This is a genomic window from Shewanella sp. MF05956, assembly GCF_059758055.1.
In genome coordinates this window covers 173,014-216,802 of sequence record NZ_JCAYNV010000010.1, presented here as the reverse complement: position 1 = coordinate 216,802, position 43,789 = coordinate 173,014, and the positions used below count along the sequence as shown (strand labels likewise).

The 43,789-nt window shown below is 42.2% G+C and carries 40 protein-coding genes, 1 tRNA gene and 1 rRNA gene (1 of these 42 cut by a window edge); 27 read left to right on the top strand and 15 right to left on the bottom strand.

Annotation, left to right across the window (positions count from 1 at the left end; all coding sequences use genetic code 11):
* Positions 1-2 precede the first annotated feature (2 nt).
* Both rrf and AC19MX_RS13060 read left to right on the top strand, forming a co-directional pair.
* Positions 3-118 (top strand): 5S ribosomal RNA (rrf, locus tag AC19MX_RS13065).
* Between the two features lie 103 nt (positions 119-221).
* Positions 222-298, top strand: a tRNA-Asp gene (locus tag AC19MX_RS13060).
* 441 nt (positions 299-739) lie between these two features.
* Here AC19MX_RS13060 and rbsK read toward each other — a convergent pair.
* A complete protein-coding gene (gene rbsK / locus AC19MX_RS13055) occupies positions 740-1,648 on the bottom strand; it encodes a ribokinase (protein WP_498298576.1) in 909 nt (302 codons plus the stop codon).
* Positions 1,649-1,696: 48 nt separating this feature from the next.
* Positions 1,697-2,629 (bottom strand): pyrimidine-specific ribonucleoside hydrolase RihA, encoded by a 933-nt coding sequence (gene rihA, locus AC19MX_RS13050; protein WP_498298574.1) that lies wholly within the window; start codon positions 2,627-2,629, stop codon positions 1,697-1,699.
* A gap of 242 nt (positions 2,630-2,871) precedes the next feature.
* Here rihA and AC19MX_RS13045 point away from each other — a divergent pair, with 242 nt between their 5' ends.
* Both AC19MX_RS13045 and AC19MX_RS13040 read left to right on the top strand, forming a co-directional pair.
* Positions 2,872-3,123, top strand: coding sequence for a YkgJ family cysteine cluster protein (locus AC19MX_RS13045; protein WP_432405936.1), 252 nt, complete (start codon positions 2,872-2,874; stop codon positions 3,121-3,123).
* A gap of 35 nt (positions 3,124-3,158) precedes the next feature.
* A complete protein-coding gene (locus tag AC19MX_RS13040) occupies positions 3,159-3,614 on the top strand; it encodes an Rrf2 family transcriptional regulator (RefSeq protein ID WP_160056216.1) in 456 nt (151 codons plus the stop codon).
* Here the strand turns inward: AC19MX_RS13040 and AC19MX_RS13035 are convergent.
* The 3 genes from AC19MX_RS13035 to gpmM form a co-directional block, all read right to left on the bottom strand.
* The gene (locus AC19MX_RS13035; RefSeq protein ID WP_432405930.1) at positions 3,589-4,347 is read right to left on the bottom strand and encodes a divergent polysaccharide deacetylase family protein; all 759 of its coding nucleotides are present in this window, start codon (positions 4,345-4,347) and stop codon (positions 3,589-3,591) included. The two genes, AC19MX_RS13040 and AC19MX_RS13035, sit on opposite strands and share 26 nt — an antisense overlap.
* 132 nt (positions 4,348-4,479) lie before the next feature.
* Positions 4,480-5,613, bottom strand: a complete 1,134-nt coding sequence (locus AC19MX_RS13030) for a murein hydrolase activator EnvC family protein (protein WP_498298571.1) — start codon at positions 5,611-5,613, stop codon at positions 4,480-4,482.
* Positions 5,614-5,623: 10 nt separating this feature from the next.
* Positions 5,624-7,165: a 2,3-bisphosphoglycerate-independent phosphoglycerate mutase gene (gene gpmM / locus AC19MX_RS13025; protein ID WP_432405924.1), complete on the bottom strand. Its 1,542-nt coding sequence runs from the start codon at positions 7,163-7,165 to the stop codon at positions 5,624-5,626.
* Between the two features lie 240 nt (positions 7,166-7,405).
* Between gpmM and AC19MX_RS13020 the strand changes: the two genes are divergently transcribed.
* The 7 genes from AC19MX_RS13020 to AC19MX_RS12990 all read left to right on the top strand — a co-directional run bounded on the left by AC19MX_RS13020 (position 7,406) and on the right by AC19MX_RS12990 (position 16,420).
* Entirely contained in the window at positions 7,406-7,840 is a 435-nt protein-coding gene (locus AC19MX_RS13020; protein WP_498298569.1) for a rhodanese-like domain-containing protein, read from the top strand.
* Positions 7,841-8,043: 203 nt separating this feature from the next.
* A complete protein-coding gene (secB, locus tag AC19MX_RS13015) occupies positions 8,044-8,517 on the top strand; it encodes a protein-export chaperone SecB (protein WP_188958027.1) in 474 nt (157 codons plus the stop codon).
* Positions 8,518-8,520: 3 nt separating this feature from the next.
* Positions 8,521-9,537 (top strand): NAD(P)H-dependent glycerol-3-phosphate dehydrogenase, encoded by a 1,017-nt coding sequence (gene gpsA, locus AC19MX_RS13010; RefSeq protein WP_498298567.1) that lies wholly within the window; start codon positions 8,521-8,523, stop codon positions 9,535-9,537.
* Between the two features lie 125 nt (positions 9,538-9,662).
* A complete protein-coding gene (locus AC19MX_RS13005; protein ID WP_498298566.1) occupies positions 9,663-10,844 on the top strand; it encodes a BaiN/RdsA family NAD(P)/FAD-dependent oxidoreductase in 1,182 nt (393 codons plus the stop codon).
* Positions 10,845-11,479: 635 nt separating this feature from the next.
* Positions 11,480-13,516 carry a TonB-dependent receptor plug domain-containing protein gene (locus AC19MX_RS13000; protein ID WP_498298564.1) on the top strand — a complete coding sequence of 679 codons (2,037 nt, stop codon included), beginning with the start codon at positions 11,480-11,482 and terminating at the stop codon, positions 13,514-13,516.
* Between the two features lie 10 nt (positions 13,517-13,526).
* Positions 13,527-14,063 (top strand): YfiR family protein, encoded by a 537-nt coding sequence (locus tag AC19MX_RS12995; RefSeq protein WP_498298562.1) that lies wholly within the window; start codon positions 13,527-13,529, stop codon positions 14,061-14,063.
* A gap of 155 nt (positions 14,064-14,218) precedes the next feature.
* Positions 14,219-16,420 carry a two-component system response regulator gene (locus AC19MX_RS12990; protein ID WP_498298560.1) on the top strand — a complete coding sequence of 734 codons (2,202 nt, stop codon included), beginning with the start codon at positions 14,219-14,221 and terminating at the stop codon, positions 16,418-16,420.
* A 548-nt stretch (positions 16,421-16,968) separates the two neighbouring features.
* Here the strand turns inward: AC19MX_RS12990 and AC19MX_RS12985 are convergent.
* Positions 16,969-18,780 carry a hypothetical protein gene (locus tag AC19MX_RS12985; RefSeq protein WP_498298559.1) on the bottom strand — a complete coding sequence of 604 codons (1,812 nt, stop codon included), beginning with the start codon at positions 18,778-18,780 and terminating at the stop codon, positions 16,969-16,971.
* Positions 18,781-18,971: 191 nt separating this feature from the next.
* Between AC19MX_RS12985 and AC19MX_RS12980 the strand changes: the two genes are divergently transcribed.
* From AC19MX_RS12980 to AC19MX_RS12945, 8 genes are all read left to right on the top strand, one after another.
* Positions 18,972-19,217 carry a hypothetical protein gene (locus AC19MX_RS12980; protein ID WP_498298557.1) on the top strand — a complete coding sequence of 82 codons (246 nt, stop codon included), beginning with the start codon at positions 18,972-18,974 and terminating at the stop codon, positions 19,215-19,217.
* 239 nt (positions 19,218-19,456) lie between these two features.
* On the top strand, positions 19,457-20,278 hold the full coding sequence (locus tag AC19MX_RS12975) for a metalloregulator ArsR/SmtB family transcription factor (protein WP_498298555.1): 822 nt from the start codon (positions 19,457-19,459) through the stop codon (positions 20,276-20,278).
* A 60-nt stretch (positions 20,279-20,338) separates the two neighbouring features.
* Positions 20,339-20,845 (top strand): phosphatase domain-containing putative toxin, encoded by a 507-nt coding sequence (locus AC19MX_RS12970; protein ID WP_498298553.1) that lies wholly within the window; start codon positions 20,339-20,341, stop codon positions 20,843-20,845.
* Positions 20,846-20,945: 100 nt separating this feature from the next.
* Positions 20,946-21,956 (top strand): ArsJ-associated glyceraldehyde-3-phosphate dehydrogenase, encoded by a 1,011-nt coding sequence (locus AC19MX_RS12965; protein ID WP_498298551.1) that lies wholly within the window; start codon positions 20,946-20,948, stop codon positions 21,954-21,956.
* 6 nt (positions 21,957-21,962) lie between these two features.
* Complete coding sequence (arsJ, locus tag AC19MX_RS12960; RefSeq protein WP_498298549.1) at positions 21,963-23,174, top strand: organoarsenical effux MFS transporter ArsJ; 1,212 nt, start codon at positions 21,963-21,965, stop codon at positions 23,172-23,174.
* A 376-nt stretch (positions 23,175-23,550) separates the two neighbouring features.
* A complete protein-coding gene (locus AC19MX_RS12955) occupies positions 23,551-23,724 on the top strand; it encodes a DUF1328 domain-containing protein (RefSeq protein ID WP_188958050.1) in 174 nt (57 codons plus the stop codon).
* A gap of 156 nt (positions 23,725-23,880) precedes the next feature.
* Positions 23,881-24,075 (top strand): hypothetical protein, encoded by a 195-nt coding sequence (locus AC19MX_RS12950; RefSeq protein WP_188958052.1) that lies wholly within the window; start codon positions 23,881-23,883, stop codon positions 24,073-24,075.
* A gap of 69 nt (positions 24,076-24,144) precedes the next feature.
* Positions 24,145-25,788 (top strand): diacylglycerol kinase family protein, encoded by a 1,644-nt coding sequence (locus tag AC19MX_RS12945; RefSeq protein ID WP_498298547.1) that lies wholly within the window; start codon positions 24,145-24,147, stop codon positions 25,786-25,788.
* Positions 25,789-26,362: 574 nt separating this feature from the next.
* On the opposite strand, the gene AC19MX_RS12940 is transcribed toward AC19MX_RS12945, so the two are convergent.
* Entirely contained in the window at positions 26,363-27,268 is a 906-nt protein-coding gene (locus tag AC19MX_RS12940; protein WP_498298545.1) for an FRG domain-containing protein, read from the bottom strand.
* Positions 27,269-27,920: 652 nt separating this feature from the next.
* A complete protein-coding gene (locus tag AC19MX_RS12935) occupies positions 27,921-29,282 on the bottom strand; it encodes a sigma-54 interaction domain-containing protein (RefSeq protein WP_498298543.1) in 1,362 nt (453 codons plus the stop codon).
* A gap of 260 nt (positions 29,283-29,542) precedes the next feature.
* Between AC19MX_RS12935 and AC19MX_RS12930 the strand changes: the two genes are divergently transcribed.
* The 5 genes from AC19MX_RS12930 to AC19MX_RS12910 all read left to right on the top strand — a co-directional run bounded on the left by AC19MX_RS12930 (position 29,543) and on the right by AC19MX_RS12910 (position 32,562).
* Positions 29,543-30,037, top strand: a complete 495-nt coding sequence (locus AC19MX_RS12930; RefSeq protein ID WP_432402184.1) for a hypothetical protein — start codon at positions 29,543-29,545, stop codon at positions 30,035-30,037.
* A 173-nt stretch (positions 30,038-30,210) separates the two neighbouring features.
* Positions 30,211-30,771, top strand: coding sequence for a BON domain-containing protein (locus AC19MX_RS12925; protein ID WP_498298541.1), 561 nt, complete (start codon positions 30,211-30,213; stop codon positions 30,769-30,771).
* A gap of 97 nt (positions 30,772-30,868) precedes the next feature.
* The gene (locus AC19MX_RS12920; RefSeq protein ID WP_498298539.1) at positions 30,869-31,138 is read left to right on the top strand and encodes a hypothetical protein; all 270 of its coding nucleotides are present in this window, start codon (positions 30,869-30,871) and stop codon (positions 31,136-31,138) included.
* A 186-nt stretch (positions 31,139-31,324) separates the two neighbouring features.
* Positions 31,325-31,909, top strand: coding sequence for a TetR/AcrR family transcriptional regulator (locus AC19MX_RS12915; protein ID WP_432402188.1), 585 nt, complete (start codon positions 31,325-31,327; stop codon positions 31,907-31,909).
* Positions 31,910-32,007: 98 nt separating this feature from the next.
* On the top strand, positions 32,008-32,562 hold the full coding sequence (locus AC19MX_RS12910) for an NlpC/P60 family protein (protein WP_432402190.1): 555 nt from the start codon (positions 32,008-32,010) through the stop codon (positions 32,560-32,562).
* A 101-nt stretch (positions 32,563-32,663) separates the two neighbouring features.
* Here AC19MX_RS12910 and AC19MX_RS12905 read toward each other — a convergent pair whose 3' ends face one another.
* Positions 32,664-35,801 carry an efflux RND transporter permease subunit gene (locus tag AC19MX_RS12905; RefSeq protein WP_498298537.1) on the bottom strand — a complete coding sequence of 1,046 codons (3,138 nt, stop codon included), beginning with the start codon at positions 35,799-35,801 and terminating at the stop codon, positions 32,664-32,666.
* Between the two features lie 11 nt (positions 35,802-35,812).
* Positions 35,813-37,048 carry an efflux RND transporter periplasmic adaptor subunit gene (locus tag AC19MX_RS12900; protein WP_498298535.1) on the bottom strand — a complete coding sequence of 412 codons (1,236 nt, stop codon included), beginning with the start codon at positions 37,046-37,048 and terminating at the stop codon, positions 35,813-35,815.
* A 400-nt stretch (positions 37,049-37,448) separates the two neighbouring features.
* On the opposite strand from AC19MX_RS12900, the gene AC19MX_RS12895 reads away from it, so the two are divergent.
* Positions 37,449-38,069, top strand: a complete 621-nt coding sequence (locus AC19MX_RS12895; RefSeq protein WP_498298533.1) for a TetR/AcrR family transcriptional regulator — start codon at positions 37,449-37,451, stop codon at positions 38,067-38,069.
* A 155-nt stretch (positions 38,070-38,224) separates the two neighbouring features.
* Here the strand turns inward: AC19MX_RS12895 and AC19MX_RS12890 are convergent, their stop codons facing one another.
* Positions 38,225-38,806 carry a prepilin-type N-terminal cleavage/methylation domain-containing protein gene (locus AC19MX_RS12890; RefSeq protein WP_498298531.1) on the bottom strand — a complete coding sequence of 194 codons (582 nt, stop codon included), beginning with the start codon at positions 38,804-38,806 and terminating at the stop codon, positions 38,225-38,227.
* Between the two features lie 121 nt (positions 38,807-38,927).
* On the opposite strand from AC19MX_RS12890, the gene mog reads away from it, so the two are divergent.
* Entirely contained in the window at positions 38,928-39,461 is a 534-nt protein-coding gene (mog, locus tag AC19MX_RS12885) for a molybdopterin adenylyltransferase (RefSeq protein WP_432402200.1), read from the top strand.
* A gap of 182 nt (positions 39,462-39,643) precedes the next feature.
* Here mog and AC19MX_RS12880 read toward each other — a convergent pair whose 3' ends face one another.
* The 4 genes from AC19MX_RS12880 to AC19MX_RS12865 all read right to left on the bottom strand — a co-directional run bounded on the left by AC19MX_RS12880 (position 39,644) and on the right by AC19MX_RS12865 (position 43,527).
* Positions 39,644-39,868 carry a hypothetical protein gene (locus tag AC19MX_RS12880; RefSeq protein WP_498298529.1) on the bottom strand — a complete coding sequence of 75 codons (225 nt, stop codon included), beginning with the start codon at positions 39,866-39,868 and terminating at the stop codon, positions 39,644-39,646.
* Positions 39,869-39,989: 121 nt separating this feature from the next.
* Positions 39,990-41,123 carry an ABC transporter permease gene (locus AC19MX_RS12875; protein ID WP_498298527.1) on the bottom strand — a complete coding sequence of 378 codons (1,134 nt, stop codon included), beginning with the start codon at positions 41,121-41,123 and terminating at the stop codon, positions 39,990-39,992.
* Positions 41,123-41,857: an ABC transporter ATP-binding protein gene (locus tag AC19MX_RS12870; RefSeq protein ID WP_498298525.1), complete on the bottom strand. Its 735-nt coding sequence runs from the start codon at positions 41,855-41,857 to the stop codon at positions 41,123-41,125. The genes AC19MX_RS12875 and AC19MX_RS12870 overlap by 1 nt, the downstream gene beginning before the upstream one ends.
* 2 nt (positions 41,858-41,859) lie before the next feature.
* Positions 41,860-43,527 carry an alpha/beta hydrolase gene (locus AC19MX_RS12865; RefSeq protein WP_498298523.1) on the bottom strand — a complete coding sequence of 556 codons (1,668 nt, stop codon included), beginning with the start codon at positions 43,525-43,527 and terminating at the stop codon, positions 41,860-41,862.
* A gap of 94 nt (positions 43,528-43,621) precedes the next feature.
* On the opposite strand from AC19MX_RS12865, the gene AC19MX_RS12860 reads away from it, so the two are divergent.
* Positions 43,622-43,789, top strand: partial view of a GntR family transcriptional regulator gene (locus AC19MX_RS12860; RefSeq protein ID WP_498298521.1) — the beginning only. It continues 210 nt past the right edge of the window; the window shows 168 of its 378 coding nt (coding positions 1-168); its start codon is at positions 43,622-43,624; its stop codon lies beyond the right edge, outside the window.

The window sequence follows — 43,789 nt, the reverse complement described above, 5'->3', positions numbered from 1 at the left end:
TGTCTGGAAACCATAGAGCTGTGGCACCACCTGATCCCATTCCGAACTCAGAAGTGAAACACAGTATCGCCGATGGTAGTGTGGGGTCTCCCCATGCGAGAGTAGGTCATTTCCAGGCGCCTAATTTCTCTGAAAAGAGAGGCTCGAAAGAGCAAGTCTCCTAGTGATGACACACTAGCGACTTAAAAGCATTTAGCATCCTGCGTAAGCAACTTGCTAAAGGAGCGGTAGTTCAGTTGGTTAGAATACCGGCCTGTCACGCCGGGGGTCGCGGGTTCGAGTCCCGTCCGCTCCGCCAATTACATCGAAGCCTCGTCTAACGACGAGGCTTTTTTGTATGTAAAATTTAAAGCGAACACTGAAGTTGGAGCGATAGCTCAGCTAGGACGCAATGTTCACGAGGCTGAAATCCCCGAGATTGATTGGTATTCACCCTATTTATTCGGGTGGTAGAGTTTCTATAAGTTTTAGGCGGCTTGTTAAACTGATGTCGCGGGTTCATTTTTATCACAATCACAATCACAATCACAATCAGTGTCCGCTCCGCTAATGACATCGAAGCCTCGTTTAACGACGAGGCTTTTTTGTATCTGAAATTTAAAACTAATACTGAAGTTGGGGCGGTAGCTCTGTTAGATAAGAATGTTATCGCGATCCCTTAGTCATTCCATCGGCATTGTTTGTAGATTCGCTGTCATGGTCAAGCCGCTATGTCACGCTTACAAAATGGCAGTGATGATTAATTTAATTGATCTCGGTAAGGAATACTGTTTTGGGCGCCATGATGAGTCACTGCAATTGACGATGCTTTATTGGCGAAGATAACCGCATCTATAAGCCTATGCCCCTCATCTAATGCCACCATCAATGCTCCATTAAATGTATCCCCAGCAGCTACCGTATCAACCGCATTGACTATGGGGGCTGGTATGATTTGTCCAGAACCTTGCTCGCTAATATATGCGCCTTTACTGCCAAGGGTAATAATGACCTTGTTAACACCCTGTTTATGAAGATAATTAGCTGCCTTAGCTGCGCTGCTTTGATCAACAACTTTTATCCCAGTCAGTGTGAACGCTTCGGTTTCATTGGGTGTAATGATATCTACTAAGCTCAGTATGTCATCAGACAATTTTGCAGCAGGTGCTGGATTGAGTATTGTTGTGCATTGATGCCTTCTCGCCAACAATAAAGCCTCATGAACACTCTCGATAGACGTTTCTAGTTGGATAAGCATATATTTTGCCTGGATAAATGATGCTTGCTGTTGTTGTATGTGCTGAATTGATAAGTATGCATTTGCACCTGGGACTACCCCGATACTATTTTCACCCAGCTGATTAACAAAAATCATCGCTGTTCCAGTACTTTGACCAGGTATCTGATAGCAACCCGTTAGATTTATTCCATCAGAGGCCCATGCATCGCGCATCGTTTTGGCATTAGCGTCGTCACCTAGAGCAGAGATAAAGCTCACCGTTTGTTGTGAACCACGTAAGCGTGCAGCTGCGACAGCTTGATTTGCTCCCTTACCGCCTAATTCTAAGCGGTATTGTTGACATATTAAGGTTTCACCAGCGTGAGGAAGCTTATCAAATGTCAGAACGTGATCGGCATTAGCACTGCCGACGACTAATAAAGTGCTCATGAATATCCTTTATTGTCATGCAGACAACATCTGCATGACATTGATGGGTTAGTAATCGTTTAGACGCTCAACAATAAAGTCGACAAATCCTTTACGGTCGATATTAAACAATACTTTTGTATTGTGTGGCTTGCCTGTTAATTGATAGCGATCGACCACTGTCATACCTTGAGTATGTTCGCCTTTGGTTTCAACGCCAACCCAACAATCTACAGCGGTAAATAATGACGGATTTAAAAGCCAGGCTATGGTGCATGGATCATGAAGCGGCGCACCGGTAAAGCCCCATTTAGGATCTCGATGATAAATCATAAAGAAGTCGAGTAACTCAGCAACACATTGTGCAATTGGGTTGTTAATGACTCTTATACGCTCGATATCTTCATCCATAATTTGCGCTTCATGAGTAACATCTAAGCCACACATAACGATTGGAATACCCGATTTAAACACCATATCAGCGGCTTCAGGGTCGACAAAAATATTAAATTCAGCAGCGGGTGTCCAATTGCCTACTCCTGCTGCGCCACCCATAAGTACAATACTGTCGATATTATGATGTAGCTCTGGGTGAGCGGATAAAAATAGCGCAATATTAGTCAGTGGACCGGTAGGAACGAGCGTCACCGGTTGTCTGCTGTTTTTGACTTTTTCTGCAATCAGCTCAATTGCTGTTTGGTTGACAGGTGCAAATGCGGGATCGGGTAACTTAGGGCCATCAAGACCACTTTCGCCATGCACATTGTCTGCAATAATCAATTCGCGCGCTAAAGGTTTAGGTGCTCCTGCTGCCACAGGTATATCATGTCTGCCAAGTAAGGTGAGCACACGTAAAGCGTTGTTGAGGGTTTTATCTGGCGTTTGATTACCGGCGCTGGTCGTCACTGCAAGGACGTCTAATTTGTCTGAGCTTAGTGCTAGAATTAATGAGATGGCATCGTCATGGCCTGGGTCGCAATCGAGAATAACTGGACGTTTCATTGGTAATTTCCTTATTTCTGAAGAGAGTCTACTGTACCACTATGATTGTTGTCGGTTTAATGCTTAAAAACTAAAATGTGATCTAATATACGCCGATATAGTGCTCGTGAAAAAGTATCACAGATAACTTGCCTCAGCTTGCCTGTTGTTTCAATTATTGTGTGTCCGAATAATGTAATTAAACATGTCTATATGGCATTGTTTTTAAATAAAATCTGTCGTTATAATCAGTAGGAATAGTTATGAATTGCCGTTTGGGTTGTGGTGCTTGCTGCATTGCACCTTCAATTACCAGCCCCATTCCGGGGATGCCAAATGGTAAACCTGCTGGTGTGCGTTGTATTCAATTGAATGACGACAATCTGTGTATGATTTTCGGTCAACCAGAGCGGCCCGATGTCTGCGGAGCGTTTTCTGCAAGTATTGACGTTTGTGGTACAACAAATGAGCAAGCTTTATGGTTGATCACTGATTTAGAATCTTCGACATGCTAACCTTCGATTATTATTTACTTTGGATAATTTAAATCATGCAATTGACTCGATATACGGACTTTGGTATTCGGATTTTAATGTATCTCGCGGTGCAACCAGAGCGGGAAACCTTGTTTCGAATTGCAGAAGTCACCAGCGTATTTGATTTATCGTCGAACCACGTGGCTAAAATCATTCATCAGTTAGGAAAGTTGGGCTATTTGCAGACTATTCGCGGTAAAAGTGGTGGGTTCAAGCTTGCTAAAACTGCTGATCAGCTCCATTTAGGCCAATTGGTCCGTGATTTAGAGCATTCGCTCGCACCAATTGATTGTGAATCGCCTTATTGCCGTTTTACGCCTATTTGTAAGCTCAAAGGCGTGTTAGGTAAAGCTGTAGCTGCATATCTGGCTGTGCTCGACCAATATACTTTGGCTGATATTGTTGATAATCGGTCTGATATTTTGGCAACGTTACCTGACTTGTCTATTTCAGTGTTGCAGTTGGATTAGCTTGATTTGAGGTGGCAAGGTTAATGTCATCAAATAACTGCGAGGTTTTCACCAACACAATACCATTGGCTTCTAAACGGGCGAGATTAGCACGTAAAAAGCGAATGGTTTCAGGGTAAGGATGTGCAATGGCAACGAGCTTACCTTGCTGCTTTGTTCTTTGGATCATTATCTTAAACTGCTTTTCAAGTCCGCGTGGACTGACATCATTATCTAAAAATACATGCCTTCTTAGTAATGGCACTCCAAGTTGATTCGCCGTATCACTCGCCTTAGTGTATTTAGTCGTCACGCTGTCGACAAAAAACAGTTGCTGTTGCTTGAGGCTTTGCATCACCCATAACATAGGATCGTCCATTTGGGTTAATAAGCTCCCCATATGATTATTAGCCCCTTTGGCAAAAGGAATGCTATTAAATGCGGATTGTAGCTGCTGTTTTATTTGTGCTTCACTCATGTCGTTAGTTAACCCACCTGGACCTAATGCTTTACCGTTTAAGGCCTGCATAGGCAGATGCAACATGATCTCGTGACCTTTTTTGTGACCATCGTTAGCCAGTTTTTGGCCCAAAGGTGTATGAGGTAATACTGATAAGGTAATGTTTTGCGGTAGCGTTAATGCGGCTTCGTCAGTTAACCGATAACCAATATCATCAATGATAATGGCTAACTTAGCAGCGCTTGCAGGGAATATACTGCACAAGCAAAGTAAAATAATGAATTGAATTCGCACGTTAACTTATCTTTTTATGGGTTATGGTTATCTGATTATTCATTCGGTCGATTTATGGTTACAATTCACAGCCTAAAACGGCCAGTTAGTTAGCAGTGCAATTGTTTATTAACATAAGGCATAACGAAAATCTTAGCGGCAGTAATAAGCCGGGTCGACCGCCTTACCCTTATTACGTATTTCAAAGTATAACCCTGGTTCGCTTTGTCCGCCTGAGCTACCAACAAGGGCAATAGAGTCCCCGCTTTTAACCATGTCACCAGGTTGTCTTAACAGTGTTTGTGCATGGCCATATAAGCTCATGTAGCCTTTGCCGTGGTCAATAACTAACACCATACCAAACCCGCGTAACCAATCTGCGTAAATGACTTTACCTGATGCGACAGCATAAATGTTTTGCCCTTCAGGTGCGGCCAATACACTACCTTTCCAAACAATTTGCCCTGAACGACTGCTGCCAAAGCGTTTGCTCATTCGGCCTTTAGTCGGCCATTTTAACTTGCCGCGTTGATTGGCTAAACCGTCCATAGTGGGGTTGGCCTTAGCGGTAACCATGGCTTGCTGAACTATACGTTTTAAACTGGCTTCTTCTATTTGCAATTGTTCTAGTTCAGCACCTTTGCTCGACAAGGTTCGCTGAAGCTGGGTTAGCGTTTGTTTACGCTGCCCTTGTTCTTTCGATAATTGCTGGGCCTGCTTTTTTTGCTCAATTACCAATGCATTGAGTTTTTGTTGTGAAGTGACTTGCTGTTGCTTCACTTTATCTAAATCAATGCTGGTTTGTTTTAGCTGTTTAATCGCTTTAATTCGGGCATTATTTAAAAATTGGTAATAAGCGAGCATGCGCTCAACGGTTGCCGGGTTCTGCTGATTCAACATCATTTTTGTGTAATCATGATTACCCGCAAGATATGCGCTAGATAATTGTTTTGATAAGGTTTCTTGTTGACTACTTTTTACGGTGGCGAGTTCGACTTGTTGTTTGTCTAATTCGCGTAATTTGGTGTTAACGGCGGTCAATGAGGTTTGTGATTGATTAACTTTTTGCGCCGCTTTAGCAATGGCTTGTTCATCGCTTTTTAATAAAGCGATCAGCTTTTCGCGTTGTTTACTGGTATCTTTTAGCGAGTTTTGCTGTTGGTTTATTTGTGCTTGAATAGACTTTAACGCCGATTGACGAGAGGTCAGGTCAGCACTAGTTGCCGTACATGAAAGGATTAGAAAGCCAGCAACAATGCTGGCTTTAATAAATAAACGAGTTATCACGAGTTAATGTTTACTCTTTAAGGTCAATGATACAGCGTCCACTCATTTCTTTCGGGATGCTTTGGCCCATCAAGGTTAACATAGTTGGCGCAATATCGCTCAAACGTCCACCATCTTTTATTACGGCATCACGACCGACATAAACGAACGGCACCAAGTTACTTGTGTGAGCTGTAAATGCTTGTCCGTTAGAAGGATCTTTCATTTTTTCGGCATTACCATGATCGGCAGTAATCAAGCATTCGCCATCAACTTTAGCTAATGCTTCAACAACACGACCAATGCAGGCATCAACCGCCTCACAAGCTTTAACTGCGGCATCAAAGTTACCGCTATGGCCGACCATATCACCATTAGGATAGTTACAAATGATCACATCATATTTTGTCGATTCTATCGCCGCGACCAATTTATCGGTTAATTCAGTCGAGCTCATTTCAGGCTGCAGATCATACGTAGCAACCTTAGGCGACTGAATCAAAATACGATCTTCTCCTTTGAATGGCTCTTCTTTGCCGCCATTGAAAAAGAAAGTCACATGAGCATATTTTTCAGTTTCCGAAATACGCAGCTGGGTTTTACCCAAGTTTTGTAGGGTTTCACCTAAAGTATTCACTAAATCACTTGATGGATAGGCTACCGGAGCGTTAATGTCTGCCGCGTAGTCTGTTAACATCACAAAGTTGATTTTTGGTGTTTTATTACGTTTAAAACCATCAAAATCAGGGTTCACGAAAGTGCGAGTGATTTGGCGAGCACGATCGGCGCGGAAATTCATAAAAATTAACGCATCGTTGTCGTTTAACTCTGCCGCTTGGCCTTGAGCATCAACAATGGCAGATGCAGCAACAAACTCATCATTTTCATCACGCGCATAAGCCGCTTCAAGTGCTTCTGGTGCGCTTGTGTAGCTAAACTTACCTTTGCCTTCAGTAATTAATTCGTAGGCTTGCGACACACGATCCCAACGATTATCACGGTCCATTGCAAAATAACGACCAATAATCGATGCAGTACGGCCATGACCTAATGAGGCAAATAGCTCATCAAAATGAACCAAACTATTTTTAGCGCTACGGGGTGGCGTATCACGGCCATCTAAAAAGGCATGTAAGTAGACTTTTGTTGCACCGCGCTCAACAGCCATACGACACATAGCTTCAATGTGCTCTTCATGGCTGTGTACACCACCGGCAGACAATAGTCCCATGAGGTGCACCGCACCATTTGCAGCAATAGCTTTGTCTACAGCGTCGCAAAGAGCAGCATTTTTTTCAAACTCATGATCGGCAATGGCTTTACTGATACGAGTGAGTTCTTGATACACAATTCGACCAGAGCCAATATTAATATGACCCACTTCAGAGTTGCCCATCTGGCCATCGGGTAATCCAACATCAATTCCAGAACCTGAAATAAGACTGTGAGGGTATTGGGCATTGAGCTTATCTAAGACAGGAGTATTGGCATGAAAAACCGCATTATCTTGCGTATCTTCACTGTAGCCCCAGCCATCAAGGATAAGTAGTGCTAAAGGACGTTTCTTAGTCATTTGCAAGTACCTTTTAAGTTAAAAATGGAAGTGTTATAAAATTTCAATTGTATGAATATTACTACTTATCGATAGCGTGCAAAAGCCATATAGGTTTGAAGATATAACTAAAGCATTCATTAAAGTGGCGCCGGTCACGAATAAACACGTTATTTAGGCGTTTCACTAATGAAAACTAACAAGCAAAACGATATACTCGGTGGCATCTCATCTTAGTCATCGTCAGAGAAATCAGTAATTATGCAAGAGTACATGGAATTTTTTAAAGCTAATCCAATGTTAAGTTTAGCGTGGGTCGGTTTGTTTGTGGCGCTAGTAGTGAGTGTCATTAAATCTGGTACATCAAAAGTGAAAAACGTCAGTCATCAAGAGCTAACCATCATGGTTAACAAGCAAGATGCCAAAGTTGTTGATGTACGCGGTAAAGAAGAATTTAAGAAAGGCCACATTGTTGATGCACTAAACGTGACCTTGTCTGAAATTAAAAATAATCAAGTATCAAACCTTGAAAAGTACAAAACTAGCCCCATTATAATAGTATGTAACTCAGGTATGACATCGTCACAAGCAGCTCAACTCCTTATTAAACAAGGTTTTGAAAACGTGTTAAACCTTAAAGGTGGCATGGGCGAATGGCAGGGTGCAAATTTACCCGTAGTTAAAAGCAAGCGTTAATACGCCGCTTAATATATGCAGTGTTAACAAATTGGGAATGCGCTAGCACTGCTTATAAACAAGGTTTTGTTGAAAGCTTTTCAGCAAAATCAACTTTACGGGACAGCACTAACGATAAGTCAATCGATTGATTATTAGTTGCGAAAGCCCAACACAATTAGCTTCACAGAAAAGCTAAATAACACATATATAGGTAGGACATTATGGCTGAAGTCGCAAACAACGAAGCACAAGCACCACAATTTAACATTCAGCGTATTTATACAAAGGATTTGTCTTTTGAAACGCCAAACAGCCCAGCTGTATTCCAGAAAGAATGGAACCCAGAAGTAAAATTAGACTTAGACACTCGCAGCAACAAATTGTCTGATGACACATTCGAAGTGATTTTATCGCTTACTGTTACCGCAAAAAATGGCGACGAAACAGCATTCCTATGTGAAGTACAGCAAGCGGGTATCTTCTCTATCTCTGGTTTAACAGAGCCGCAACTTGCTCATTCTTTAGGTGCATACTGCCCTAACGTGTTGTTCCCATACGCACGTGAATTAGTAGGTAACTTAGTTGGCCGTGGTACATTCCCACAACTAAACCTAGCGCCAGTTAACTTTGACGCACTATTTGCTCAGTATGTTCAACAGCGTCAAGCTGCTGCAACTGAAGAAGCAACAGCATAATTTATGAGTAACACTGCCGAAATTACGGTATTAGGGGCGGGGTCTTATGGCACCGCCCTTGCTATTTCTTTGGCAAGCAACGGCCATAAGACTTTGCTTTGGGGTCACGATCCTAAAAGCATGCAAGTATTAGCAGACAGCCGCAGCAATGAACGGTTTTTGCCTGGCATTCAGTTTCCTGATTGTTTAGCAATCGAACCTGACTTAGGTAAAGCCTTAGCCGCTAGCAAGAATATTTTGGTTGTTGTACCAAGCCATGTATTTGGTGATGTGCTTAAACAAGCTAAGCCATTATTGCGCGAAGATGCACGTATTGTATGGGCTACTAAGGGTTTAGAGCCTGAAACTGGCCGTTTATTACAAGACGTTGCTCGTGAGCAGTTAGGAGAACAGTATCCATTAGCGGTATTGTCAGGCCCAACGTTTGCGAAAGAACTCGCCGCAGGCTTACCTACTGCCATTTCGGTTGCAGGTACTTGCCCTCAGTTCACCCACGACTTAGTTGAACTACTCCACAGCCCAAAACGTTTACGTGTTTATGCTAACGACGACTTTACTGGTATCCAGTTAGGCGGCGCGGTTAAAAACGTTATTGCCATTGGTGCTGGTATGTCAGACGGTATTGGCTTTGGTGCTAATGCACGTACTGCATTAATTACCCGTGGATTAGTTGAGCTGACTCGTTTAGGTGAAGCGCTTGGCGCCGATGCATCTACCTTTATGGGGATGGCAGGTTTAGGTGACTTAGTGCTGACATGTACCGACAATCAGTCGCGCAATCGCCGCTTTGGTTTGGCGCTAGGCCAAGGTAAAGATGTGATGACCGCACAAGATGAAATTGGTCAAGTCGTTGAAGGTTACCGTAACACCAAAGAAGTGTTTACTTTAGCCAAACGCCTAGGGGTAGAAATGCCCATCACTGAGCAAATCTATCAAGTGCTATACCAAGGTAAAGCGCCAGTAGAAGCAGCAAAAGAGTTACTTAGCCGAGACAAAAAATCTGAAACACTCAAAAAATAGTGCAACAGAGCAGCTAAGTTAACCGTGAGTAGATATCAAAAAGGATGCTAAAATAGCGTCCTTTTTTGCATTTTAAAGTGCAACTCTTAATACAAATAACCAATTTGAACAGTGTGGAGTCAAACGTGAAACATCATGACGTAATCATTATCGGTGCAGGCGCAGCAGGGTTAATGTGTGCTGCAACTGCGGGCTATCGAGGTCGTGATGTGTTGGTGCTCGACAATGCCAAACAAGCTGGTCGTAAAATTTTGATTAGTGGCGGTGGCCGCTGTAATTTCACTAATCAAAAAGTTGAGCCACATCAGTTTATTTGCGGCAACCCGCATTTTGTAAAATCGGCTCTAGCGCGTTATCGCTCAAGTGATTTTATTGAGTTGGTTGAACGCCATGGTATTGAATATCACGAGCGCGATCACGGTCAGTTATTTTGCAACGATTCAGCCAAAGACATCGTCACCATGTTGATGACCGAGTGCGAATGGGCAGGGGTTAAGGTAAAGTTGCGCACAGAAATGCTCTCGGTAAGTAAAACGGAGAGTGGCTTCAGCTTAAGTACCTCAAATGGTGACTTTAGTTGCACATCGCTAGTAATCGCCACTGGTGGATTATCGATGCCGAAATTAGGGGCTACGCCATACGGGTATAAACTTGCCGAACAATTTGGCTTAAAAGTATTACCTACCAGCGCTGGCTTAGTGCCTTTTACTTGGCATGCAGATCAAAAAATCCGGTTTGAGCCATTGTCAGGCATTGCTGTGCCAACCACTATCACGGCACAAGATGGCACCCAGTTTAGTGAAGCCTTATTGTTTACTCATCGCGGCTTGTCAGGCCCTGCGGTGTTACAAATTTCAAATTACTGGCATCCCGGTGAAGCGATTTCAATCAATTTACTACCCGGTGAAAATGCATTAGATAAAATTGAATTTGCGCTTAAACATCATCCAAAACAAAGCCTACGCAATACCCTAAGTCAGTGGTTGCCAAAACGCTTGGTTGAAGCCCTATTTGAAGAGTCTCAACTGGATAAAGCCCTCAATCAATTAGGACACGGCGAACGTGAAAAATTGGCTGATGAACTCAATAACTGGTCAATAGTGATGAACGGCACCGAAGGTTATCGCACCGCAGAAGTAACATTAGGTGGTGTAGATACCAATGAACTGTCATCTAAAACCATGCAAGTAAACAAGGTCTCTGGATTATACTTTATTGGTGAAGTCATGGACGTAAGTGGTTGGTTAGGTGGCTTTAATTTTCAGTGGGCTTGGAGTTCTGGTGTTGCTGCTGGGCTGGCGGTTTAGTTGAAATGATGAAATTAAAACGAAGACAATTGGAATTAAACGAAGACAATCTTTTTGTTGAAACCACTTAAAAATAATCTATCAAATTGATTATTAAGATTAAAAGATTGTCTTCGTTTTTTTTACATGGTTTATGTAACCGTGAAATTGTAATGAAGACTATGTACTCGGCAACACGTGTGACGCCATGGGTGTTTATTCACGTTTGATGGAATTAAACAAACACTTTCTTTTAGAATTAAACCACTAAATTGTATTTGGTTATTTAAAAAGAGTGTCCAAACATGAGTGATTACGTACCACAACAATAAATACAGTGATATTTCACCGTCAATAGTAATCAAGTGATCTTCAATGAAGTCATTTACTACCGCATTAAGCCTACGTATCAATCACGAAAAATGCCGAGCTTGATGGTGCTGACATTCATGCTTGAGATCTTAAAAATGAGCATAAGTTTACAAACGGATCGATTTGTTGGTTCCTTTAATGTTGAATTGCCCAAAAATAGTACATAATGTTACCCTACAGCATACTTTTTTTAGCTTTATCGCGAAGATTCATAGTGTAATTTTTGATGCTTTAATCATTAGATTGACACACCTGCTATTAGAACAGTGAAGGAATTGTTGAAAATGTTAAAGTTAAAAGTTACTTCTTATGCTGCATTATTGGGCCTGTTCACAAGCTCTACAGTCATCGCTGCCGAGCCGACCTCTTTCGATCTAAGTCTACAAGAATTACTGAATGTTGAAGTCACCTCGGTATCTAAACAAAAGCAGCCTTTATCTAACTCACCTGCTGCAATCTATGTCATATCGAGCGAAAATATTCGTCATTCTGGGGCAACCTCAATCCCGCAAGCTCTTCGCGATGTGCCCGGACTTCATGTCGCCCAGATTGACTCGCAAAAGTGGGCTATCAGTAGTCGTGGGTTTAACGGCCGCTACAACAACAAGTTATTAGTGTTGATGGATGGTAGAACCCTTTATTCACCCGTATTTTCAGGCGTCTATTGGGAAGTGCAAGATACACTGATGGCCGATATTGAACGTATTGAAGTGATACGGGGTCCTAGTGCTGCTATGTGGGGGGCTAATGCTGTAAATGGTGTTATTAATATTATCACCAAACACAGTGCGGACACCTCTGGCGGTTATGCAGAACTAGGTGCCGGTGATTATGAGCAAGGATTTGCAGGTTTTCGTTATGGTTCCAAATTATCCGATAACGCTACATCAAGAGTGTATGTAAAAGGTCATAGTAAAGACTCACTTGAGCATGATCAGCAGGATCTCGGGGATTATCTTGTGGGTCCTTCTACAAGTGTTGATAAAGATAACGACTGGACGCACCTGCAAGTTGGGGGCCGCGTTGATATAGAGCTTGAGACCGGCACAAGCCTAATGTTGAGCAGTGATTGGTATCGCACTCAAATGCAGCAGACATCCTATTATCCAACATTGGTTGGTCCATCATATATTGAATATAATAATGATGAAGTAAACAGCGATGGCTTTAATCTGTTATCAAAGTTCACTAAAGCGCTATCGCCAACCTCTCAATATAGTCTGCAAACTTACTACGATTATGCAAAAAGAGATGATGATTGGTATGGTTTTAGTAGTGAAACCCTTGATGTTGATTTCCAGCATCAACTGCTTGTAGGGCAAAACCATAACATTGTCTGGGGGCTAGGTTACCGCTTCATAAATGACGATTTTGACAAAAGTACGATTATTGTAAGCAGTAAGTCAGCATCAACTCGAACTCATTTGTGGAGCACATTTGTTCGTGATGAGATGACGTTGATAGATGATGAATTGTGGCTTACTTTAGCAACACGAGTTGAACACTTTGACTACACAGGTTTAGAAATCCAACCCAATATACGATTAATGTGGCAGTTGAATAAAAAAAATAATTTGTGGGCCTCTGTATCTCGTGCAATAAGAACACCATCTAGGGTCGAAAATAATCTCTCAGTTAACGCACAAAATATACCGCCTTCGGATGAGTCTCCATTGGTCAGTATATGGGTGGCTGGTAACGAAGATTATCAATCTGAAGAAATCATTTCCTATGAATTGGGTTACCGTGTTACGCCTGCAAAAAAATGGTCATTTGACTCAACAGTATTTTATAACGATTATAGTCAACTCCGCAGTGCTCTCACCAGCACAACAGATTTCAGCACTTTTCCTAATTATATTTCGCAATACTTAACATTTGGTAATGATCTCAAAGGACATAATTATGGCTTCGAGTTCTCTTCTATGTGGGCTGCAACCGATGCTATCCAATTCAAACTGAACTATAGCTTTATTCAAAATGAATTTGGTGAAAATCAAAGTCAAAACACTGATGCGCCAGAGCATATGTTGTCGACAATGATGGACTGGAGCATTACTGATGATATCGATCTTAATCTAGTGTGGCGATATATGGGTGACGCTTATGTCATCAATACCAATGACCTTAGTACTAAGACCATTGATAGCTACCATGGTGTAGATATTGGGTTGCACTGGGCTGTAACTCCTGATGTCTTGTTATCGGCGTTCGGAAAGAATTTACTTCATCCTGCTCACCTTGAGTATGAAGGCGAGAACTATCAATTCCCTTATCGAGTCGGGCCTAGTTATTACGTTAAAGCAAGTTTAACTTTTTAAGCTGGCAATTATGAAAAAAGTCAGTTTAAGTAGGAAGTTATTGTATTCATTATGGATGATGGGCTTTTCTCTGCTTCCGGGTACCGCTATTGCGCAAGATGCGTTCGAGTTAAAGGCCGCACTAACTTATAACTTTGCTAAGTTTACTCAGTGGCCTGAATCACGACTCAATGAAATGTCTGCATGGAAAATCTGTTACTTCGGTAATCAATATCATGACAGCTTTACGGGGCTTGCTAATAAAACATTGGCCAATCAGTCAGTCACGGTTATTCAGTTATCCGATATCAGTAAAGTCGAACAGTGTGATGTGGTATTTATTGATGCTAAGTCTAGAGAATTAACACATCGCTTATTATTAGCGGTAGAAAATAAAGCGATTTTAACGGTTTCGGATATCTCGGGGTTTGAGATGCAGGGCGGGATGATTGAAATTGTCGAACAAGATAAGCGCTTATATTTTAAGGTTAATATGCAGATCTTAGAACAATCAGGATTAAAAGTCAGCTCACAAGTCTTAAAATTAGCACTCGAGGTTAAACGATGATGAAACATTATTTTACGAGTAACATCATTATTTATCAGCTCATTTAAGCCATCTAAATCCCCTCAAAAACGTTACAATTTGAGTAACAGCCTCGAAAATAGCTAACCTGTAGACTTAATTGATGAGAGCGTAGAGTGATGAATGATTAATGATGAATGATGCCAATATTTATGCCCATGCTCTCAAAAGTGAACATAAATTCAGAAATGGATCAATCTGGGGATTCTTTTGATGTTGAATTACCTAAAGTTAGAGAGGCTTGTCTAATGTCGTTAAATACACTTCAAGATGTGGTATTAATCGTTGATGATGATCCTGTCATTAGACTGCTAATGCGCCGGGCACTGAGTCAGTCCGTGGGTAATATTATTGAAGCATGCAGTGGAGAGGAAGCCATAGAGCAGTTTTCCAAACATTTGCCAGATCTAATACTACTCGATGTATCGATGGATATGATGAATGGTTTTGAATGCTGCTCTGTCATTCGTTCATTACCCGGAGGGGATAATGTCGCCATTATAATGATTACCGCCTTAGATCAGCCTCAAGATATTAAAAAAGCCTTCGATGTTGGTGCTACAGACTTTATGACGAAACCCGTTCAGTGGCCGCTGCTTAGCCATCGAATCCACTATGTTCTTAAAGCCAATAAGACGATAAAGGAATTAACCAAGAGTAAAAACAAGCTTGCCAAAGCACAGAGTATTGCTCACTTAGGCTCATGGGAATGGGATTTTAAATCCGATGCATTAGACTGTTCTGATGAAGTTTATCGTATGGTTGGTTTGAAGCCTCAAGAAGTAAAAATTACGCTGCCTTATTTGCTCGAAGTTGTTCATCCTGATGATCGGTCCTTTTTAAAGACAACTGTCATGGGTGCCTTAAAGGCCAAAAAACCATATGATATAGAGTATCGTATTTTACATAGTAGTGGCGAAGTCATTACTCTGCATGACAGAACAGATATCACTTATCATTTTGGTGAACCGCTAATTAATGGCACCTTGCATGATATTTCGAGCCGCAAAAAATCAGAGCAAGAAATCGCTTATTATGCCTTTTACGATACGTTAACGGATCTGCCCAATAGACGTAAGTTTCTTATGCAATTGGACTTCGCTATTGCTTTAGCAAAGCGGCAAACAACCCAATTATCATTACTGTTTATCGATTTAGATCACTTCAAAAGAATAAATGATAGTTTGGGGCATCAAGCTGGCGATCAATTATTATGTGAAGCGGCCAAACGTATTAAAGATTCTGTACGTATATCGGATCAAATCAGTGTGGGAACTAGGCTTGATTATGAAAATGATCATCTTGCGCGTTTGGGCGGTGACGAATTCACGCTACTTTTATGTCAATTAGACCAGCTTGAAAACGTTGCTAATATTGCTCAGCGAATTCTTGATTCACTCTCCAAGCCCTTCTTTATTCAAGGGCAGCAGACTTTTATTTCCGCAAGCATAGGCATCTCCTTTTATCCAGATGACGGCGCTACTGGCGATGTATTATTGCAACATGCAGATACAGCCATGTATCAAGTCAAAAATAGCGGAAAAAATAGTTACCAACTGTTCTCACATGAAATGCACAAAGCATTAATGGATCGACTTCAACTTGAAGCCGAACTCCGAGAAGCCGTTATCTTAGGTAATCAGCTATTACTTTATTATCAGCCACAAGTTAATTCAATTGATGGGGAAATTGTTGGATACGAAGCATTATTACGTTGGAATCATCCCACAAGAGGCTTATTAGCTCCGATAGATTTTCTCGCGATTGCTGAAAGTAGCGGCTTGATTATTCCTATAGGGGAATGGGCTTTGCTTGAAGCTTGTAATAAAGCGAAGCAGATACATATTGCAGATACAAATTTTCAACGCATGGCTGTCAATCTATCTGCATTGCAATTCAACCATGCAAATATTTTAGACCACGTTAAAAGTGCGCTAACTGAAACCGGTTTACCACCAAGCCTACTAGAGCTAGAAATTACAGAATCGGCAATCATCAGTAACGTCGATGAGGCGATTGCTTTGTTATTTATGTTAAAAAAACTCGGTGTGAAATTAGCTATTGATGATTTTGGAACTGGCTACTCTTCATTAAACTACTTAAAGAGTTTCCCCATTGATACATTAAAAATTGATAAGTCGTTTGTAGACGGGATTGTGAGTAATCAAAAAGATGCCGCTATCGCTCGCACAATCGTGCAGTTAGCACTTAATTTAGAGCTCAGTACGATAGCTGAAGGTGTCGAGTACATAGAGCAGCAAGAGTTACTTAAGGCTATGGGATGTACTAATTTACAAGGTTATTTGTATAGTAAACCCTTGCCACCGGAAATGGTTTAATTGTTATGTGACGGGATAAATTTTAATGTTACATACCTCAACTTTATTAGTGAGTTGGTTGATGTAAATCGATGATCCATTGCGTCATCTAGCGAATGTGACACTCGTATTGACTTTAAATCGCCAATTGAAAAAGCTTTCATTTTTATAACCCAAATAGTATGAAATGGCTTTGATGGTTATGGTGGTAGACATCAGTAACGTCTTTGCTATGTCGATCCTTATTTTTGAATGGGATGTGTGTTGCCAACACAAAGCGACGCTCTAAGTTTCGTTTATTAAAGCCAAATTTTTTAGCCACTTAACTAATGTTCATTGCCTTATTGATTTTATGTTAGCTTGACCTAGATGGACTGTTCATAATGGTTACGGTGTGATCACCTTCGATAATCGCGGCATTGGTGGCTCACTTCGTAAAGATGAAATTGCAACGAAGACTATTTGAATTAAACGAAGACAATCTTTTTGTTGAAATTGCTTTATAATAATCTATATGATTGATTTTTAAGCTTAAAAGATTGTCTTCGCTCTATATTGTATTAAGCGCGTTATCGTTTGCGTCTTTGGATCAAAAGTGCTGTATTGCTTCTAAGTAACAGCAATACAAAGAGAAACACTAAGACGTTAACTCCTATACTGCCACCACTTGAACCACCTTCAGAACCATTACCATTAACTTCAACCTCTAGTGGAAACTTAAGTATTCCACCTTGGCCATCATTGACCGTAACGCCTATGGAGTATTTTCCTGTTTTAGCCGAAATGATTTGTAATCCCCCATAATCATCCACAATTGAGTTCGGTGGAAGGTTGGTAAATGTGTAGATTAAAGGGCTATCGTAATCAGGGTCCCAAACTAAATCTTGCATGGCAATTTCATAAGAACCACCTGCTTTTAAGTACTCCTTGTTCAGTGGGCTTATTAACTCTGGTGCATCATTTATATTTTTAAAATGGATAAAAAAACTGGTGAGAAGTTTTGTGCCTGAAAATACTTCAACCCTGGACCTATCGATCATTTCATAGTTACCACCACTGGATGGAACGAATAGATCCTTTTTCCCTGGCTTACCTGTTATTTTTTCGCCGTCAAACGTTAATGGTGCTGGCAGCCCTTTTATCGTCAATTGACTTGGGTTGGTATAATAGTTTTTGAGGTTGATCTCATTGTATTGATCTTGTGTCCACTCAAAACTATTTAGAGAGTCTAATTGTGTGATAGGTAATGTGTTAGCAAGTTGAAAAGACTGAATAATTTTAGCCGACTGAGCTATGCTTAGCCCATATTCCTCCTCAATAAGAATGCATTCACTCATCGCAAGTAAATTTCGGGTTTGATTTGTATAATGTAACGATAATTTTTCTTTACTGTAAATAATCGCTCTACATGTAGGCCCTAACCCATAGTCTGTATCTGCTACAAATTGTACAGGTAAATTTATATCCTCAACCCCACGTCCTGGAGTGAAGCCTGAGTCTGACCATTGATCATTTTCATAAATGTAATGTTTGTCAGGATACAAATTAGTATTACCGGAGTAGATAAATAATTCTGATTTAGTACTGAGTGCAGTAATCCCTTTCAATCTAACATTACTTGGTAAACTAATATCATTTAGTAAAAAAATATTGCCGAATTCATCGAAGCGGAATATGTATGCCTTAGCTATGCCTGTGTTGCTATCAGATATTTCAAACAGAAATTGATTAAAACCAGCTAGGAAATAAGTTCGGTAAAAAGCTGATGTTGTGAAATTTGATAAGTCAGGTAATTCACCTTGAACATCTTGGCAAGTGATGTCTGTAACATTCACGGTGCAGTGTGTCGCGATGATGGCATTTTGAGAATATATCAAGCTAAATATAGTGTTTTCAGATGATTGAGTAACATTGATATACCCCCCCATACCAGGGAAAAGCTCTACTTCTTTGACCAGTTTAAACCCATCATTTAAATCAATACTTGAAAGATAATTACTGGAGTCGAGGTTGTCTTGATTACTGATAATTAATTTATCGTCAATCTTTGCGACAATCTTGAAGTTAATGTATTCATTATCCGCGAAATCGAGTACGACTTTTTGATTGAATTCAAGTAAATGCGATGTTGGCTCATATTGCCAAATATAAAGTGTCTGTACAGTGATATCTGAGTCGAGATTATTGCCAATTAAATAAAGCGTATTTGTTGATTTATCAAAGTGATATGTTCTTACGCTGTCAGGGTATAGCTCTTGTTGTTCTTCCCTGTAATCAAGCGTTTGCAAGATGTTAAAGGCATCTTCTGCGGCACTCGAAAAACACATTAAGCCCATGCTGGCTAGGATGAACCCGCGACAAAAAACCACAAACTTATTCATTGAAAATCCGTTATCCAATTTAGTTAGCCGTAATCTATCCGACATTTATAAATGTTTCAAGTATGTTAACCAGCCCGAATGGATCATTATTTTAACGCTAAAATGATCTATTCGTTTTTGATTGAATTTAGGCATTAATAAAAGGGGGAGGCGGCAAGAGCTAACATCAATATTACACGTGATTTAAAACCATGCTGGTGGGTTATTTTTATGTGTTTGTTGAATACTTTGCGTCTAAAGTGGTTTTAGGCATTGGTTCGTATAGCTACCAGTATGTCACCCGTGATACCCATGGCTCAGCAGTTAAGGCCGCCAGTGTGGTTAAAAACGGTGAGCGGGTCGCGATATTTAAAGATCCTAAAACAGATACTAAGAAAAAATCAGCTAAAGGCTTACTTAAAATCGAGCGCGTTGATGGTGAGTTTAGTGTTGTTTGATGATGTTACAGAGATTGAAGAGGATCAAGGTTTACTTGAGACTGTTTTTGAAAATGGCATATTAGTGAAAGAAACGTCACTTGAACAAATACGACAAGTGATCAACGACCAAATTTAATAATAATATCCAATATTAAGCCTATTCATTATCCTGAATAGGCTTTTTTATTGCCTCAACCTTGTATATGTAAATATTCATATATACAATGTTTTTAAGATCCCAGCTGAGCCCGTCATCTATGAAAAAGAAAAGCGTATTGTTTTTGTGTACTGGAAATTCTGCCCGTTCACAAATGGCTGAGGCGTTATTAAGAAGCAAAGCCGCCGATCAATTTGAGGTTTTCAGCGCGGGTACTGAGCCGGAGCAAGTTGACCCAAGGGCGATAGAAGCAATCCAAAAGTTTGGTGTCGACGCCAGTCATTTAGTGTCTAAAAATGTACAAACCTTTGCTGGGCAAGCCTTTGACTACGTGATTACGCTTTGCGATAAAGCCAATAGCGAATGCCGCAGTTTTCCTGGGGCTGGCAAGCAGTTGGCTTGGGATTTCCCCGATCCTAAAACACGCAAGGGTAGCCACCCTTTCTCCAGCACCTTGACTGAGCTTAACAATCGCTTATCGATGTTTTTGCTGGTGGAACGTAAGGCGTCTGCAACAGCAACTATTGAAACACCAGCCGAAGTTGAATCGCTCGATGTAGAGACGCTAACCGATGTTGATCCCATCGCGTTTTATAAATGCTTAACCGACGATATCCGTCTAAAAACCTTAATGTTGACTCATTATCATGGTGAGCTGTGTGTGTGTGAGTTAATGCAAGCGCTTAATGAAGAGAGCCAACCTAAAGTGTCGCGCAACTTAGCCTTATTGAAAAAAGCCAACATTCTTAGCGATCGAAAACACGGCCAATGGGTGTTTTATCGCATTAATTCAGCATTACCGTTATGGATTAAGTCGGTGATTGCGCAAACGACCGAAAATAACATTGCGTTAATTTTGCCGTATCTTGAGCGCCTAGACGCTATGAAAAACCGCCCTGATAAAGTCAGTTTCTGCCGTTAAATTTTTCTGTCTATTCGCCTCGGTACAAGTACCCGTTGTAATCGATTTTTGGAGTCAAAAATGTTGCTACATCCGTTTGATATTTTGCCATTAGACCCACTCAATGAGAATGGCGCTAAATTGATTTTCACCCCATGCCCAGGCACTAAAGAACAAGCATTGGCTGAGTCATTAAGTACGTTAAAAGCAGCGGGCACTCAAATGTTGCTTACTCTGATGTTTGACGAAGAAATGGCCCGCAATAATGCCAGCGATTTAGCCGCACAATGTGCCAAACAAGGCATTACATGGGTGCAGTTGCCTATTTTAGATGACGCCGCACCGGGCGCTGAATTTGAAGCAAGCTGGTTAGCTAATAAAGCGAAAATCTTAGATTTGATGCATAACCAGGGCACAATTGCTGTGCATTGCAAAGGCGGGTCAGGGCGCACAGGGCTAGTGATTGGGTTGATTCTTGCCAGCTTAGGTTGGCCAAAAGACAAGGTTGTTAGTGCAGTACAAGCATTGCGACCCAAAGCATTAGCGCACCCAGTACAGCGCGAATATTTTGATGCGTTTACTCTATGACCTTTATCATAAGAGATTGTTGATAAAAGACTGCTGATAAAAGATTACTGACTAAAGGCTACTGATTAATAAGCCAAATAACATTATTTAGGACAATATTATGACGATTAAAATAGGTATTAACGGTTTTGGGCGTATGGGACGTTTATCAATGCGCGCAGCGTACGATTGGGACGACGTGGAAATTGTTCATATTAACGATCCCGCTGGTGACGCCGCAACGTTAGCACACTTAATGACCTTTGATTCAGTGCATGGGCGCTGGCATCACGAGGCGACTTATCAAGGCGATGCCATTGTGATTAACGGCAAGGCTATTCCATGTACTCAAAACAAAGCTACTCAAGATACCGATTGGTCACAATGCGATGTAGTGATTGAAGCTTCAGGTAAAATTAAAACCAAGGCCTTGTTGCAAGCGTATTTAGAGCAAGGTGTTAAGCGTGTTGTGGTTACAGCACCAGTGAAAGAAGAGGGCGTGCTCAATATTGTGATGGGTGTGAACGATGATCTCTATGATAAAGCCATTCACCCGATTGTGACGGCTGCGTCTTGTACCACCAACTGTTTAGCGCCAGTGGTAAAAGTTATCCACGAAAAAATCGGCATTAAACATGGTTCGATGACCACAATCCACGACATCACTAATACCCAAACCATCTTAGATGCTCCGCACGCTGATTTACGCCGTGCCCGTGCCTGTGGTATCAGTTTAATCCCCACCACAACCGGTTCTGCTACTGCTATTACTCACATTTTTCCTGAGCTTAAAGGCAAACTAAATGGTCATGCTATTCGGGTTCCACTGGCCAATGCATCGATTACCGATTGTGTGTTTGAACTTGCTCGCGGCACTACAGTACAAGAAGTAAATCAATTGCTTAAACAAGCTGCTGACAATGAGCTTAAAGACATTATGGGCTATGAAGAACGCCCACTTGTGTCTGTTGATTATAAAACCGATCCACGCTCGAGCATTATTGATGCCTTGTCGACCATGGTAGTCAACGACACCCAATTGAAATTATACGTGTGGTACGACAATGAGTGGGGATACGCTAACCGCACTGCTGAGCTTGCCCGCAAAGTTGGCCTAGCAGATAAGGAATAACCCAACATGGGGCTGTTATCACTGAGCGCATTGCCGCCGCAGATTAAACAATACCTGATTATTACCGGTAATTATTGGGCGTTTACCTTAACGGATGGTGCGCTACGTATGCTGGTGGTGTTGTACTTTCATCAGCTCGGTTACAGCCCGCTTAACATTGCCATGTTGTTTTTGTTTTATGAAATCTTTGGCGTAGTGACCAACCTGGTTGGCGGCTGGTTAGGCGCAAGGCTGGGGTTAAATAACACCATGAACATTGGTCTTGGGCTGCAAATTGTCGCCCTTGCCATGTTAACGGTACCCGAAGATATGCTTACCGTAGTGTATGTTATGGCGGCGCAGGCCTTGTCTGGTATTGCCAAAGATCTCAATAAAATGAGCGCCAAAAGCGCGATTAAAATGCTGGTGCCTGGTGATGCTCAGGGTAAGTTGTATCAATGGGTCGCGATTCTCACTGGCTCCAAAAATGCCTTAAAAGGGGTGGGTTTCTTTTTAGGGGGCTTATTACTGACACTACTTGAGTTTCGCGGCGCGGTGATAGCAATGGCCGCCATGTTGACCATAGTGTGGCTAATGAGTTTACTCAGCTTAAAAGCCGATTTAGGTAAAGCCAAAAACAAGCCTAAATTTACTGATATGTTCTCAAAAAGCCCGGCAATTAATATGCTGTCGGCGGCGCGGATGTTTTTGTTTGGTGCCCGCGACGTATGGTTTGTGGTGGCATTGCCGGTATTTTTAGCGGTAACCTTTCAATGGGATCATTGGTGGGTTGGCGGCTTTATGGCCAGCTGGGTCATTGGTTACGGCATAGTGCAATCTTTTGCACCGTATTTTACAGGTAAAAAACAAGGCAAAGTGCCAACAGGGCGCTCGGCCTTTTTATGGGCGACTTACTTACTACTTATTCCAGCAGCGATTGCATTAATGCTGCATTTTGACTTTTATATTCATGTGACATTAATTGCTGGATTGATGTTATTTGGGGCGGTGTTTGCGATTAATTCATCGCTGCACAGCTACCTTATTGTCAGCTACGCCGGACATGATGGTGTGTCACTCGATGTGGGCTTTTATTACATGGCCAATGCCATGGGGCGCTTAATTGGTACGGTATTGTCGGGTTGGGTATATCAACAATACGGCCTAGAAGCCTGTTTGTGGATCTCGAGTGCATTTGTTGCTTTAGCGGCGGTGATATCCGTTAAATTACCAAGATAAAGATGCGGTAAATCGTAAATCAATGTCATAAAAAATAGGGTTGCCATTGTTGGCAGCCCTTTTTTACATCTGTTGGTTTCCCATTAGGTTTTGAGCCTGAAACTCTTACCGAATAGTCGGTAAAAATTGCTTATGTAGGTTTGGGTTTCTGATTTCCCTTTTAATCCGCATAACTTTTTATTTTATTAATTTCAGGTGCTTATGATTGTTTTTGAAAGTTGGCACGATGCTGGCTTTAGTTAGTATACGAACAATGAGAAATATACGAACGATGAGAAGTATATGAAACACAGACATACAGAGTTCATCGCACGTACTAATATCGTTTATGCATATTCAGTACATTTAAGACAAACCGTATACCAAGGAGGTTTTTATGTTGGGCTGGACATTAATGTTTTTAGTGATAGCAGTGATTGCAGGTCTATTGGGTTTTAGCGGTATTGCAGGTGCAGCCGCAGGGATCGCCAAAATTATTTTCTTTATCTTTGTGGTGTTGTTGTTAATTTCGCTTGTGTCGAATGCGCTGCGTGGTAAATCACCTCGCTAAAAGTCATTTAAATAACAGGTATCTAAACAATAGTCATTTAAACAGCAGCCATCTAAATAATAAACATGGCTTAATTGTTAATTAAGCATATCTTAATATAGCTAGTAGAAGCATCTGCCAGCAATTAAGTCTTTACCATCATCAAGGAGATGAATTATGAAATTATTAAAATTAATCACAATGGCAAGTTTTATGGTGTTATTAACTGCCGGTTTATCAGCATGTTCAGATAACAAAGCCGAAAATGCCGGTGAGAAGGTCGATGAGATGATTCAAGATGCGGGTAATGCAGTTGAAGATGCTTGTGAAGATGTAAAAGAAGGCATGAAAGCCGAAGATCCAGACTGTTAATAATATAACGGCACTCATGCATTAGGCATGAGTGTCGCTTTTTATTATTTCACTCCAGGAGGACCGATTATGCCGACCCAAATCCACATTAAATATTATTACACCCTTGGTACTTTTATCGCGTTGTGTTTGTGCATCGCATTACCAAATGTAGTGCTGCAAGTGGCGTTTGGCTGGGTGGCATTGTCTTTAGCTCTAGTCAGCTCTGCGTATTGGTTTAATAGCGCGGGGATTTTTCGTAAAAGCCAGGATGGCAGTATCCCGTGGTATATCAGTTGGAGTTTTGTGCCGTTTTTAATGGGCTGTCAGGCGTATAACGCGTGGGCAAGAAAGCACGATAAAGTGCCGGCAATTCAAAAGATAGATAAACAATTGTATTTAGCTTGCCGTTTGTTTCCAAGCGACGTTGAGCAATTAAAACGTGAAAAAATAGGGGCTATTTTAGATGTGACCGCCGAGTTTGATGCACTTGAATGGACCTTAGTGGACGAAAATATCGAGTATTTAAATATTCCGGTGTTAGACCATAATGTGCCAACCGTTGCGCAATTAAATCAAGCCGTAAACTGGTTACACACTCAGGTACGCAAAGGCAACAATGTGGTAGTGCATTGCGCCTTAGGTCGAGGCCGCTCAGTATTAGTGTTAGCCGCGTATATAGTGTGCCGCGATAAAAACCGTCAGTTTACCGAAGTGCTCAAAAGCATTAATGATATTCGCCAAACGGCACGCTTGAACAAGTGGCAGTTAGCTGGCGTTGAAAAAATGCATCAAAAGCAGCAAATTAATATCCATAAACAAGCCTGGTTAATTATTAATCCTGTGTCGGGCGGCGGTAAATGGCACGATGAAGCCGATCATATTAAACAAACCCTATCGCGCTATTTTCAGCTTAATGTGTTGTACACAGCCAAAGATAAATCGGCGGTGCAATTAGCCGAACAAGCTAAAGCCAAAGGTGCTGATATTGTTATAGCCTGTGGTGGCGATGGCACGGTTAACGAGGTCGCCTCAGTGTTGGTCGACAGTGATATTTATTTAGGCATTATCCCAATGGGTACCACTAATGCGTTAAGCCACACCTTATTTGGTGTCACAAGTAAGTTAATACCCGTGTCGCAGGCGTTAGATATTTTAATTCAAGGTCATCACCAACGTATTGATACCGCAGTGTGTAACGACACCATTATGTTACTGCTGGTGGGGTTAGGGTTTGAGCATAAAATGATTCAAAAAGCCGACCGCGAAACCAAAAACGACATGGGCCAGTTAGCGTATTTAACTGGTTTATGGGAAGCCATTGATGAAAATCAATCGCTATCGATACGCTTACAGCTCGATGATGGTGAAACCCACACTATCGATACGACCAGTTTAGTGGTTGCCAATGCCGCGCCATTTTCCAGCGTATTAGCTCAGGGTAATGGCGAACCGATTATTAATGATGGTTTACTCGACATTACCTGGATTGAGGCAAGTGAGACTTCGCCACAACAATTGCTCAGTATGACCGAGTTATTGTTTGCAGGCTTAACAGGCAGCCGAGACCAAAACGCTGCAAATAGTGCGATTCATCATCAGCAGGCGAAAAAAATCTATTTAACAACCGATACTCAGTTTAAGTACGTGATTGATGGCGAGCTGTTTGAGGCTGATGATATGCGTATTGAGGTGAAACCTAAGTCGTTGTCTGTGATGATTCCACAAGGGTAATTTTCATTTTATGGCCTCAGGCCACACCAATTTTCAAACTCCGTTTGAATCAAAATCGCAAGGTTCCACCCTGCACGGGCCAAAAGGGGATCAACAGCAATCCCCTCTTGGATCACCCCTGCCGTTCCGGCAACATTTTCGCTTTTTAACCAAACAACAGCAGCGAAAAAATTGCGACGGAAAATTATCCAGCTTTGGACCGCATTTTTTGCCTGCTTCGGCCTTATTCGAAAATGCTAACGCTTCAGATGGGGCGTCCCTTCCCCTCCAAAGCTAGCTGGCCGTCCATGGCCAGCTCACGTCATTTTCTTCAACGACCTCAAGTTCAGAGTTGAATTAGGGTATTTAAAAGCTAAGACCAACTCGTTTTTGAACATAAATGAGGATCTTTACCCTATGTAGATAGCGAGGTGTTAGAAAAATTATGGGCACAGCAACGTTAAGGGATGAGTGCCAAATAAAAAATTGTCTAGGCTTATTTTTCCCGAATTAATTAGACACCTTTATCAAATGTGTAACTCTCACTTTTTCAGATTGAATGTCAGTTCAAATCGATATTAATACCGTTCACCGATTAAACGGTCTTTTTTAATGGGAGTGTTATAGTTTTGTATCTTTGCTTTTTGCTTCCTTGCCGGACTGTCTCAATCGCACCTAAAACAGAACCTGTTATATCAGGAAATAGCGTTCTGTTATTTATATTCATTTTATCCAAAACATTTAAATATTTATTACGTTCCGATTCTGTGCACTTAAAGGTTATCTTTCTTAAAAGGGGAAATGGATATGCATGAGTAATCTTTCTATCAATTCGTTCACGCCAAACCTCTAAAGAATTGTAAAAGGCATGCTGTGTAAAGAAGCCTTGCTGAAATGGTTGTCTTTTATTGTATTGATTAACACTATGAATCACATCTAATCGAGGGAATTGCTGCTTTAACATATCTTCGTCAAGTAAAGTTTTACTTTGCTTTGGCCAAATATAAATTTCAATGCAATCATTAAAATGGTCTACAACTTCTAGATCTAATACCCATAAACTTCTAGATATTACTAAGTTTTCTGCTGGTTTATTATTTTTTTTACTTGGATACTGCTCTGATAATGCAAAAAAAACAGCTACGTATGGTGAGTGTGTCCAATCGAGTAATGGCGTAGGTAAACCATAATGCTGGCCAAATTGAAAAATATCTGTTTTATTAATTATTTCTTCAGGCAAATCACCATTAACGACTAAATTTTCTGTAAATTCTTTTTTCAACTTACTAAGAGTTACTTGTCTTGTTTCCTCATCATTAATGCCCAAACTTATACAAAAACGAACAAAGGTTGATTGCAATGGCCAACTTGAATCACCCTGTCCTCTAAAACCAATTCTGTCGTTGATATTTATTAAGTGCTCACTGATATAATCAAAGAGTAGTTTTGTTGACTCAAGTTCAAGTTCTTGTAGTGATGAGTTTGTTTCGTATTCTTGCATCTTATCCCTATATTCCCTTAATTTGCTTTAGTTGAGTACTGTGACGTGGAAAAAGATATTGGCTAATATTTTGTAAATAACAGCAGTAACTTGGAGCATATCATTAGATAAAATCATCTGTATAGCAATAGCTCGCAACTCATTTTGGGGCATAAATGAGTTACGTATATTGCTTGCAACGGTCAAAATTCAACTCTGAACTTGAGGCCGTTGAAGAAAATGACGTGAGCTAGCCATGGATGGCGAGCTAGCTTTAGAGGGGAAGGGACGCCCCATCTGAAGCGTTAGCATTTTCGAATAAGGTTGAAGATGGTTACAAATGCGGTCAAAAGCTGGATTCAACCACGTCGCGAAATTATCGCTTTTCAGATAATTTTGATGTGGCGGCTGGGAGTTCCAAGAGGGAACAGCCGTTGGTTTCCTCTTGGTCTGGTGTGGGCGAAGCGCCACGACGTTAGTGGCCGCAGGCCATATGTACAAAAGTACAAAAGTACAAAAGTACAAAAGTACAAAAGTACAAAGCTAACACCTGGATCCCGGCTCAAAAGCACTGCCAAGATGACAATATTGGTGTGTCCCAGCTTAAAAGTATTGCCGGGATGATTAGGTTGGTGGATTCCAACTCAGAATCACTTCTGGGATGATGAGTTTCTTAATCTTCTGAGCTGGTTTGGTCTTCGTATTTACTTAGTTTGTTGTACAAGGTTTTGACACTAATACCGAGTTGCTTGGCAGTGTCATTTTTATTGCCGGCGGTTTGATCGAGTGCTTGATAAATTGCGACTTTTTCAAGTTCATCTAAACGCATACCTGCGGGGATTTGGACATCGTCTTCCGCTGACTCGGTAGACGGTTCTAACGGGTTAATATTGATATGGCTGACATCAATAATGTCGTCGGCAAGAATATAAGCGCGTTCGATTGCATGCTTTAACTCTCGCACATTACCTGGCCATTTTTGTTGTTGAATAAGAGCTAAAGCATCGTCGGTAAAGACTTTACTGAGTTTTTCGGCAGCATTGCGGTAGGCTAAAAAGTGCAGGGCGAGTCCGCTAATATCGTTGCCACGGTCACGTAACGGCGGCACGTTGATAGGGAAATGCGCTAAGCGGAAATACAAATCTTCACGAAAATGTCCGTTTTCAATGGCTTTAGCGGGATCGCGGTTGGTTGCTGCCACAATACGCACATTGGCTTTTTTTACATTAGGGCTGCCGACTTGGCGATATTCGTTATTTTCGAGTACCCGCAACAGTTTAACCTGATGCTCGAGTGGCATTTCGGTGACTTCGTCTAAAAATAACGTGCCACCCTCAGCTTGCTCAAATACGCCTGAATGATCTCGATGTGCGCCTGTAAACGCGCCTTTCACATGGCCAAATAATTCACTGTCGACTAGTTCTGGGCTTAATGCGCCACAGTTAATGGCAATAAATGGCTCGTTAACACGGTTGCTGGCTAAGTGAATCGTATTGGCAACCAACTCTTTGCCGGCTCCGCTTTCACCAATAATCAATACGTTACTGTCGGTTACTGCAACCTTACGCGTCGTTCTGTACAGCTTATGCATGGCTCGTGATGAACCCACTAGTAAGCCATATTGATCAAGTTCGCTTGAAAAAGGTTGGTGTTTTTTAGCCGATTTGGTCACTAAGTCTTGGGCAAAATCTTCTAAGGTATCGTCAATCAACGTCATATCGTAAGGCTGGCGAAAATGATAACCCGCCCCAGTCGCCATTAATTTGTCTAGGTTGGGGTTCGGTTTGCCTTCGCTTAAAAAGATAAATTCGATATCAGCCATTAATTCGCTATTGGCGATATCGAGATAGTCTTGTTGGCTTAAATTGGCGAGTTCGATAATGGCCACATCTACGGCATTGTCTTCAAGTTGAGCTAACCAAGGTCGCTCGATGCTACTGGCTATTTTATTGAAATGTTGGCAACTCGGAATTTGTAAGAGCTGAGTTTGTGTTTGCGGCTGGCGCAAATGGTAAAAAAGTACTGGACGACCCATGCCGATATCACTCCCTGTCTGTTAATAACCAATGTATGTCGAAGATGTAGATTTGACAATTACAGGCGGTAATTTTTTCCTGTTCGGCGTTTCCCCCGAGGCTTGTTTATTAGCATAACAATTTAAAATCAGTAGGTTAATTAAACTTTGTCAATGTGCACGGATTATGCAAGTAAACATAATGACTTAATTTTACATTTATTAGCAAGTCATCATGCATGTTAATGATAATCATTAACTAATGATAAGGAGATATGACGTTGAATAGAACACGATCAAATGAGGTTATGCACGACGGAAGCGACTTATGGTTACTCAATGAAGCCATTGATTTATGCCAAGCAGGGCAACAGTTTTACACCCAGGCCACAAAGGGGGCCGACGACTACAATATCAAACGTATTTTTAGCCATATGGCAGAGATCAGAAAAAGTATCTTAAGCCGACTAACGGCATTGTTTAAGCAGGTTGAGCCGAGATATCCGCAAACGATTGAGAGTATTAATACGTTAAGGCCGTCACTGAGCCCTTTTTATGCCGAAGCAGAGAGAGCCATAGAACAAAAGCGTTTGGCAAAAGCCATTAAGGTACTGGTTACCGCAGAACAGTATGTGTTAAATCGACTGAAACTTGCCGCTAAGCGTGCCAATAGCCAACAAGTCACCCGGCAATTGGCTGAGGGCATCGCATCGCTGCAAATAAGCTGCGACAGCATGAAAAACTTGCAGTTTAACGAGTCGACTCCATCACCCTGAAAATTTTACATCATGTCGGTAAAAAAGTCCGATACTCACTCACTGCTATTAACGGATTTACAGTGGAATAAAATAACAAGTTAATTTAAAACAGTCAGTTATAAAACTTGGCACAGTTCGCGCATTACCTAATATGTAAAACAGCATTAACACTAACAATGGAGAATATCTTTATGAAAAAGACTACATTATCAGTATTAACAAGCATCGTTCTTGGTTCAATGGCATTTACTGCAAACGCAGCTCAAGATTGGCAGGATGATGCAAAAGATGCATGGATTGATGGTAAAGCTGAAACCACGTTACTGTTAAACACCAACTTAAATTCTTTTGATATTAATACCGACGTAATAGACGGTAATGTGACCTTAACGGGTAAAGTAAACAGCAGTGTTGATAAAGCGCTGGCTGCAGAATTAGTAAAAAGTGTCGATGGCGTTAACGAAGTTAATAACGAATTAACGGTGATGAAGCAGCACCACAGCGACAAAGATCATGACAGTGATACTTTAGCCGACACCTTAACTGACTCGAAAGTGGCAACCGTGGTGAAAACGCGTTTATTATTTTCAACCGACATATCGGGTACCGAGATTGATGTAGATGTTGAGAATGGCGTAGTCACCTTAGAAGGTACGGTGTCGAGTGATGCCGAACGTGATTTAGCCTTAACCATTGCCAAAAATACCGATGACGTTAAAGAGGTTGTCGATGAGTTACGCATTACTGGGTAATCGTGATTGATATAGCATATTATTAACCAGCCTTCGGGCTGGTTTTTTTATGGGGTAATTTTTAATAGGGTCACTTTTTACTGGGGGCAAGCATGATATGCATGATGACAAAATAAGCCGCGATTATTTGTTAGTATCACCGAGATATTGCTCTGTTTTTGTTGTGGCTGCGAGTGTACTGTTAAGCGGTTGCAGTAGCATGTTATGCCAAGCGCAAACAGACAAGGCGACCGATCCCATAAGTCAGTATGACCAGCAAAAACAGTGTGAGCAGCGGGTGAATCAACATATCGATGATGAACGTCGCCAACAACGCTCAGACATTCAACAGTTGCTAGACGAATCTATTAAGCAAAATACCCGCTAACTTTTTCACACAGACCTGAGCATCGCAGTTTTACTACTCAGCGCTTGTACCAAGACTTTACGCCAATACCTTATCTGTTATTTTTCATCATTTTATCTGTAATTGTGTCCAATGTTATCGATAAACTGGAAATACATAGACGACTGGTCTATTTTTGTTTATCGTAGCGCCAAAATTGGAGATCCTATGAACAAAAATACTACCAGTAAACAGTCAATTTGTGCTGTCGGTGAAAAGCTGTTTGCTTTACATGGATACAGCGCCGTTGGGATTAAACTTATTCTTGATGAAGTGGGCATTCCGAAAGGCTCGTTTTATCACTATTTTGCCAGTAAAGAAGCATTTGCCGCAGAAGTCGCACAATACTATTTTGGCCAACGTATTGCGCCGATTGCCATGGACCCTAACGCTAGCTTTAAAACCAATGTGACAGCTGTATTAGGCGGCTACCATCAACTGATCGAATTTTTGTTTAGTGACAGTCAGCCCCGTGGCTGTTTAATGGGTAATTTATTGGTTGAAGTCAATCCGCAAATGACCTTATTGCATAAAACGCTTAATCAACTGTTTGACCAGTGGTTGAGCCTGTTTAATGCCCTTATTGAACAAGGTCAGCAGCAAGGTTTTATTAAAACCGATATGACAGCGAACGTATTATCGAACATTTTTTGGTCAAATTGGCAAGGGACTATGCTACGCTGTCAAATTAAAGCGGATAAAACAGCAGCAAAGCGCGCCATTGTGCAATGTATGCAGCTGATTACCCGTTAAATTAACCTTTATTCAGTGGCTTGTGACGTATTTTGATTGTGTATTTATCTAAAGGTCTTTATATTTCGGTGATTTTTTCGGGTCTGGAGTGAGTCGAGTTGGCTAAAAGAATATTATTTGCTTGTTTAGTGGTGTTGTTGTCTGCGTGTGCATCAAACCCGCCAGTGGTACGAGCCCCTAAACCTGTGGTGGTTCCACCTATGCTTAAGCTTGAGCCGCCTAAGTGGAGTGAGTCAAACTTACTGAGTTTTCATGATCAATGGAAAGGCACACCCTATCGTTTAGGTGGCCTGAGCCGTAACGGTATCGATTGTTCGGGTTTTGTGTATTTGGCTTACCTAGACATTGTGGGCAGTAAATTACCGCGTTCGGTTAATGCGCAACGTATTTTAGGTAAAGAAGTCCCAAGAAGTCAGCTTGTTATTGGCGATCTAGTATTTTTTAAAACAGGTAGAACCGCACGCCATGTGGGGATTTACATGGGCCAGGATAAGTTTTTACACGCCTCAACTAAAAAAGGCGTTAAGATTTCTAGCTTAAATAATGTCTATTGGAAACCGCGTTATTGGTTTGCTAAGCGCCTAAACAAGCCGATAGAACAGCAAAATATGTCGATAGCCAGTTTAGTTGATTACGCGCGATATCAGGATTAACCCGTAAACCAGAGCTTGACCTGCGTTTGAGATAGATAATAAAAAAGAGGTAAACCGTAAGGTTTACCTCTTTTTTGTTTTTACACTAATGAGGTCGCTGGTTATTCAGCTTCTACAGGCTTACTGCGTTTTGCTAATGCATAGTAAAACAGCGGTGTCAGTAGCAGACCAAATATGGTCACACCAATCATACCGGCAAACACTGCTACACCAATGGCTTGACGCATTTCTGCACCTGGGCCACTCGAGAACACCATCGGCACTACACCCATAATGAAGGCGATAGACGTCATTAAAATTGGGCGTAAACGTAAGCGGCCCGCTTCAAGAATGGCATCGAATGGTGATAATCCTTTGTCTTGCAGCTCTTTAGCAAATTCAACAATCAAGATAGCGTTTTTGGTCGCCAGCCCCACCAGAACAATCAGTCCGATTTGGGTAAAGATGTTGTTATCGCCACCGTAAATTAATACGCCACTGATTGCCGACAGAATCGTCATCGGAATAATCAAGATAATCGCTAACGGTAAACTTAAGCTTTCATATTGCGCGGCTAATACCATAAACACTAATAAAATGATTAATGGGAAAATATACACGCCCGCATTACCTGCCAATATCTGTTGGTAGGTGATTTCAGTCCACTCGTAAGTCATGCCATTAGGCAGTGTTTCAGCTAAGATTTTTTCAATCGCAGCTTGTGCTTCACCACTACTAAACCCAGGTGCAGCACCGCCGTTAAGCTCTGCGGTAGTAAAACCGTTATAGTGCATAACGCGATCTGGACCTGCGACATTGGCAACGTTAATAAACGAGCCAATCGGTACCATTTCACCCTGATTATTACGTACCTTGAGCTGAGAAATCTGCTCTGGTGTTTGTCTAAACTGTTCGTCAGCTTGAACATTTACCTGGTATGTACGGCCAAATTGGTTGAAATCGTTAGCATAAACCGAGCCCATGTAACCTTGTAGCGTGGCAAACAGTTCGTCTAACGATACGGCTTGCTGCTTGGCTTTGGTACGGTCTACTTCAACTTCAAGTTGCGGCACGCTGACTTGATAACTTGAGAACACACCGGCTAACTCAGGTGTTGCCCACGCTTTTTGCATTACTTGCATGGTGACTTTATACAATTCTTCGTAACCGTAATCTCCACGATCTTGAATTTGTAATCTAAAGCCGCCAATTGTCCCTAAACCTTGAACTGGTGGTGGTGGGAAAATGGCAATAAATGCACCGTCAATCGCGGCAAACTTTTGGTTTAACGCTGCGGCAATGGCGCCAGCTGATAACGATGGATCTTTACGGTCGGCAAAGTCATCGAGCGGTGTAAATAAAATCGCGCTATTGGTACTGTTGGTAAAGCCGTTAATGCTTAAGCCTGGGAAGGCTACTGCATGGGCCACACCCGGTTGATCGAGTGCAATACGCGACATTTCTTTCACGATAGCTTCGGTGCGATCAAGTGATGCGGCATCGGGCAGTTGCGCAAAGGCAATCAAGTATTGCTTGTCTTGGCCTGGCACGTAACCGGTTGGCGTGCTAGCAAATTGTAAGCCTGTTACGGCGACTAGACCGATATACAGCACGCCCACAACCACACTAAAACGAATCACTTTTTTCACTATCCAGCCGTAACCGTCTGACAATTTTGCAAAGAAGCGGTTAAACGGTGCAAATAACCAACCGCCGAGCATTTTGTCCATGCCACGGGTTAAAAAATCTTTCTTATCGTGATGACTCTTAAGCAACAATGCAGCTAATGCAGGGCTTAAGGTTAACGAGTTAATCGCCGAAATAAAGGTCGAAATAGTAATGGTTAAGGCAAACTGTTTATAGAACTGACCGGTTAACCCTGACATAAATGCCGTTGGAATAAATACCGCTGCCAATACTAATGTGGTGGCGATAATCGGGCCGGTCACTTCCTTCATGGCTTTTTGCGTGGCGGCTAAAGGTGCTAAACCTTCTTCGATATTACGCTCAACGTTTTCCACTACAACAATGGCGTCGTCGACCACAATACCAATCGCCAGCACTAAGCCGAACAATGATAATGCATTAAGCGAGAAGCCCATTAAGTGCATAAAGGCAAACGTGCCGACAAGCGAAACCGGTACCGCCACTAATGGAATAATAGAAGCGCGCCAGGTTTGTAAAAACAGCACCACGACTAACACCACGAGTAAAATGGCTTCTAGCAGGGTTTTAACAACCGCTTCAATCGAACCGCGTACGAATACCGTAGGGTCATAAACGATGTCGTAAGTTAAGCCTTCTGGGAAGGTGGCCGACAACTCTTTCATTTTGGCGCGAACGTCATCAGAAATCTGAATCGCGTTTGAGCCCGAAGCCTGGAATACTGGCAATGCCGCAGCATCTTTATTGTCTAGCATTGAGCGTAATGCGTAAGTTGATGCGCCTAATTCAACACGGGCAACATCTTTTAAGCGAGTGATTTGAGCCTGGTCGCCTACTTTTACAATAATGTCTTCAAATTCTTCTACATTACTTAAACGACCCTTTACGTTAATCAGTAGTTGAAAATCACTTTCGCCACTGGGTTGAGCACCTAGGCTACCTGCGGCAGCTTGTTGGTTTTGCTCACGAATAGCTGCAACGACGTCATTTGGCGACAAACCAATAGCAGCCATTTTATTAGGGTCTAACCACACACGCATACTGTAGTCGCCCGCGCCAAATACGCGCACAGCACCTACACCTTCAATCCGTGCGAGTTCGTCTTTAACTTTTAACACCGCATAGTTAGACAAGTACAACATGTCATAACGGTTATCGGGTGAGGTTAAATGCACCACCATGGTTAAGTCTGGTGAGGATTTTTCGGTCACAATACCTAAACGCTGTACTTCTTCAGGTAAACGCGGTTTTGCACGTTCAACTCGGCTCTGTACCTGGGTTTGCGCTAAATCAACATCGGTACCAATCGCAAACGTGATCGTTAAGGTCATGCGGCCATCAGAGGTAGCTTGAGAGGACATGTAAAGCATGTTCTCAACGCCGTTAATTTCTTGCTCTAGTGGTGATGCGACTGTTTCAGCGATCACTTTTGGGTTTGCGCCAGGGTAGTTAGCGGTTACCACTACCGTTGGCGGAACCACTTCTGGGTATTCGGTGATCGGTAACTGCCAAACCGCTATCGCACCAGAGATAAAAAATAATAGCGATAAAACAGCGGCAAAAATCGGTCTTTTAATAAAGAATTGCGACAACATGAAAGTATTCCTTAGCCTTGACTTGCTTCATCAGCAACTTGTGCTGTGAGCGGCTGATTATCAAATAGTAACTGCGCTTGTTTCAGCGCTTCTATTTGGCTGCTTTCGGCCATTTCGGTCAATTTTGGGGTGATAGTGACGCTAGGACGCACTTTTTGTAAGCTGTTAACCACAATTTTCTCGTCTGGTTGTAAACCTGCTGTCACGATACGTAAACCGTGGATCTTTTCGCCTAAGCTAATACTACGGTATTCAAGGGTGTTTTCATCGTTAACCACTAACACGTACTTGTTGCTTAGGTCAGTAAAGATGGCCTTGTCGTCGATTAAAATACCTTGATATGACGCACTACCTGCAATGCTAATACGGGCAAATAAGCCTGGCATTAACATGTTGTCTGGGTTAGCAAACGTAGCTCGTACACGGATAGTACCGGTTTGTTGATTGACTGAGTTGTCGACAAAATCGATCACACCTTGATAAGTAAATTCGGTTTCATTGGCCAATGCCATTAATACCGTGTTGTTACCTGAGCGTGGATCTTGGCGTTTGTTTTCAACTGAAAGCGATGCATATTTAAGGTAAGTTTGCTCGTCAATATCAAAGTACGCATACATGTTTTCGATTGAAACTAGGCTAGTCAGCTGAGTTTGTCCCGCAGTGACATAGTTGCCCGCGGTTTCATTGGCATAAGATACGCGACCGGTAATTGGCGCGGTGACTTGGGTGTATTCAAGGTTTAGCTTGGCACTGGTTAACGCCGCTTTCACCGATGCTACAGCCGCAGCTGTTTGGTGCATGTTGCTGCGACGAGTATCAATTAACTCTTCAGAAACCGCTTGTTGACTAAACAATTTGTTTGCACGGTCAAAGTCATTTTTTGCCAATTGATTAGCCGATTGTGCACTGGTTAGCTCAGCTTGAAGGCGTTCGACTTCAGCGGTAAACACGTTTGAGTCAATGGTAAACAACACATCGCCTTTGTTAACCAATGCCCCTTCTTTAAAGTTTACTGATTCGATATAACCCGACACGCGCGGTACCAATGTGACTTTTTCTGGTGCTTGTAAGCGCCCAGTAAACTGGTCCCACTCGGTAATACGTTCATGAATGACGTTAGCAACACTCACTTCAGGGGCTGCAGGTGCACCTGCTTGTTGTTGCGCTGGAGCTTGCCCACAAGCCACAAGTAGCAATGCCGTTAGGCTAACTAACAACGTGGATTGAATTGATTTAAATATAGTCATGTTACTTTCCTCTAATCAATAGCTTTTACGTTGTTTAACGGGCTACTGGTTGCGTTACTTTTTGTCTGTTGCTACAGTTTTATACCGGTTGGTATGAAATTGTTCTGTACCGAACGGTAATATATAGATTAAAATAACCCTGTCAACGTATTTTGTACCGATGAGTATGAAATTATTTTGACCAAATGTTCATTTAGTGTGAAGATGAAATAAGCACATACGACAAAGTGTTTGTTGTGGCGCACATCAATGGGGAATTAATCACTCATTTTGTGATAAGTCGGCACACAATTAGCACAATTTGTGGTTTAATAATGCGCATAAATATGCCCGCCTTAGATTAGTGTTTTTATTTAACACTATGATAATAAAGGGTTCGTTAAAATATGAGGTACAACTTATGACAATAACTAAAGCCGCTTGTGTTGGTCGCCCACGTGGGTTTGATATCGACATCGCTTTGGAGCAAGCGCTTAATGTGTTTTGGCGTAATGGTTATGAAGGGACTTCTTTAAACGAACTCACCGAGGCGATGGGCATTAAAAAGCCAAGTCTATATGCGGCATTTGGCAATAAAGAGCAGTTGTTCTTTAAAGCTATCGACTTATATGAAAATCGACCAGACTCACTGTTTAATATTGCCTTTCAGCACGATCACATTGCCGATGTTATCCGAGGATTATTGCTCGGTGCCGCCGCCCAGTTTACCGATTGCAGCCACCCACAAGGTTGCGCGTTAATTAACAGCACATTGTCGTGTAGTGAAGCGAGCGAGTCGATTAAACAAACCGTGTTAGCGCGTAAATTAAAGCATAAGCAACAGTTGGCCGATCGATTTGAGCAAGCTAAGCTCAAAGGCGAATTACAAGAGCGTTGTGAACCTGTGGTATTGGCTAGCCTGATGACCGCATTGTTTCAAGGTTTGTCGATGCAGGCGTCGGAAGGGGCAAGCGTTGATGAGTTGCAGCAAGTCGCGACTATGGCGGCTGAAGGTATTTTAACGGTTAGTGTTAAGCGTTAATGCTTTTAAACGTTTATCAGTTTTAAACACCTATAACTCTTAAACGTAAGCATGGTTGTAAACTCAACATAAGCATTGATACTGATACTGCACGAGTCATTGCAGGCAGTATCAATATTGTGGGCTTATATTGGGGTTTAATAGAACTAGGGAAATTAACAGCCGCTAGTGGTTAAGCTGTAAAAGGTTGGGTCTGTAGGGTCTGCGGAACTGGCCAAGTAACGTAAACTGCAACCATCAAAGGACGTATACCCCTTAGGGTAAATAGATACTGATGGAGCTACTCCGGAATTATAAAATACCGCCCAATCAGCGAGAATATCTGTCTTCGACGGATCTCCAACTACCTCAAATGAGCCATCAAGGACCAATGCGACGTTATCAGCCAAAGGCGTAACATATCCCAATGTTGTACTTACAGCATTCCCATTCAATGTCACCGAACCTGGGTCGAGTTTTTCCTGGCCAGCCAATACTGCCTTTGAATACACCAGAGTGTTAGCCGACTTTAATGCACCTTGTAAGCCATTTAAATTGGCTATGACCGCATCACTTTTTAAGTTTATAAACTTCGGCGCGGCGACCACGGCTAAAATCCCTAAAATAATAATCACTACCACTAATTCAATCAGAGTAAAGCCGCGTTGTTGTTTTTGCATAATAAAATCCAATATCTGTTCGCTGTAGTCAGTATAAGGAACCGCCTGGCTGATGTCATTTTTTGAGACGGTTTGCATTTATGGGTCTGTAATTTTGTGATGTAGATGTTTTTTGGTAGATTAGCTGCCTATAACTAAATTCTTGATTTAACCTCCATGCGAATCGAGGTTAATGACCCCATATTAGGGAAATATCACCATGAGTAAAGCTAAAATCGGCATCGTGACCGTCAGTGACCGTGCTAGTGCGGGTATATATGAAGACTTATCTGGTAAAGCCATTATTGATGTATTGAGTGAGTATTTAACTTCAGAGTGGGAGCCTGTATACAAGGTGATCCCAGATGAACAAGATGTCATTGAAGCCACCTTGATTGATCTTGCTGATAACCAAGATTGCTGCTTAATTGTCACCACCGGTGGCACCGGCCCAGCAAAACGCGATGTCACCCCTGAAGCAACCGAAGCTGTGTGCGACCGTATGATGCCAGGCTTTGGTGAACTGATGCGCGCAGAGTCATTAAAGTTTGTCCCTACAGCTATTTTATCACGTCAAACAGCAGGGCTACGTGCCGATTCGCTAATAGTGAATTTACCCGGCAAACCTAAGTCTATCCGTGAATGTTTAGACGCGGTATTCCCTGCCATTCCGTATTGCATCGACTTAATGGACGGACCATTTTTGGTGTGTGACGAAGCGGTCATTAAGCCATTTAGACCTAAAGCGAAGTAAGTGTGACATGACATTGCAGTCACGCTAAATCCTGTTCTGCAGAAATACCGCTCCGTAGCAATACAAATCAGTATTACTAAAATGCCGTCAACTATGACGGCATTTTTTATTTTTGGGCATGTTTATCGGTATTATTGCTGGATAAGTTTATAAGGGCAGGTGCGAACGATGGAGTACCAAGCTTACAAGTTTTTAAACTGTTGCTTTAAATCAAAGTCGCTGTCGGTTACCAATCTTTCCAGCACTTGCACTCGCTCAATCAATGCCTGGTTTTGTGCTTTCATGTCTGCGAGACCATCGGCTTCGGCTTTTTGTTTGTGCTTTAAATAGTGCTTAAACATTTCGGATGCCGTAGTACCAACAATTACGATAAATACCAGTGCGATAATCGCCATATCATCGTTCATAATCACTCCTTAATTATTCAACCTTGTATATTATCCAGCCTTAACGGATTGCCGCGAAGGCTGGATGACGTTTACTTATTTTTATCAGTTGTTCGTTATCAGTCACTCTTGGTAAAAAAGCTTATAAACCAAAGACCACTTTTTCACTTTTTAGTGACTTCTCTAATCCTGCTGCCAGTGCCACAGCAATGATTAAGGTGGCCACCGATGACACGATTAACTGCATCATTGGGATTTCGCGGCCTTTAATAAAGTCCATTAATGCTTGTTGCTGACCCGATACCGGTAACCATTGCAGTACGTCTGGGGCAATGTTGTAACTGGCTGCCATTGACAGTGCCAGTGGCACAAATAACACCATAGTTAAGTATGACTGCGCTTCTTTAAAGGTTTTGGCCATAAACGACACGTACAATTGCAAGGTCGCTGCCATGAGTGCGACAGGGATACCGACCACGAACATAAGCCCCATAAAGTCCTGGCTAATGTTGACGGTAAAGCCGATTTCTTGCCAAGGCACAAAGGGGTAAGCTACTTTTGATACCAGCAAGATTAAAATGAGTCCCAGCAGAGCAAAGCAGGTTACGGCAATAATTTTACCGATGACTAATTCGCGGGTGCTCATTGGGTGACTGAGCAGTAATGCCAGTGAGTTACGCTCACGTTCGCCGGCACTGGTGTCGATGGCGAGGTTCATGCCAGAAATAAACACTGAATACATCATGGTGAAAATAGCGATGCCTAAGATCATCCCGCCTTTAGAATCTGCCGTGGCCTTGTCTTCAACATTGATTTTGATTGGCTGAGTAATGCGCGGATTAATCCCGCGGGCAATTAAGCGAATACTGCCCATTTCCGAACTGTACGTTTGTAATTGACGCTCAAGACGGCGAATAGACTTTTGCAGCTTTTCATCTGAGTTATCAGCAACCAATAACACTTCTGCCGGTTTGGCCTTAGCCATGTTTGCGGCGTAATCGTCGCTGATGGTTAAGATGATTTTTTTCGCTTCGTCATCGTCACCATGATTAATGCCGTTATTGCTTAAGTAGCGCACTAAATCTGGGGCGTTATTGGCATTATTAATCTTGATGCTAAGATCTTCTGGGCTAGACAGTTGACCAATTAACACCATAAATAAGCCACACATAATCAGTGGTGTACCCATGGCGTAATATAATCCGGCCATGACGGATCGTTTGTCTCGTGCTGCATCGATAAGTTCTTTGCGCACCATTGCGAGTATCATTTTCATTATGCTGCAATCCCTTCGTCAGTACCGATAAGTTCGATAAATGCATCTTCTAGTGAGTCTTTGCCGGTTTGTTGACACAGTTCGTCAGGGCTACCAATGGCGACCACTTTGCCGTTTGCCATCACAATGACACGGTCACATAATGCGGCGACTTCTTGCATGACATGACTTGAAAACAATACACAGTGACCTTTCGCTTTAAGTTGCAATAAAATGTCGCGCAGTAAGCGGGTACTCATCACATCAAGTCCGCGGGTGGGCTCATCTAAAATGATGTTACTTGGCTGATGCACTATGGCTTGTGCCAGTGCGGTTTTCATCCGCTGACCTTGCGAGAAACCTTTACAGCGACGGTCGCTAATGTCTTCTAGCTTTAATTGCGCAATCACATTGGCTGTGGCTTCTTTGGCTTGCTTGCGTGACATGCCGCTGAGCTCGGCAAAGAAACTAATGTATTCACGCGGTGTAAGGCGCTCGTACAATCCAAATGGATCAGGAAATAAGCCTAATTGCTTTTTTGCACCTATTGGGTCAACCGCTACATCAATATTGTCTACTGTGGCGGTGCCAGAGTCTGGTTTGAGCAAACCAAATAAAGTGCGTAAACAGGTGGTTTTTCCGGCGCCATTAGGCCCAAGTAACCCGGTGATTTGACCATTTTCAGCGCTAAAGCTTAAATTGTCTAATGCCTGCACATCGCCAATTTTTTTGGTTAAGTTTGCAACAGTAATCATGACTATTCCTTATCTGCAGCAGTGTTTGCTGGCGCTGTTGTGTCGGTTTGAGTTTCAGAGCTTGTCGGTGCAGCGTCTGTCGATTTGGTGTCTGTTGCTTTAGCCTCTGTTGATTCTGGTTCAGAGGTTGCGGCTTCCGGTAGTATTTCTACCGTGTTGGCATTGAGGTAAAAGCTGCGGCGTACGTCTTTTTGTAAACATTCACCGTCAATGTCTTTTAATGATCCTTGTTCAACCAGTTGAGCCACTAAATCATTACCACAACTTTGATAGGCCACTCCGTGCGTTGCGTAAGGTGCAATAAAATGCTTTGACTTAGTAAGCTTTTCTTGTGCCAATGCGCCCCAGTTTGGTGGTGTCGCAGGGTCAAGCTCGCCAGACAATAATAGGGTGGGTATGTCGCTGTCGACGGGCTCGCTAAAGCTGTCATCTTCAGGGGGCATTTGCCATACCTGGCAGGTTTTTTCTAGTCCATCTAGCATGCTGCCACTGATGTAAGACTCTTTAGCATCTTTACGCATTTGCTCGGTAATACGGTGAATATCTTCGCCACATACTATTGACGCGTGCATGCCAATGGCAATGCCTGTGCTGTCGGCCGTTAAGGCGTAAATACCTAAAATGGGTTGGTAGTTGCCTTGTGCTGCCTGGTGTATCGCGTGAGGAATAAGCGCACGGATATTGGGCATATACATTGCCATGCGGATAGCCCCTGAGTACTTACTGCGAGTGAGCAAAAAGTCGCTAGGTTCATCGGTTTGTGGGTCGCGCACTTTTTGGCTAATCGGTGCATCTGCAAGTTGTTGATCGACTTGATTGTATTCGTCGACTAAATCAGGAAACTGCTGCTGACATTCTGGAGTGCTTTTACAATCGCGCCACAGCACATTTAAACCCCGTTCAATGGAGCTACCAATGGCGACGACGCTCTGCTGCATAGGCACTACACCGTCTAATGTTACCGTGGCTAGTGCTTCAGGGTAATGACGCATATAAAGCTGTGCCATGCGTGTACCATAAGAAATACCGTAAACATGCAGCTTTTTGTAACCTAAATATTCGCGAACCGCTTCAAAGTCTTTTAATGCGGTGTTACTGCCGTATTGGGTGACGTCTGCATCAATCTCCGCTAAACATTTTTCGGTTATCGCCAGCATGTCGAGGTTGTCTTCATTCACGCTGAGCGCATTTAAATCACCGTCATCGCAGCTCAAAATGTTTGATTGGCCAGTACCGCGTTGGTCGATGAGTAAAATATCGCGTTGCTGGCGTACCTTAGTCAACATGCTGTTAAAGCCTGCGGCATTTTCGATAGCCGATTGGCCTGGGCCGCCAGCGATGGCTAATAGCGCTTCATCTGGGTGGGTGTTTTTAATTGCGGGTAAAATTGCAAAATGAATGTCGATTTGCTTACCGTCAGGTTGCTTTGGATTTTCAGGTACGCTGATTTTTCCGCATTGAAACTGCTCGTCTAGGCCATCTAAATAACAGGTGGTTGTTTTAGCTGGCGCAGTAACGAGCGTGTCTGCGGTATCTGCAACGCTGTGATTAGCGAGCAAAATAGCCACTGCAACAGCAACCCAGCGGCTAGCGCGAGTTGCCGATTGGCATAAACCTAAAGCGCGTAATCGCGATATTGAGGTTGTGTTGACAAACTTCCTGTTGATCATCGGAACGTTTCCTTTTTGCATTTCATGACGATTATGATACCTTAACATCTAGTGTATGAGTGTATCAATGTATTAATACAGTTGCTAAAGGCTAATGTTAGAATTACTAAATGTCAACCCCAGCAGTGGCGAACCCATTTATCGACAATTGCACGATCAAATCGTGCGCTTAATTGTCGGCGGACAATTGCACCCTGAAGATGTACTACCTTCAGTGCGCCAATTGGCCGAACATTTGGCGGTAAACCCAATGACAGTGTCG

Excerpts from the sequence above, each read along its gene's own strand:
- rbsK (WP_498298576.1), bottom strand. The coding sequence starts at position 1,648 with ATGAGCACTTTATTAGTCGTCGGCAGTGCTAATGCCGATCACGTTCTG.
- rihA (WP_498298574.1), bottom strand. The coding sequence starts at position 2,629 with ATGAAACGTCCAGTTATTCTCGATTGCGACCCAGGCCATGACGATGCC.
- AC19MX_RS13045 (WP_432405936.1), top strand. The coding sequence starts at position 2,872 with ATGAATTGCCGTTTGGGTTGTGGTGCTTGCTGCATTGCACCTTCAATT.
- AC19MX_RS13040 (WP_160056216.1), top strand. The coding sequence starts at position 3,159 with ATGCAATTGACTCGATATACGGACTTTGGTATTCGGATTTTAATGTAT.
- gpmM (WP_432405924.1), bottom strand. The coding sequence starts at position 7,165 with ATGACTAAGAAACGTCCTTTAGCACTACTTATCCTTGATGGCTGGGGC.
- AC19MX_RS13020 (WP_498298569.1), top strand. The coding sequence starts at position 7,406 with ATGCAAGAGTACATGGAATTTTTTAAAGCTAATCCAATGTTAAGTTTA.
- secB (WP_188958027.1), top strand. The coding sequence starts at position 8,044 with ATGGCTGAAGTCGCAAACAACGAAGCACAAGCACCACAATTTAACATT.
- gpsA (WP_498298567.1), top strand. The coding sequence starts at position 8,521 with ATGAGTAACACTGCCGAAATTACGGTATTAGGGGCGGGGTCTTATGGC.
- AC19MX_RS13000 (WP_498298564.1), top strand. The coding sequence starts at position 11,480 with ATGTTAAAGTTAAAAGTTACTTCTTATGCTGCATTATTGGGCCTGTTC.
- AC19MX_RS12995 (WP_498298562.1), top strand. The coding sequence starts at position 13,527 with ATGAAAAAAGTCAGTTTAAGTAGGAAGTTATTGTATTCATTATGGATG.
- AC19MX_RS12990 (WP_498298560.1), top strand. The coding sequence starts at position 14,219 with ATGATGCCAATATTTATGCCCATGCTCTCAAAAGTGAACATAAATTCA.
- AC19MX_RS12985 (WP_498298559.1), bottom strand. The coding sequence starts at position 18,780 with ATGAATAAGTTTGTGGTTTTTTGTCGCGGGTTCATCCTAGCCAGCATG.
- AC19MX_RS12980 (WP_498298557.1), top strand. The coding sequence starts at position 18,972 with ATGCTGGTGGGTTATTTTTATGTGTTTGTTGAATACTTTGCGTCTAAA.
- AC19MX_RS12975 (WP_498298555.1), top strand. The coding sequence starts at position 19,457 with ATGAAAAAGAAAAGCGTATTGTTTTTGTGTACTGGAAATTCTGCCCGT.
- AC19MX_RS12970 (WP_498298553.1), top strand. The coding sequence starts at position 20,339 with ATGTTGCTACATCCGTTTGATATTTTGCCATTAGACCCACTCAATGAG.
- AC19MX_RS12965 (WP_498298551.1), top strand. The coding sequence starts at position 20,946 with ATGACGATTAAAATAGGTATTAACGGTTTTGGGCGTATGGGACGTTTA.
- arsJ (WP_498298549.1), top strand. The coding sequence starts at position 21,963 with ATGGGGCTGTTATCACTGAGCGCATTGCCGCCGCAGATTAAACAATAC.
- AC19MX_RS12955 (WP_188958050.1), top strand. The coding sequence starts at position 23,551 with ATGTTGGGCTGGACATTAATGTTTTTAGTGATAGCAGTGATTGCAGGT.
- AC19MX_RS12950 (WP_188958052.1), top strand. The coding sequence starts at position 23,881 with ATGAAATTATTAAAATTAATCACAATGGCAAGTTTTATGGTGTTATTA.
- AC19MX_RS12945 (WP_498298547.1), top strand. The coding sequence starts at position 24,145 with ATGCCGACCCAAATCCACATTAAATATTATTACACCCTTGGTACTTTT.
- AC19MX_RS12940 (WP_498298545.1), bottom strand. The coding sequence starts at position 27,268 with ATGCAAGAATACGAAACAAACTCATCACTACAAGAACTTGAACTTGAG.
- AC19MX_RS12935 (WP_498298543.1), bottom strand. The coding sequence starts at position 29,282 with ATGGGTCGTCCAGTACTTTTTTACCATTTGCGCCAGCCGCAAACACAA.
- AC19MX_RS12925 (WP_498298541.1), top strand. The coding sequence starts at position 30,211 with ATGAAAAAGACTACATTATCAGTATTAACAAGCATCGTTCTTGGTTCA.
- AC19MX_RS12920 (WP_498298539.1), top strand. The coding sequence starts at position 30,869 with ATGCATGATGACAAAATAAGCCGCGATTATTTGTTAGTATCACCGAGA.
- AC19MX_RS12915 (WP_432402188.1), top strand. The coding sequence starts at position 31,325 with ATGAACAAAAATACTACCAGTAAACAGTCAATTTGTGCTGTCGGTGAA.
- AC19MX_RS12905 (WP_498298537.1), bottom strand. The coding sequence starts at position 35,801 with ATGTTGTCGCAATTCTTTATTAAAAGACCGATTTTTGCCGCTGTTTTA.
- AC19MX_RS12900 (WP_498298535.1), bottom strand. The coding sequence starts at position 37,048 with ATGACTATATTTAAATCAATTCAATCCACGTTGTTAGTTAGCCTAACG.
- AC19MX_RS12895 (WP_498298533.1), top strand. The coding sequence starts at position 37,449 with ATGACAATAACTAAAGCCGCTTGTGTTGGTCGCCCACGTGGGTTTGAT.
- AC19MX_RS12890 (WP_498298531.1), bottom strand. The coding sequence starts at position 38,806 with ATGCAAACCGTCTCAAAAAATGACATCAGCCAGGCGGTTCCTTATACT.
- mog (WP_432402200.1), top strand. The coding sequence starts at position 38,928 with ATGAGTAAAGCTAAAATCGGCATCGTGACCGTCAGTGACCGTGCTAGT.
- AC19MX_RS12880 (WP_498298529.1), bottom strand. The coding sequence starts at position 39,868 with ATGAACGATGATATGGCGATTATCGCACTGGTATTTATCGTAATTGTT.
- AC19MX_RS12875 (WP_498298527.1), bottom strand. The coding sequence starts at position 41,123 with ATGAAAATGATACTCGCAATGGTGCGCAAAGAACTTATCGATGCAGCA.
- AC19MX_RS12870 (WP_498298525.1), bottom strand. The coding sequence starts at position 41,857 with ATGATTACTGTTGCAAACTTAACCAAAAAAATTGGCGATGTGCAGGCA.
- AC19MX_RS12865 (WP_498298523.1), bottom strand. The coding sequence starts at position 43,527 with ATGATCAACAGGAAGTTTGTCAACACAACCTCAATATCGCGATTACGC.